Origin of the sequence: Luteimonas abyssi (genome assembly GCF_001482195.1) — a bacterium.
In the GTDB taxonomy this organism is placed as follows: domain Bacteria; phylum Pseudomonadota; class Gammaproteobacteria; order Xanthomonadales; family Xanthomonadaceae; genus Luteimonas; species Luteimonas abyssi.
The window spans coordinates 2,907,047-2,963,574 of sequence record NZ_KQ759763.1; the positions used below are offsets into that span (position 1 = coordinate 2,907,047).

At 69.9% G+C, this 56,528-nt stretch carries 51 protein-coding genes (2 of these 51 running past the window's edge); 20 read left to right on the forward strand and 31 right to left on the reverse strand.

Annotated elements, in window-relative coordinates:
• Both xpsF and gspE read right to left on the reverse strand, forming a co-directional pair.
• Positions 1-895, reverse strand: the 5' portion of a protein-coding gene (xpsF, locus tag RG19_RS12590; protein WP_058835565.1) for a type II secretion system protein XpsF. It extends 323 nt beyond the left edge of the window; only the first 895 of its 1,218 coding nucleotides appear in the window; its start codon is at positions 893-895; its stop codon lies beyond the left edge, outside the window.
• Complete coding sequence (gspE, locus tag RG19_RS12595; RefSeq protein ID WP_058835566.1) at positions 895-2,634, reverse strand: type II secretion system ATPase GspE; 1,740 nt, start codon at positions 2,632-2,634, stop codon at positions 895-897. The genes xpsF and gspE overlap by 1 nt, the downstream gene beginning before the upstream one ends.
• 405 nt (positions 2,635-3,039) lie before the next feature.
• Here gspE and RG19_RS12600 point away from each other — a divergent pair, with 405 nt between their 5' ends.
• From RG19_RS12600 to RG19_RS12630, 7 genes are all read left to right on the forward strand, one after another.
• Positions 3,040-4,602, forward strand: coding sequence for a TerC family protein (locus RG19_RS12600; protein WP_058835567.1), 1,563 nt, complete (start codon positions 3,040-3,042; stop codon positions 4,600-4,602).
• Positions 4,599-4,793: an oxidoreductase-like domain-containing protein gene (locus RG19_RS18030; protein WP_058835568.1), complete on the forward strand. Its 195-nt coding sequence runs from the start codon at positions 4,599-4,601 to the stop codon at positions 4,791-4,793. Before RG19_RS12600 ends, RG19_RS18030 begins: the two co-directional genes overlap by 4 nt.
• A 105-nt stretch (positions 4,794-4,898) precedes the next feature.
• Complete coding sequence (locus RG19_RS12610) at positions 4,899-5,951, forward strand: NAD(P)-dependent alcohol dehydrogenase (RefSeq protein WP_058835569.1); 1,053 nt, start codon at positions 4,899-4,901, stop codon at positions 5,949-5,951.
• Positions 5,952-6,071: 120 nt separating this feature from the next.
• Positions 6,072-7,037 carry a glycosyltransferase family 2 protein gene (locus RG19_RS12615; RefSeq protein WP_058835570.1) on the forward strand — a complete coding sequence of 322 codons (966 nt, stop codon included), beginning with the start codon at positions 6,072-6,074 and terminating at the stop codon, positions 7,035-7,037.
• On the forward strand, positions 7,034-8,347 hold the full coding sequence (locus RG19_RS12620; RefSeq protein ID WP_058835571.1) for a polysaccharide pyruvyl transferase family protein: 1,314 nt from the start codon (positions 7,034-7,036) through the stop codon (positions 8,345-8,347). The genes RG19_RS12615 and RG19_RS12620 overlap by 4 nt, the downstream gene beginning before the upstream one ends.
• The gene (locus RG19_RS12625; protein WP_058835572.1) at positions 8,344-9,951 is read left to right on the forward strand and encodes a glycosyltransferase family 39 protein; all 1,608 of its coding nucleotides are present in this window, start codon (positions 8,344-8,346) and stop codon (positions 9,949-9,951) included. The genes RG19_RS12620 and RG19_RS12625 overlap by 4 nt, the downstream gene beginning before the upstream one ends.
• Before the next feature lie 58 nt (positions 9,952-10,009).
• Positions 10,010-10,921: a lysylphosphatidylglycerol synthase transmembrane domain-containing protein gene (locus RG19_RS12630; RefSeq protein ID WP_058835573.1), complete on the forward strand. Its 912-nt coding sequence runs from the start codon at positions 10,010-10,012 to the stop codon at positions 10,919-10,921.
• 29 nt (positions 10,922-10,950) lie between these two features.
• On the opposite strand, the gene RG19_RS12635 is transcribed toward RG19_RS12630, so the two are convergent.
• The gene (locus tag RG19_RS12635; protein ID WP_058835574.1) at positions 10,951-12,045 is read right to left on the reverse strand and encodes a nitroreductase family protein; all 1,095 of its coding nucleotides are present in this window, start codon (positions 12,043-12,045) and stop codon (positions 10,951-10,953) included.
• A 197-nt stretch (positions 12,046-12,242) separates the two neighbouring features.
• Complete coding sequence (locus RG19_RS12640) at positions 12,243-12,635, reverse strand: host attachment family protein (protein ID WP_058835575.1); 393 nt, start codon at positions 12,633-12,635, stop codon at positions 12,243-12,245.
• Between the two features lie 268 nt (positions 12,636-12,903).
• Here RG19_RS12640 and RG19_RS12645 point away from each other — a divergent pair, with 268 nt between their 5' ends.
• A complete protein-coding gene (locus tag RG19_RS12645; RefSeq protein WP_058835576.1) occupies positions 12,904-13,194 on the forward strand; it encodes a hypothetical protein in 291 nt (96 codons plus the stop codon).
• 17 nt (positions 13,195-13,211) lie between these two features.
• Here RG19_RS12645 and RG19_RS12650 read toward each other — a convergent pair whose 3' ends face one another.
• The 3 genes from RG19_RS12650 to RG19_RS12660 form a co-directional block, all read right to left on the reverse strand.
• Complete coding sequence (locus RG19_RS12650) at positions 13,212-13,667, reverse strand: FKBP-type peptidyl-prolyl cis-trans isomerase (RefSeq protein ID WP_082672661.1); 456 nt, start codon at positions 13,665-13,667, stop codon at positions 13,212-13,214.
• Between the two features lie 61 nt (positions 13,668-13,728).
• Positions 13,729-15,468: a DUF885 domain-containing protein gene (locus RG19_RS12655; protein WP_058835578.1), complete on the reverse strand. Its 1,740-nt coding sequence runs from the start codon at positions 15,466-15,468 to the stop codon at positions 13,729-13,731.
• Between the two features lie 93 nt (positions 15,469-15,561).
• A complete protein-coding gene (locus RG19_RS12660) occupies positions 15,562-16,749 on the reverse strand; it encodes a BaiN/RdsA family NAD(P)/FAD-dependent oxidoreductase (RefSeq protein WP_058835579.1) in 1,188 nt (395 codons plus the stop codon).
• 292 nt (positions 16,750-17,041) lie between these two features.
• Here RG19_RS12660 and RG19_RS12665 point away from each other — a divergent pair, with 292 nt between their 5' ends.
• Entirely contained in the window at positions 17,042-17,620 is a 579-nt protein-coding gene (locus tag RG19_RS12665; protein WP_058835580.1) for an NADPH-dependent FMN reductase, read from the forward strand.
• Positions 17,621-17,806: 186 nt separating this feature from the next.
• On the opposite strand, the gene RG19_RS12670 is transcribed toward RG19_RS12665, so the two are convergent.
• From RG19_RS12670 to RG19_RS12680, 3 genes are all read right to left on the reverse strand, one after another.
• Complete coding sequence (locus RG19_RS12670; RefSeq protein ID WP_238376637.1) at positions 17,807-18,463, reverse strand: Rossmann-fold NAD(P)-binding domain-containing protein; 657 nt, start codon at positions 18,461-18,463, stop codon at positions 17,807-17,809.
• Between the two features lie 49 nt (positions 18,464-18,512).
• Positions 18,513-19,499: an SDR family NAD(P)-dependent oxidoreductase gene (locus RG19_RS12675; RefSeq protein ID WP_162267075.1), complete on the reverse strand. Its 987-nt coding sequence runs from the start codon at positions 19,497-19,499 to the stop codon at positions 18,513-18,515.
• A gap of 90 nt (positions 19,500-19,589) precedes the next feature.
• Positions 19,590-20,012, reverse strand: coding sequence for a hypothetical protein (locus RG19_RS12680; protein WP_157515259.1), 423 nt, complete (start codon positions 20,010-20,012; stop codon positions 19,590-19,592).
• Positions 20,013-20,210: 198 nt separating this feature from the next.
• On the opposite strand from RG19_RS12680, the gene RG19_RS12685 reads away from it, so the two are divergent.
• Entirely contained in the window at positions 20,211-21,182 is a 972-nt protein-coding gene (locus RG19_RS12685; protein WP_058835583.1) for an aldo/keto reductase, read from the forward strand.
• A 108-nt stretch (positions 21,183-21,290) separates the two neighbouring features.
• On the opposite strand, the gene RG19_RS12690 is transcribed toward RG19_RS12685, so the two are convergent.
• On the reverse strand, positions 21,291-21,887 hold the full coding sequence (locus RG19_RS12690; RefSeq protein ID WP_202905335.1) for a hypothetical protein: 597 nt from the start codon (positions 21,885-21,887) through the stop codon (positions 21,291-21,293).
• Between the two features lie 318 nt (positions 21,888-22,205).
• Positions 22,206-22,697 (reverse strand): hypothetical protein, encoded by a 492-nt coding sequence (locus RG19_RS12695; protein ID WP_058835584.1) that lies wholly within the window; start codon positions 22,695-22,697, stop codon positions 22,206-22,208.
• Between the two features lie 67 nt (positions 22,698-22,764).
• On the opposite strand from RG19_RS12695, the gene RG19_RS12700 reads away from it, so the two are divergent.
• Both RG19_RS12700 and RG19_RS12705 read left to right on the forward strand, forming a co-directional pair.
• The gene (locus RG19_RS12700; protein ID WP_202905336.1) at positions 22,765-23,934 is read left to right on the forward strand and encodes a PQQ-dependent sugar dehydrogenase; all 1,170 of its coding nucleotides are present in this window, start codon (positions 22,765-22,767) and stop codon (positions 23,932-23,934) included.
• A gap of 196 nt (positions 23,935-24,130) precedes the next feature.
• Positions 24,131-25,279: an alpha/beta fold hydrolase gene (locus RG19_RS12705; protein ID WP_058835585.1), complete on the forward strand. Its 1,149-nt coding sequence runs from the start codon at positions 24,131-24,133 to the stop codon at positions 25,277-25,279.
• Positions 25,280-25,297: 18 nt separating this feature from the next.
• On the opposite strand, the gene RG19_RS12710 is transcribed toward RG19_RS12705, so the two are convergent.
• Positions 25,298-26,656: a glycoside hydrolase family 2 TIM barrel-domain containing protein gene (locus RG19_RS12710; RefSeq protein WP_058835586.1), complete on the reverse strand. Its 1,359-nt coding sequence runs from the start codon at positions 26,654-26,656 to the stop codon at positions 25,298-25,300.
• Between the two features lie 98 nt (positions 26,657-26,754).
• Here RG19_RS12710 and RG19_RS12715 point away from each other — a divergent pair, with 98 nt between their 5' ends.
• On the forward strand, positions 26,755-27,669 hold the full coding sequence (locus RG19_RS12715) for a dienelactone hydrolase family protein (RefSeq protein ID WP_058835587.1): 915 nt from the start codon (positions 26,755-26,757) through the stop codon (positions 27,667-27,669).
• A 24-nt stretch (positions 27,670-27,693) separates the two neighbouring features.
• Here the strand turns inward: RG19_RS12715 and RG19_RS12720 are convergent, their stop codons facing one another.
• Genes RG19_RS12720 through RG19_RS12730 form a run of 3 tightly spaced genes read right to left on the reverse strand, consistent with a single transcriptional unit; the run spans position 27,694 to position 30,004 of the window.
• Positions 27,694-29,013 carry an ATP-binding protein gene (locus RG19_RS12720; protein WP_058835588.1) on the reverse strand — a complete coding sequence of 440 codons (1,320 nt, stop codon included), beginning with the start codon at positions 29,011-29,013 and terminating at the stop codon, positions 27,694-27,696.
• 2 nt (positions 29,014-29,015) lie between these two features.
• Positions 29,016-29,681, reverse strand: coding sequence for a response regulator transcription factor (locus RG19_RS12725; protein WP_058835589.1), 666 nt, complete (start codon positions 29,679-29,681; stop codon positions 29,016-29,018).
• The gene (locus RG19_RS12730) at positions 29,681-30,004 is read right to left on the reverse strand and encodes a PepSY domain-containing protein (protein WP_058835590.1); all 324 of its coding nucleotides are present in this window, start codon (positions 30,002-30,004) and stop codon (positions 29,681-29,683) included. The genes RG19_RS12725 and RG19_RS12730 overlap by 1 nt, the downstream gene beginning before the upstream one ends.
• Before the next feature lie 154 nt (positions 30,005-30,158).
• Here RG19_RS12730 and RG19_RS12735 point away from each other — a divergent pair, with 154 nt between their 5' ends.
• Entirely contained in the window at positions 30,159-30,515 is a 357-nt protein-coding gene (locus tag RG19_RS12735; protein WP_058835591.1) for a PepSY domain-containing protein, read from the forward strand.
• A 129-nt stretch (positions 30,516-30,644) separates the two neighbouring features.
• Here RG19_RS12735 and RG19_RS12740 read toward each other — a convergent pair whose 3' ends face one another.
• Complete coding sequence (locus RG19_RS12740; RefSeq protein ID WP_058836605.1) at positions 30,645-32,756, reverse strand: esterase/lipase family protein; 2,112 nt, start codon at positions 32,754-32,756, stop codon at positions 30,645-30,647.
• 177 nt (positions 32,757-32,933) lie between these two features.
• Positions 32,934-33,791 carry a bifunctional helix-turn-helix transcriptional regulator/GNAT family N-acetyltransferase gene (locus tag RG19_RS12745; RefSeq protein WP_202905337.1) on the reverse strand — a complete coding sequence of 286 codons (858 nt, stop codon included), beginning with the start codon at positions 33,789-33,791 and terminating at the stop codon, positions 32,934-32,936.
• A gap of 344 nt (positions 33,792-34,135) precedes the next feature.
• Here RG19_RS12745 and RG19_RS12750 point away from each other — a divergent pair, with 344 nt between their 5' ends.
• Together RG19_RS12750 and RG19_RS12755 are read left to right on the forward strand one after the other, a co-directional pair.
• Entirely contained in the window at positions 34,136-35,227 is a 1,092-nt protein-coding gene (locus RG19_RS12750) for an OprO/OprP family phosphate-selective porin (protein ID WP_238376639.1), read from the forward strand.
• 91 nt (positions 35,228-35,318) lie between these two features.
• The gene (locus tag RG19_RS12755; protein ID WP_058835593.1) at positions 35,319-37,319 is read left to right on the forward strand and encodes a BCCT family transporter; all 2,001 of its coding nucleotides are present in this window, start codon (positions 35,319-35,321) and stop codon (positions 37,317-37,319) included.
• 289 nt (positions 37,320-37,608) lie between these two features.
• Here the strand turns inward: RG19_RS12755 and RG19_RS12760 are convergent, their stop codons facing one another.
• From RG19_RS12760 to RG19_RS12770, 3 genes are read right to left on the reverse strand one after another with little or no spacing between them, the layout of a single operon-like run.
• A complete protein-coding gene (locus tag RG19_RS12760) occupies positions 37,609-39,135 on the reverse strand; it encodes an efflux transporter outer membrane subunit (protein WP_058835594.1) in 1,527 nt (508 codons plus the stop codon).
• Positions 39,132-42,212, reverse strand: a complete 3,081-nt coding sequence (locus RG19_RS12765; RefSeq protein WP_058835595.1) for an efflux RND transporter permease subunit — start codon at positions 42,210-42,212, stop codon at positions 39,132-39,134. Before RG19_RS12765 ends, RG19_RS12760 begins: the two co-directional genes overlap by 4 nt.
• A gap of 3 nt (positions 42,213-42,215) precedes the next feature.
• On the reverse strand, positions 42,216-43,346 hold the full coding sequence (locus RG19_RS12770) for an efflux RND transporter periplasmic adaptor subunit (RefSeq protein WP_058835596.1): 1,131 nt from the start codon (positions 43,344-43,346) through the stop codon (positions 42,216-42,218).
• 256 nt (positions 43,347-43,602) lie between these two features.
• Here RG19_RS12770 and RG19_RS12775 point away from each other — a divergent pair, with 256 nt between their 5' ends.
• Complete coding sequence (locus RG19_RS12775) at positions 43,603-44,424, forward strand: arylamine N-acetyltransferase family protein (RefSeq protein WP_058835597.1); 822 nt, start codon at positions 43,603-43,605, stop codon at positions 44,422-44,424.
• A gap of 12 nt (positions 44,425-44,436) precedes the next feature.
• Here RG19_RS12775 and RG19_RS12780 read toward each other — a convergent pair whose 3' ends face one another.
• The 8 genes from RG19_RS12780 to RG19_RS12815 all read right to left on the reverse strand — a co-directional run bounded on the left by RG19_RS12780 (position 44,437) and on the right by RG19_RS12815 (position 53,140).
• Complete coding sequence (locus tag RG19_RS12780) at positions 44,437-45,642, reverse strand: glutathionylspermidine synthase family protein (protein WP_058835598.1); 1,206 nt, start codon at positions 45,640-45,642, stop codon at positions 44,437-44,439.
• Positions 45,643-45,648: 6 nt separating this feature from the next.
• On the reverse strand, positions 45,649-46,200 hold the full coding sequence (locus RG19_RS12785) for a DUF1190 domain-containing protein (RefSeq protein WP_058835599.1): 552 nt from the start codon (positions 46,198-46,200) through the stop codon (positions 45,649-45,651).
• Positions 46,201-46,276: 76 nt separating this feature from the next.
• The gene (locus tag RG19_RS12790) at positions 46,277-47,173 is read right to left on the reverse strand and encodes a hypothetical protein (protein ID WP_058835600.1); all 897 of its coding nucleotides are present in this window, start codon (positions 47,171-47,173) and stop codon (positions 46,277-46,279) included.
• Positions 47,174-47,256: 83 nt separating this feature from the next.
• Positions 47,257-47,505, reverse strand: coding sequence for a hypothetical protein (locus RG19_RS12795; protein ID WP_058835601.1), 249 nt, complete (start codon positions 47,503-47,505; stop codon positions 47,257-47,259).
• Between the two features lie 139 nt (positions 47,506-47,644).
• Positions 47,645-50,818, reverse strand: a complete 3,174-nt coding sequence (locus tag RG19_RS12800; RefSeq protein WP_058835602.1) for a hypothetical protein — start codon at positions 50,816-50,818, stop codon at positions 47,645-47,647.
• A gap of 170 nt (positions 50,819-50,988) precedes the next feature.
• On the reverse strand, positions 50,989-51,336 hold the full coding sequence (locus RG19_RS12805) for a contact-dependent growth inhibition system immunity protein (RefSeq protein WP_058835603.1): 348 nt from the start codon (positions 51,334-51,336) through the stop codon (positions 50,989-50,991).
• 11 nt (positions 51,337-51,347) lie between these two features.
• The gene (locus tag RG19_RS12810) at positions 51,348-52,085 is read right to left on the reverse strand and encodes an RNase A-like domain-containing protein (protein ID WP_058835604.1); all 738 of its coding nucleotides are present in this window, start codon (positions 52,083-52,085) and stop codon (positions 51,348-51,350) included.
• A gap of 119 nt (positions 52,086-52,204) precedes the next feature.
• A complete protein-coding gene (locus RG19_RS12815) occupies positions 52,205-53,140 on the reverse strand; it encodes a LysR family transcriptional regulator (protein ID WP_058835605.1) in 936 nt (311 codons plus the stop codon).
• 142 nt (positions 53,141-53,282) lie between these two features.
• Between RG19_RS12815 and RG19_RS12820 the strand changes: the two genes are divergently transcribed.
• The gene (locus RG19_RS12820; protein WP_058835606.1) at positions 53,283-53,699 is read left to right on the forward strand and encodes a RidA family protein; all 417 of its coding nucleotides are present in this window, start codon (positions 53,283-53,285) and stop codon (positions 53,697-53,699) included.
• 132 nt (positions 53,700-53,831) lie between these two features.
• Here the strand turns inward: RG19_RS12820 and RG19_RS12825 are convergent, their stop codons facing one another.
• Positions 53,832-54,686, reverse strand: a complete 855-nt coding sequence (locus RG19_RS12825) for a MauE/DoxX family redox-associated membrane protein (RefSeq protein WP_202905338.1) — start codon at positions 54,684-54,686, stop codon at positions 53,832-53,834.
• Between the two features lie 72 nt (positions 54,687-54,758).
• Between RG19_RS12825 and RG19_RS12830 the strand changes: the two genes are divergently transcribed.
• Together RG19_RS12830 and RG19_RS12835 are read left to right on the forward strand one after the other, a co-directional pair.
• A complete protein-coding gene (locus RG19_RS12830; protein ID WP_058835608.1) occupies positions 54,759-55,145 on the forward strand; it encodes a MerR family transcriptional regulator in 387 nt (128 codons plus the stop codon).
• A gap of 148 nt (positions 55,146-55,293) precedes the next feature.
• Positions 55,294-55,863 (forward strand): hypothetical protein, encoded by a 570-nt coding sequence (locus RG19_RS12835; RefSeq protein WP_058835609.1) that lies wholly within the window; start codon positions 55,294-55,296, stop codon positions 55,861-55,863.
• Positions 55,864-55,926: 63 nt separating this feature from the next.
• Here the strand turns inward: RG19_RS12835 and RG19_RS12840 are convergent, their stop codons facing one another.
• Positions 55,927-56,528, reverse strand: partial view of an AraC family transcriptional regulator gene (locus RG19_RS12840; RefSeq protein WP_058835610.1) — the 3' portion only. The gene runs 295 nt beyond the window's last position; the window shows 602 of its 897 coding nt (coding positions 296-897); its start codon lies beyond the right edge, outside the window; its stop codon occupies positions 55,927-55,929.

Below are 56,528 nucleotides of genomic sequence, written 5' to 3' on the forward strand. Positions count from 1 at the left end.
GCACGGTACGCCCGATGCCCAGCGCCGCCATCAGCGGCACGCCGTTGCGCAGCAGGGTCCCGAGCGTGCGCGCCAGGCGCGCGGTCTCCAGCTTCGCCACGAGCGGCCCGGCCACGCGGACGCCGAGCAGGCGTTCGTCGAACCGCAGCCGGAACGCCGGGTCGCGCAAGCGGCGGTCGAGCCACCACAGCAGCAGCGCCGGCACCACCAGCAGCACGATCCACCAGTCGCGAACGAACTCGCCGATGCTCAATACGATCAGGGTGAAGACCGGCAGCGTGGCATCCAGGCTTTCGTACATCGCCGCGAACTGCGGCACCACGTAGCCGAGCAGGAACAGCAGCGAGCCGCCGACCATCAGCAGCAGGATCGCGGGATAGATCAGCGCGTTGACCACGCGCCCGCGCAGTGCGCGACTGCGCTCCAGGTACTCGGCCAGCCGCTGCAGGGTTTCCTGCAGACTGCCGCCGGCCTCGCCGGCGCGCACCATGTTCACGTAAAGACGTTCGAACGTGCCGTGCTGACGTTCGAGCGCCACCGACAACGGACTGCCGCCACGCACCGCATCGCGCACCTCGACCAGGGTCCTGCGCGCGGCCGCATCGTCGGGTTGGTCGAGCAGGATCGTCAGCGCCCGGTCCAGCGGCTGGCCGGCGCCGAGCAGGGTCGCCAGCTGCTGGGTGAACTGCACCAGCCGCTGTCCGGCGAAGGGCTTCGGGCGCATCAACGTCCGCCAGGAGCGCGCATCGCCTCCCTCGCTCGCCAACCGCGTTTCCACCGGCAGGTGGCCCTGCTCCTGCAGCCGCTGCACGAGTTCCTGTTCGCTGGCGGCCTCCATCCGGCCGTCCAGGGCCTCGCCGCGGGCGTTGAGCACCTTGTAGCGATACACCGGCATCAGGCGTCCTCGGTCACCCGCAGGACTTCCTCGATCGTGGTCTCGCCGCGCAGGGCCTTGGCGATGCCGTCCTCGTACATGGTGCGCATGCCGGCCTCGCGGGCGATGGACTCCAGCTCGCCCATGCCGGCGTGACGCATCACGGCGCGCCGCAGCGCGTCGTTCATGACCAGGAACTCCATGATCGTGGTCCGGCCGAGATACCCGGTCGGCGCGCGCTCGGACGCGCGCGGCCGGAACAGGTGGATATCGCCCTCGGGCTGGAAACGGCGCAGATCGAACTTCTCGATCTCCTCCGGCGACGCCGCGTAGCGCTCGGCATGGTCCGGCTCCAGGCGGCGCACCAGGCGCTGGGCGAGGATGCCGTTGACGGTGGAGGTCAACAGGTAGTCCTCCACGCCCATGTCGAGCAGGCGGGTGATGCCGCCGGCGGCGTTGTTGGTGTGCAGCGTGGACAGCACCAGATGGCCGGTGAGCGCGGACTGGATCGCGATGCGTGCGGTCTCCAGGTCGCGCATCTCGCCGATCATGATGATGTCCGGATCCTGGCGCACGATCGAACGCAGCGCGTTGGCGAAGTCCAGCCCGATCTGCGGCTTGGCCTGGATCTGGTTGATGCCTTCGATCTGGTACTCGACCGGGTCCTCGACGGTGATGATCTTGACGTCGGGCGTATTGAGCTGCGACAGCGCCGTGTACAGCGTGGTGGTCTTGCCGGAGCCGGTCGGCCCGGTGACCAGCAGGATGCCGTGCGGCTGGTCGAGCACCTTCTTGAATTGCGGCAGGAACTCGTCGGTGAAGCCCAGCCGGTAGAAATCGAACACCACCGTCTCGCGGTCGAGCAGGCGCATCACCACCGACTCGCCGTGCGCGGTAGGCACCGAACTCACACGCAGATCGAGCTCCTTGCCCTGCACGCGCAGCATGATCCGGCCGTCCTGCGGCAGGCGGCGCTCGGCGATGTTGAGCCGGGCCATGATCTTGATGCGGCTGATCACCGCCGCGGTCAGGTTGGCCGGCGGGCTCTCGCCGTCGATGAGCACGCCGTCGACGCGGTAGCGCACCTTCAACCGGCTCTCGAACGGCTCGATGTGGATGTCCGATGCGCGCAGCTCGACCGCGCGCTGGATGACCAGGTTCACCAGCCGGATCACCGGCGCCTCGGAGGCGAGGTCGCGCAGGTGCTCCACATCGTCGAGATCGCCGGTGGTCTCGCCGTCGGCGGTCTCCACGATCGCGCCCATCGCGCTGCGGCCCTGGCCGTACCAGCGCTCGATCAGGTCGGCGATCTCGGAGCGCAGCGCCACCCGCGGCGCCAGCGCGCGACCGCTCGCGAGCGCCACCGCCTGGCGCGCATAGCCGTCCCAGGGATCGGCCATCAACACCGCCAGTCGGCCGTCGATCTCGCCGACCGGGCACAGGTGGAACTGCTTGAGGAAGCGCAGCGTCATCGCCTGCGCGCCGTCGAGCAGCTCCGGCGGAGCCTCGGGCAGATCGCGGGCGCTGGCCAGGGGCAGATCCAGCACTTCGGCGCAGGTTTCGGCATGGTCGCGCTCGGACACCATGCCCAGCCGGCCGAGCAGCGCGAGCAGGCCGCCACCGGCCTCGGCATGAAGCCGCCGCGCACGGGCGAGGTCGGCCTCCTTCAAACGGCCGCGCGCGACCAGCGCCTCGACGATGCGAGTTTCGTCGTCGGTCTGCGCCGTCTCCGCTCCAGCGTCCTCGCGTACCGCGTTCACCGTTGTGATTCCATCCCGTGGTCGAACGTCGCGACTGTAGCAGAGCACCGTAGCCTCACGTCGCGACCGGATCGCGCCGCGATGCGTACCGGCGCGACCGCCGGCAGCCACCCTGAACCCAACGTCGCACGTCGTATCCGCGCAGGTGCCACGCCGATCCCGGCCACCGGGCGACCCGCTTCCGTCGCGGCCACCACCTCGGGTATGCTCGCCGCCATGCCCGCTTCCGATCCGGACCCGGCCCCAGGCGAACCTCCCAGTCGGGCCCATCCCGCTGTTCGCCACTGCCCGCGTCCCGCGCCCGCCCGTCCGGCGGCGCCCTCCCTGACGACTCCTGACCCGCGCCTGCAGGCGTGGCGTTCGCCGTGTCCGCGCGACCGGCGTTTCTTGTACGGACACTGACCCATGTTCGAATGGATGAACGATCCCACCGCCTGGATGGGACTGGCCACGCTGATCGTGCTCGAGATCATTCTCGGCATCGACAACCTGGTCTTCATTGCGATCCTCGCCGACAAGCTGCCGCCCGAGCAGCGCGACCGCGCCCGCATCATCGGCCTCAGCCTCGCCCTGGGCATGCGCCTGGTCCTGCTGGCGCTGCTGGCCTGGATCATGCGCCTGACCGAGCCGCTGTTCGCGCTGTTCGACCACGACTTCTCCGGTCGCGACCTGATCCTGATCTTCGGCGGCCTGTTCCTGCTGTTCAAGGCGACGATGGAGCTGCACTCGCGGTTGGAAGGTCGCGACCATGCGAGCAGTTCGGTCGGCTACGCCAGCTTCGGCGTGGTGGTCACCCAGATCGTGGTGCTGGACGCGGTGTTCTCGCTGGATTCGGTGATCACCGCGGTGGGCATGGTCGAGCATCTGTCGATCATGTACATCGCGGTCACCGTGGCGATGGGCGTGATGCTGCTGGCGAGCAAGCCGTTGACCCGCTTCGTCAACCAGCACCCCACCGTGGTCATGCTGTGTCTGGGCTTCCTGTTGATGATCGGCCTGAGCCTGCTGGCCGAAGGCTTCGGCATCGACATGCCCAAGGGTTATCTGTACGCGGCGATCGGCTTCTCGATCATGATCGAGATGTTCAACCAGTTGGCCCTGCGCAACCGGCGCAAGCGCGAGGCCGCGCGCCCGATGCGCGAGCGCACCGCCGAAGCCGTGCTGCGCCTGCTCGGCGGCCGCACCACACAGGAGAGCCACCAGCCGGACGCGCACGTCCAGGACCGGGTGGCCGAGCAAGCCGAGGCCGCCTTCGCCGACAGCGAGCGCGACATGGTCTACAACGTGCTCGGCTTCGCGGACAAACCGGTCGACTGGCTGATGACGCCGCGCCCGGACATCGCCTGGATCGATCTCGACGACGACCGCGAGACCATCCTGTCGGCCCTGCGCGAGGCGCCGCACAGCCGCCTGCTCGTGGCCCGCGGCGAGCTCGATCGCTTCGAGGGCGTGATCGAGGCGCGCAGGTTGCTGCGCCAGTTGCTCGACGGGGGTGACCTCGACCTGCCGGCCGCGATGTCGCAGCCGCTCGTGGTGCACGAAGGTGCCAGCGCGCTGCGCGTGCTGCAGGACCTGCGCCGGCACCCGATCCCGATGGCGATCGTGCTCGACGAGTACGGCAGTGTGGAAGGCGTGGTCACCGCGACCGACGTGCTCGCCGCGATCGTGGGCGACCTCGCCGATACGGTCGACCCCGACCGGGTCGCCACCCAGGATGCCGACGGCACATGGCGCCTGGACGGCGGCATGCCGGCGACCGCCGCATCGCGCCTGCTCGGCTTCGCGCTGGACGAGGACGCCGGCTATCACACCCTCGCCGGCCTGTTGATCTATCACCTCGATCACGTGCCGCAGGTCGGCGAGCGCGTCGACCACGACGGCTGGCGCTTCGAGATCGCGCAGATGTCCGGCGCCCGGGTGACCGAAGTGCGCGCCGAAGCGCTGCCGGCCGGCGAGCTTCCGGCGTGACCCGAGCGGACCCGCCCGGCGCGGTCACGGCTGCGGACCCGCGTCCGCAGCCGCCGGAGAAACCGTTGCCGACCGATTGTTGCGAAAGCGGCTGCGCCACCTGCGTCTACGACTACTACGCCGACGAGCTGGCGCTGTACCGCGAGCGCCTCGCGGCCTGGCGGCAGCGCCATCCCGACGCGGACACCTGAACCCGCCGCGCAACGACGGCACGCTGCGTCGCCACGACGTGCACGCCGCCCGCACGCCTGCGGGTTAGCATCGCGTCCGCTCTTCCCTCCCCGCTGGAATTCCGCATGCTGCGCACCCCCGCCTATGCCGCGCCGTCGGCCCACGACGCGCTCGCGCCGATCACCATCGAGCGACGCGAGCCGCGCGCGCACGAGGTCCTGATCGACATCCTCTACTGCGGCGTCTGCCACTCCGACCTCCACCAGGTCCGCGACGAGTGGGGCGGCGCGATCTTCCCGATGGTGCCCGGCCACGAGATCGTCGGCCGGGTCGCCGCGGTCGGCGCCGGCGTCACCCGGCACAAGGTGGGCGATGCCGTCGGCGTGGGCTGCTTCGTCGACTCCTGCCGCGAGTGCGCACAGTGCCGCGCCGGCGAGGAGCAGTACTGCGAGCAGGGCATGACCGCGACCTACAACGACCGCGAACGCGGCAGCGACGTGCCCACCCACGGCGGCTACTCGACCCGCATCGTCGTCGACGAACAGTACGTGCTGCGCATCCCCGACGGCATCGCGCTGGAGCGCGCGGCACCGCTGCTGTGCGCCGGCATCACCACCTATTCGCCGCTGCGCCACTTCGGCGTCGCGCCCGGCGACCGGGTCGCCGTGGTCGGCCTCGGCGGCCTGGGCCACATGGCGGTGAAGCTGGCGAGCGCGATGGGCGCCGAAGTGACCGTCCTCAGCACCTCCGAAGCCAAGCGCGCCGACGCCATGGCCCTGGGGGCGCACGCGTTCCTTTCCACCCGCGAGCGCAGCATGTTCCGCCAGCATGCCGGCACGTTCGACTACATCGTCGACACCGTCTCCGCGCAGCACGACTACAACGCCTACCTCAACCTGCTGAAGGTGGACGGCACCATGATCCTGCTCGGGATTCCCGAGGACCCGACCCCGGTGGGCGCGTTCTCGCTGGTGACCAAGCGTCGCCGCCTGGCCGGCTCGATGATCGGCGGCATCCGCGAGACCCAGGAGATGCTGGATTTCTGCGCGGAACACGGCGTCGCCGCCGATGTCGAGATCATCGACATCGCGGAGATCAATCGCGCTTACGAGCGCATGCTCGCCGGCGACGTGCGCTACCGCTTCGTGATCGACACGGCGACGCTCGGGGGCGGATGAACGCGGCGATAACGTCGCGCGGGCCTTCAGCCGGTAAACTGCGCGGTTCCCGGTATCGCGGTTCCACGAGGTTATGTCCTCGGCAGACCCGCTGTGGGCCATGTCCAGACAGGAATCCGAATGCAGGTCAGTGTCGTTATCCCAGCCTACAACGAAGAGGAAACCCTCGGCATCCTGGTCGACCGCATCCGGGACTCGACCGAGTCAATACCGAATGTGTCCCGTTGGGAGATCGTGTTCGTCGACGATGGTAGTTCCGATGGGACGTGGGCGACGATGCGCACACTGGCTGAACTCCAGCCCGCGCTGGTCAAGGCGTTTAGACTGCGCCGCAATTTCGGCAAGGCGGCTGCACTGGATCTCGGGTTCCAAGCCGCCACCGGCGACATCATAATGACCATGGATGCCGACCTCCAGGACGACCCAAAGGAGATCGGACGTTTTCTCGACAAGCTGAACGAGGGTTACGACCTGGTGTCGGGCTGGAAGGAGAAGCGCAACGACCCGTTATCCAAGACTCTGCCCTCGAAGCTCTTCAATAAGGTAACGTCGTGGATGTCGGGGGTCGACCTGCACGACTTCAACTGCGGCTTCAAGGCCTACCGGCGCGGGGTGATTGAGAACGTCCGCCTGTACGGTGAACTGCACCGCTACGTGCCGGTGCTCGCGCGGGACTTGGGCTACCGCATCGCCGAGATCGCGGTCGAGCATCACCCTCGCGAGCACGGCGTCAGCAAATACGGGCTCGAACGCTACGTGCGCGGCCTGATCGACCTGATCACCATCCTCGCCATCACTCGCTTCTTCCGACGTCCGGGCCACCTCCTCGGCGGTCTCGGTGTGCTGTTCGGAGTGGTGGGTTTCGTCATCCTGGGCATCCTCGCGGTGCAGTGGTTTCTCGGCCACCCCATCGACGGTCGCCCGCTGTTCTTCCTCGGCGTGCTGCTGACGATCTTCTCCGTGCAGATGGTCTCCATCGGCGTACTGGCCGAACTCATGATCAGGACATCGCCGCATGAAGACCCGATGGCCTCGGTCGCGGAAAGAACCGACTCGACAACCAACCCTGAGGTACGACAGACATGACGCGCGAATGCTACGCCATCATCGGCGGCACGCTGTGGGGTAACCGCGGCGCCGAAGCCATGGTCACCACCACCATGGCCCGGGTACGCGATCACCGCCCCGACGCCCGCTTTCTGGTGTTGTCCTACTATCCAGATCGCGATCGCATCCTGCTCGATTCGCCGCACGCCGCGATCGCCTCCGCAACGCCCATGCATCAATTGCTGGTACAGGCGCCCTGGGCGCTTTTGTGCTGGGCGGCTCGCAAGATCGGTCTGCGCTGGCCTGACCGCCTGCTGCCCCCGTCGGTGCGCGACCTGCGCGCTTGCACTGCCCAATTGGACGTCTCGGGCATCTCCTTCCACGACAACCGCCCAGGAGCGTTGATCTACAACGTGTTCTGCGTCTGGCCGGCCATCTTGCACGGCGTTCCAGTGGTGCACCTGTCACAGGCTCGGGGACCGTTCCAAACCTCGCTCAACCGACAGCTTTCGAAGCGATTCTTAGGCGCCTGTCGCTACGTGTTTGCGCGGGGGCGTGCCACCGCAGCCCACATCGAGACTCTCGGCCTTCCGGCCGATCGCTGGCGAATCGCCGCCGACATCGCTTTCGGGTTCAGGGCCGGCGACAGCGTGACTGACGAAGGTCCCGACCGCATCCGCGGCGCGTTGGAGCGTCTGCGGGCTACACGCGCTGCTGGGCGTGAGATCGTCGGGCTCTCGCCCAGCGCGGTGGTTCTGGGCAAGACGCGCACCGCCGGCATTGATTACATCGGCTTGCTAGCACGCGCGTTGCTGCACCTGCGCGCATCCGGTTACCACGTGGTGGTGCTGCCCAACGCCACTCGTGCCGGTGTCGACGCACTCCGCAACAACGACCTTCCCGTCATCGCCAAACTCCGACGCGAAGTCGAAAGATTGGCACCCGATGCGATCGAGGCCAACACCACTTGGATCGAGCAGGACATCAACACCGACGCCATCCGTGCCCTGATCGAGCCGTGCAAACTGCTGATCACCTCTCGGTTCCACGCGATGGTCGCCGGCCTCTCACTCGGGGTGCCCGTGTTCGTCGTAGGCTGGAGCCACAAGTACGGCGAGGTGCTGGAAATGTTCGGCTGCCAGGATGACGCCGTCGATTTCGCGCAACTCGATACCACGTTGCTGCCCGCCATCGATCGTACGCTCGCACTGGACGCCGATCGTCGCGCACGCATTGCGGCTGCGCGCAACGAGGTGGAAGCCTCATCGGCATCGCAGTTCGATGCACTGGCGACGCTGCTGCGATTGCCCACATCGCCTCGCGGCGCCGAGGCCCAGCAACCGCAATGAGCATATCCGCACACCACCGTTCGGCGCGCTGGCCGAACGGCTGGCATACTGCTGCGGTGCTGGTGATCTTCGTCGCCTTCGCCGGTCGGATGGCATTGTCAGGGGCGCAATCGTACTGGCTCGACGAGCTGTTCTCGATTCAGGTCCACGCCGTGACCCAGACCGGCATCGCCGGCGTAATCGATTCGATGCGCGGCATCATCCACCCACCGCTCTACCAGATCTTGCTGTTCTGGTGGATACAGCTTTTCGGCGACACCGAGGCTGCCACGCGGACCCTGTCCAACTTGTTCGTGGCGATCGCTTCAGGTGGTCTCTATCTGTTTTCTCTGCGGATGTCGGGCCGCCGCATGTCGCTGCTGGTGCTTCTGGTCTTCAGCCTGATGAGCGCACCCGTGTACGCGGCACTGGAAACGCGCTCCTATGCGATGGTGCTGATGTGGGCTTGCGCCTCGTCACTCGCGATGTGCCGCTTCATCGGCGACATGCCGATCGTGCGCGGGTGGGGGGAGTTCGCGCGCAACCCGGGCACACTCGCGCTGATCGCGCTCAACACCGGTGCTCTTTTCACCCATTACTACATGGCGTTCTTCATCGCCGCTCAGGGCGCATTTCTCCTGGCTGTGCTGCTGCATCGCCACCACGGCTGGAGACGCCCGGGAGCGCTGTTGCGATTGGCTGTGGTCGGTGCGCTACCGCCGCTGATCCTGATCGTGATCTGGGGCGACTCCATGGTCCAGCGTTACGGCCAGGGCGACCAGTTCGCTGGTGGGACCGCCGGCAGCGGATTCTTCAGCACCTTCTTCGACTACGTGGTCGCGCCTAACGCAGGGGGTGGCGTCGCCCTCGTATTGCTGGCCTTCGCCTTGGTGCGGGTCGCGCGCGCGCTGGTCCGCCTGGCCGCCGGACGCACGCGCGCCATCCGCCAGTACCTCACGCTCTACGTACTGGTCTGGGCACTGCTGCCGGCACTGCTGGCCTTCATCGTGCTTAGCGCCTTCGGCCAGGACGGCTATCGCGATCGCTACTTCATCTTTTGCACGCCCCCCATCGCGATGCTGCTGGTGATGGGTCTGTTTGAGCTCCTGCACGTGTTGGCGATCGCCGCAGGCCGGCTGATGGCGGCGCGCCCCCTGCGCGTGGCGTACCGGTTCGCCGCTGTTCTGGGTATGGTCCTAGCATTGACTACGGTCGCCCCGGGCGGCTATCAAGCGGCCACGGCGGAAAAGGTCGACTGGCGTCTGATCGCCAGCATGCTGGCGCTGAAGATCAACGCCGACCCCGCACATCGTTACGTGATCTACGACACTGGCTTCCGCCAGATCTCGATGTTCGACTACTACCTCGGCAAGCAGCCGGGCGGCCTGCATTCGCGTAGCGTGATCACTTGGGCCGATGAGGATCATGCACATTTTCCGTTTGACCAGGACCGCGAGTTCATTCGCGACTATGATTATTTGGTCACGGTCTTCAATCACCATCACACATCCGAGTTCCCGCGTCTGCTGGCGGACCTCGATAACCGCTTCACAGAGGATCACCGGGTGATGGTGGCAGAAGGTCGCGGGTTCATTGTTTACCGCGTCAGCGGGGCCCACGGTTGATGGCGATGCGAGCGCAAGGCAAGGCCATGTCCCCGCCGATGTACAGGGGAGTTGCGACATGCGCGCGCACCTGATCGGCATAGCGAAGTGGGCCTGGATCGGTCTGGTGGTGCTGGCGGCCGCGTTGGTCGTGCAGCGATCCTGGAACGAGATGGCGCAGACACTCCTTGGCCTGTCACCCTGGATGGTGGGTGCCAGCGTGATCCTGACAATGGCCGCCAAGCTTTGCCTGGCCGAGAATGCGCGCTTAGCCGCGAAGCGACTGGGATTCCGCCTTGGTTATGTCGAGGCGGCGACACTCTACAACCTCAGCCAACTCGGCAAGTACCTGCCAGGGTCGATCTGGCAGTTCGTCGGCCGCGCCGCCGCTTATCGTCATCGTGGGGCCGAGTACGCCCAGATCCGTGACATCCTGCTCATCGAAAGCTTGTGGGTGGTCGTCGGCGCAGCAGCGATCGGCGCCCTGCTTACCGGCTCGCTGCTGCCGTTGATGGCCGAAGCACTCGGCCGCGGCGTCACGCGGTGGCTGGTCGGGTTCGGAGCTGCATGCCTGGCGAGCATTGCGGCGCTGTTCGTGTGGAAGCGCCATCTTTTCGATCGCTACGCCCGGCTGGCCTGGCCCGACATGCGCGTGTTGCTGGTGCAGTTGGTGACATGGGCACTGCTGGGCATCGCATTCTGGGTGCTCGCCCGCGCCTGCGGGCTCGACACCGGTCTCGCGTTCGCCACCGGCCTCTATGCCGCTGCTTACGCGATCGGATTCATGGTGCCCTTCGCACCGGCGGGCCTGGGCGTGCGCGACGCCATCCTCACCGTCGCACTGCTGCCATTCGCCAGCACCGGCGAGGCACTGACGATCACCGTGCTGTCGCGACTGGTCTACCTTGCCGTCGACCTACTGATGGTGGTTGGCCAAGAAGCCCTTTCACCGCTACTTCGCGATCGCGGCGGCACGGGCAGCACAGGCTGACGTGTTCAGCGCGTCGCTCTTGATCCCAGTCAGTCACCCACGTTGCTGTTGTAGCTGCGAATGACATCCAGAGGCTTCTTCTCCGAATGCGCGATCAACCCGTCCGGGTCTGCATAACCCACCGCCACGAGCATGATCACCCGCTCATCATCGTCCAGCTTCAGGGCTTTCTGCATCTTACGTTCCAAGGGCTCGAAATCCGGCCAGTTGATGACGCTTGAGGCGAGCCCGAGGGACTCGAGCGCATACATGAACGACATGCTGGCCAACGCGCCATCCACATAGATGACGTGGCGGTCGCGCGGACTGAAGTAGTGGTGAAGTCGGCCAATCACCACCGCCAACATCGGGATCTGGTGTCCATACCCGGCGGTACCGACCGGAATCGAAGCAACCCGGGCGACCAGTGCGGGGTCGTCGAAGATGCGGAACTCGTAAGGGAGCCTGTTGCAAGCGGACGGTGACTCGCGTGCGACGAGCAGAGCCTTGTCGACCAGTTCCCTGGGAACGGGGCGCTGCTGGAACCAGCGGGTCGAGCGGCGCTGGCGCGCAAGTGCCAATACATCCTCGTACGACGCTGCGCTAGGGATGATCTCCGAGTGTCTGTAGGGCACCCGCTCGCGTCGCTCGGGCACGAAATGGACTCGGGTGGCTTCGAAACGTTCGCGAGCCTGCGCAATACGCGGATGCGTGACGTCGACGACGGCAAAATAGGTCTCCAGCACGCTGAACGCCCAAGCCAGTTCTTCCGGCTCGGAGGTGCCACGTGCATGGTCGAGAGCAGCGCGTTCGTAGAACTCGATCGTTTCGACCAGATACTCCAAGGCGAACACCTCCCGCCGGGGCCGCATCAGGATGCCCTTCTCCAAACGATGGACATTGCGTCGCAGCTCGGTACGCGTCGTTCGCTCGCGACTGAGATTGCGGTAGTAATCCCTCCTGCCCCGCAGCACCGCATACTGCTCGCGATTGAAGGTCGGGATGCTCAGGACGCTGTACACGAGCGACGTCAAACGGTTTGCGGCCAATATCTCAAGCAGAACCCGGGTAACCGCTTCGACCCCCCGTCTGACCCACACAATGGCCAACAAGCGTTGCAGTAATTTCTTTGTCTGATCGAGCATGTATTCGCAGACCTGTCCAAGCACGGAAAACCAATCGGCCCACCGTCATCGAAAATGGGAAGGCGCACTCACGCCTGTACATGCCATGATACCCGTCGGCACGCCCTATTCCGAGACGATAGAGGGACTCCCCTCGTTCGCTCGCATTCTTTGAGCGAGCCGGCCGGAGGGGGTACGGCTCCCTGCCGGACGGAACCTCAGGACAGCGCGCGCTCGATGTCCTCCAGCGGCGCATTGGTCAGATTCTTGGCCACCTCGGCCAGCATGCGCTGGGTCGTTTCCTTGTGCAGCATCGGCCGCATCTGGCCCAGGGTCTGCGGATCCGCCATCAGGACCAGGTGGTCGTATTTGTGCTTGAGCGCGCCGGCGTTGAGGCTGTTGGCGAGCTGCTTGGCGAACGTGGCCTCGTCGATCTCGCTGCCGCTGGATTCCGGCGGCATCGCGCCGCTCGGGCCGTCATCGTTGGCATTGACGACTTCCCGCAATTCCTCCTGGCGCAGCATCAGGTACTGCTCGTCGCCGACATTGCGGAACATCCGCGCGCCGCCGCCGTCCGCCACCACCACCAGGGTCTTCGCCGGAATCTTCATATCGCCTCCTGTGTAAGCCTTCATTGGATCGGTAGGCAGACTCTAGGAAGCCCCGCGTGACGGCCGCGGCGACGGCGCCGACGCGCCGTTCAGCCGCTACGGACGCGTCGGGAGCACGACGGCGCGCTGCGCATCCGTTTCGCCGGCCCTCACACTTCCTGGCGCATCATCGCGCGGCCCGGGCAGGCAACGCCGCGGGCGACGGTTCGACCCACCGCCTCTCCGGGGCCATGCCTTCGAGACGCCGACTTCCCGATATCATCGCCCGATGCCCGACGCCCCGACGACCGCGCCTCCTCTCCTCCCCGACGCCATGCAGCCTGTCGAGGACGCATTGCGCCTGCTCGAACAGGAGATGCCGGGCCTGCAGCATCAGCACCGCGACCTGTTCGCCTACGCCAACGCCTGGGCCGAACGCCACGATGCAGTCCTCGCACTCGCACCGCCCGCCGCCCGGGCCGACATCGAGGCCCGGTTGCGCCGCATCGGCATCCGCTGGGGACTGGTCGGCGGCATGCGCATGACCACTCAATTCCCCGCCCTGCGCACGCCACGCTGAGCGCACGCAGGGACGACTCAGGGTCGCTCGATCCCGAGCAATTCGACGTCGAACACCAGCGATGCGCCCGGCGGGATGGCGCGACCGGCGCCGCGGTCGCCGTAACCGAACTCCGGCGGGATGCGCAGTTCTCGGCGCCCGCCCACGCGCATGCCGGCCACGCCATCGTCCCAGCCACGGATCACGCGTCCGGCGCCCAGTGGAAACGCGAAGGCTTCGCCGCGATCGTGCGAACTGTCGAACTGCGCGCCGCGGTCGTCGGCGGCGTTCTCGTCGTACAGCCACCCGGTGTAGTGCACGCGTACCGTATCGCCGGCGCGTGCGGTATCGCCGTCGCCGGTCACCACGTCGATGCGTTCGAGATCGGCGACCCGTCCGCCGGTGTACGGCGGCGGTCCCCCGCAGGCGGCCAGCGCCAGCGCCAGCGCCAACGCGACCGGCGCGGCCAGGCGGAACATTCGGGACGGGGTCATGGCGCCTCCGGGCGAAGAACGGCCGCAGAGGATGCCATGCATGCGGCGCGCGTGCCGCGCGTCACTCGGCACCGACACCGCGTCGCGCGGCGATCCAGGCCTCGACGTTCCGGCGCAACAGGCCCAGCGGCACCGTCCCCTCGCCGAGCACCACGTCGTGGAAGTCGCGCAGATCGAAGGCATCGCCCAACGCGGCTTCCGCCTCCTGCCGCAGAGCGAGGATTTCCAGGCCGCCCGAATCGTAGGCGGTGAGCTGGCCCGGCATGATCGCCATGCGGTCGACCAGCGCCTCGGTTTCCTGCGGGCCGAAGCGGCCGCTCTCCAGCAGGTAGGCGACGGTCCGCTCGCGGCTCCAGCCCAGCACGTGCAGCCCCGGGTCGGCGACCATGCCGCGCGCCGGCCAGGCGCGGCGCTGGATCGGCGCATAGTCGTCGGTATAGATCGCCGCTTCCTCGGCCAACTGCTCGGCGTAGCGCCCCCAGCCCTCCGCATAGGCCGAGTTGAAACTGAGCCGCGCCAGCGGCGTCTTCTCCAGCGTCAGCGCCTGGGCGAACTGCATGTGATGTCCCGGGTAGCTCTCGTGCACGGCGGTGATCTCGGCCGCGCCGCGGGTCTCGGTCTGCCAGCCCTCGCTGTCGATCCGGTAGTACGCCGGCCGCGACGGATCCGACGACGGCTCGTAATGCGCGCTGGCCCCCGAGCCGCGCATGTAGTCCGGGAACGGGTCGGCACGCAACGGTTGCGCCGGCATCGCGTGGAACAGCGAGGCGGTGGCCTCGAAGGCACGCTCGACCATTTCGCGCGAGAACGCGATCAGCGCCTGCTCACTGTCGAAGCGGTTGTCCGCCGCGTCGCGTACCCGCGCCAGGATGTCCGGCACGTCGCGGGTGCCGTAATGCCGCTCGCCGATGTCGGCGATGGCCGCCAGATTGCCGGCGACCGTGGCGACGCCGAGATCGTGCACGGCCTGCGCACCACGATCGAGCGTGGTGTAGCTGCGCAACGACGCCTCGTAGCAGGCCGCACCGCCGGGGTTGTCGGACACCGCGAGCGATTCGCGTGCCCGCGGCAGGTACTCGTCGCGCAGGAAATCGCGCAGGCGCGCCAGCCCAGGATTCACCGTGTCCCCGATCACGGCTTCGAATGCCGCGGAGAACGCGGCGTCGTCGCTGCGCCGGGCCGGCTCGGCCAGCGGCGAGACGTCCGCGCCCGCCGTCGCCAGGCCGTCGACCTGGGACACCACCCGCCGCACCACGCTGCGGGGGGCCGAGTAACCGGCGGCGAGGCCTTCGCGCAGGTTGGCGATCTCGCGCTCGACCAGCGCGGGCACCGCATTCCAGCGCGTCAACGCCTGCGCACGCAGGGCCGCGTCGTCGAGCGGCTGCTCGCGTGCCACCCGGGCCAGACGCAGATGCCAGCCGAAGATGTGGTTGACGTCCCACAGCGGGCCGCGGCACACCCGCAGGCCGCGGCCCGCCGTCAGCCGTTCGGTCAGCAGCGCATGATCGAGCCGCAGCGTCTGCGACGACAGCGACGCCGCGTCGATGTCCGCCAGCGCCTCGGCCAGCGCATCCTCGGCCGCCTGCAGACGCGCGCGCGCCGCGGGGCTCCGGTCCGGCCACGCATCGTGGGCGTCGAGCGGCAGCCCCGCGACGTACGCCTGCAGGGGGTCCGCATCCAGTGCCAGCGCGACGGCGCGATCGGCCAGATCGCGCATGTCGGCGTCCGCACGGCCATCGCCGCCGACGGCCGCGCCCGATGACGCCAGCGCCAGCAGCGCCGCGAGTGTCGTGGTACGCATTGCGTCTCTCCTGCCGGCTCCATGCCGGCGACAGAGCGATTGTGACGGCGCCATCCGCTCGGGTCAGTGCCACAAGTCCCGGGGCGACGCGACCTAGAACGCGTCGCCTGCCGCGTGGCCGGATGCCCACGCCCATTGGAAGTTGTAGCCGCCCAGCCAGCCGGTCACGTCGAGCACCTCGCCGATGAAATGCAGCCCCGGCACGTGGCGCGACTCGAACGTCGACGACGACACCGCCCCCGTATCCACTCCGCCGAGGGTCACCTCCGCGGTGCGATACCCCTCCGTACCGCTGGCCACCAGCACCCAGTCGCGCAGTTGCGCCGCGATCTGCGCCAACTGCGGCGCGTCGTACTGGCGCATCGGGCGATTCGGCAGCCACACCTCGCACAAGCGCTGGGCGAACCGCCGTGGCAGCACCTCCGACAACAGCGTGCGCAGTTCGGCGTCGGGCCGGTCGCGTCGCCAGTCGCGCAGCAGGGTCTCCACGTCGTGGTCCGGCAGCAGATCCAGCTGCAACGCATCGCCGGCCTGCCAATAGGACGAGATCTGCAGGATCGCCGGTCCGCTGACGCCACGGTGGGTGACCAGCATGGCGTTGCGGAACGCCTGGCCGTTGCAGCGCGCCTCCACCGGAAACGCCACGCCCGCCAGGCCGTCCAGCCGGGCCTGATGCTTGCCGCTCAAGGTGAGCGGCACCAATCCGGCGCGGGTCGGCAACACCGCATGGCCGAACCGCTCGGCCAGCGCGTAGCCGAATCCGCTGGCACCCAGGCTGGGAATCGACAGGCCGCCGCTGGCGACCACCAGGCGCGCCGCGTGCACGTCGCCGAGCCGGGTCGACAGCCGGAACCGGCCGTCGTCGTCCACCGCCACATGCCCGATGCCGGACAGCGTTTCCACCCGCACGCCGGCGGCGGCGCACTCGTCGAGCAGCATGCGCACGATCAGCTTCGAAGATTCGTCGCAGAACAGCTGCCCGAGCTCCTTCTCGTGCCAGGCGATCCGGTGACGCTCCACCAGTTCGAGGAAATGCCACGGCGTGTAGCGCGCCAGCGCCGATTTCACGAAGTGCGGATTACCCGACAGGTAGTTCTCCGGCCCGGTGCCGGTATTGGTGAAGTTGCAGCGCCCACCGCCCGACATCAGGATCTTCTTGCCGACCTTGTTCGAGCCCTCCAGCACCAGCGTGCGCAATCCACGACCACCGGCGGTCATCGCGCACATCAGGCCGGCCGCGCCGCCACCCACGACGACGACATCGACATCGAGGCGGCTCATCGCAAGCCCCCGAGGCCCGCATCGGGTCGATGGAGAACGCGGACACCGGGCATGACGGTCGCTCGTCGGAACGGCCGCGCATTCTAGCGCTGCGTCTGCAGGCCTGCCGCACGGCCAGTGGTGAAGCGTCGCGCGCGGGCGGTCGCGGATCCTGGCGATCGCCCTCGCCTCGCCCGCTAAGCACGCTGCCGCTGCCGCTGCCGCTGCCGCACCGGCGGCACGATGGCACACGCACGCTGCGCGCCCCGCCGCCCGGTGCGACACTGGCGTCCCGACCGTTTCGGACACCACCATGCCTCACCTGCTCGGCATTTCCGGCAGTCTGCGCCGCGCTTCGTACAACACCGCGCTGTTGCAGGCGGCAAGCGCACTGGCCGCATCCCCCGTCACCTTCGAGATCGCGACGCTGCACGGCATTCCGCTCTACGACGGCGATCGCGAGCAGGCCGAAGGCCTCCCCGATGCCGTGTCCGCGCTGAAGGCTCGCATCGCCGCCGCCGACGGCGTGATCCTCGCCACGCCCGAGTACAACAACGGCATCCCCGGGGTGTTCAAGAACGCCATCGACTGGCTGTCCAGACCGGCGTCCGGCATCCCGACCCTGTTCGGGAATCGCGCATTCGCGCTGATCGGCGCCTCCCCGGGTGGCTTCGGCACGCTGTCGTCGCAGAGCGCGTGGCTGCCGGTGCTGCGCACGCTCGGCGTCCGTCAGTGGAACGGCGGTCGTCTGCTGGTCGCGCGCGCCGGGGAGGCGTTCGACGCCGAAGGCGCCTTGGTGGACGAGGCCACCCGGCGACGGCTGTCAGCCTTCGTCGCGGACTTCGCCGCGTTCGCGCGGACCGGCGACGGCACCGGGGACGCCCGCGGCTGAAGGCGGAAGACACGCACCGCGCTGGACGGCGATCCGCTTCCCACGCATGCCCGTCAATGGGTGACTGCGGGACGACGCGTTCGGACGCGTCGGCTTGCCACAGCCGGGTCGGGGCGACGCCTCGATCACTCCTCGAGGCCCGCACCGTGTCCTGCCTCGCGGCGGCCGCGGACGGTGCCCCCGCCGCTAGCCGCCCGACAGCGCAGCGGGGCCGACCACATGACGGCCCGGACGCGCCGCCAGCACGGCATCCACCAGGGCGTCGGCGATCCGTCCGGCCGGGCTGATCCGCCAGGCGCGCGGCAGGATCGGACCCAAGACACGCAGCACGGCACCGGCCGCGTCCTCGCCTGCACGTGACGTGCTCCGCGCGCCGCCGATCAGGCCGGGACGCACCAGGGTGAGGCTGTCATAGCCGAGCACGTCGAGATCGCGCTCGAGCTCGCCCTTGACCCGGCTGTAGAAGAACATCGACCGGACGTTCGCGCCCGCTGCGGAATTGAGCGCGAACGCGCGCGCGCCGTGCGCATGCGCCAGGCGCGCCGCCTGCAACGGATAGGCGTGGTCCACCCGGCGAAACGCCTCCCGGGATCCCGCTTGGCGCATCGTGGTCCCCAGCGTGCAGATGACCCCGTCCACCGCCCACCACGCCGCATCGGCCGGCAATGCGTCGAAGTCCACCACCGGATTGTCGAGCCGGGCGTGTGTGCGCCCGAGCGCGCGCCGGGTCGGCGCGATCACCCGGGCCACCCGGTCGTCGGCGAGCAAGCGGTCGAGCACCTCGCCGCCGACCAGACCGGTGGCGCCGACATGAAGAATCGACAGGGACGGAAGATTCGCCATCACCCCGGCCCGCACGTCGGGGCGCGAAGCGCGCGTGGTGCGGACGGGCTCATCCGCCACGCAACGCGACCGGCCACGGCTGCAGATGCGGCGCCACCAGCGATTCGGAGACCTGCCAGAGGCGTGCTGCCATCGCCGCGTCGGTCTGGCTCGCGCTTTGCCGGGCCGGTGCGAAATCGCTCATGTAGGCGCCGTTGATGCCGGCCATCGCCGGATGCGCGGCGGCGTAGCACGGCATCGCCGCACCCTGTGCCGGCGTGCGTGCGTTCTCGCCGTACTTAGATCCGGTCGAGCGCAGGATCGCGGTCCGGGTGTGTCCCGGGGTGACGCAGTTGGACGTAGCCGCGGTCCCCGCCAGCCGCCGCGCCAGTTTCCACGAGAACAGGCCGTTGGCGAGCTTGGAATGGGAATACCCGCGCTCCCACCAACCCTCGCCGTCGAGACGGTCGAACTGGATGCCGCCATCCGGCGCGTCGCGATGGTTGCCGCTGCCGACCGTGACCACGCGTCCTTCGGGCGCGGCCAGGACCCGGTCGATCAGGCGGTTGACCAGCAGGAAATGCCCGAGATGGTTGACCGCGAACTGCTTCTCCACCGCGCCCACCCGCTCGTGGGCGCCCAGCACGATGCCGGCATTGCACACCACCGCATCCAGGCGCGGCGCCAGCGCACGCACCCGGTCGGCGCACGCGACGATCGATGCCTGATCGGTGAGCTCCAGCACCACCGGCGTCGCCCGACCGTCCACCGCCGCGCAGGCGTCGCGACCGCGGGCGGCGTCGCGCGCCGTGCCGATCACATGCGCGCCGCACCCCGCCAGTACCCGCATGGTCTCGAACCCGATGCCGGAATTGCAGCCGGTCACCAGGATCGTGCGTCCCGACAGGTCCAGACCGGCCATCACCGCATCGGCCTCGTCGCCGGCACGAGGCGCGCGTGCGGCAGTGGCCTCACGAGCGAGCGCAGGCAGCGCAGGCCACGCGGCGGCCGCGGCACACAGGCCGAGCAGGCGGCGCCTGGCGCGGGACATTGTCATCGCCATCTCCAGTTCGATCGGTATGTCGGAATCATCGCCGCTGCCTCGCGCGTTGACCATGCCCGCACATGCGCAACGCCAGCACGCGCCTCAGGCGCGCAGGCGATCTTCGATCACGTCGCCGAACGCGCGACCCAGCGCGTCCTCGTCGCCGGCCAGCGCACCGCGCAGCCGCTCGGGCGTCAGCGGTGTCACCACCCAGGCGCCGGGCGTGCCTTCGCCGCGATGGGCGTCGGGCGCTTCGCGCATCGCCATGAAATAGCTCGGACCGGGCCCCTTGCAATAGTAGAACGCGCTGCCCCGCGCCGAGCCGAGGGCCGAGGTGCCGGGATGCACGACCCGCTTGATCACGGTCATCTCACGCCCCGGCAACGGCCCGGCCGGGGTCCGGAACACCAGATCCTCGAATTCCCGATGCGATCGCGCACGCAGCCAGCGCCGCGCACGCCAGGTCAACACCACCAGCACCAGCATCCCGATCAACCAGACCGCCACTTGCATCGACTGCGTCACTTCAATCTCCCGCCGTGGGCCAGGCCACCGTCATCGACTCGGTGTCTATGCGCGCCACCGTCTGCAGCGTCGTGTAGCGACGCAGGGCGGCCTCCCGAGCCTAGCGCATCGACACCGGTTGCGCGCTTGAGATTTTGCACCCGACCGGCAAAGCGGCAAGAATCGGGCATTCACGCCGATTCGAGAGGACGCGCCGCCATGAACGACGCACATCACAATCCGTACCGTCGCCGCCTGTTGCAAGGCGTCGCCCTGGCCGGTGCCGCACTCGCCATGCCCGTCTGGGCACGACAGGCCGCCACCACCGCCGGCACGGGCGGACACGACGAGGCGGCGATCCTGCGCGCGATTCCGTCCAGCGGCGAGCGCATTCCCGTGATCGGATTGGGCACGAATGCCTACGGCGTGCAGACCGCCGAGGAAAAGGCGCCGCTGCGGACCGTGCTGCAGCATCTGGCGCGGCTGGAGAACAGCGTGGTCGACACCGCACCGTCGTACCGCAACTCCGAAGCGGTCCTCGGCGAACTCATCGAAGAGCTCGGCATCCGCGAGCGACTGTTCCTGGCCACCAAGTGCACCGCGCCCGACGACGATGTCGCCGCCGGCATCGCCCAGATGGAGGCGTCCTTCGCCCACCTGCGCACCGACACCATCGACCTGATGATGGTGCACAACCTCAACGGCGCCGATGCGATCCTGCCGACCCTGGTCGAATGGAAGCAGGCCGGCCGCCTGCGCCACATCGGCATCACCACCTCGTCCAACCAGCAGCACGCCGAAACCGCCGCGCTGATCGAGCGGCATGCCCTGGATGTGGTGCAGGTGAATTACTCGGTCGACAACCGCGCCGCGGAGGACACCGTGTTTCCCGCCGCGCAGGCGCGCGGCACGGGGGTGCTGCTCAATGTGCCGCTGGGCGGGCGTCGCGGCAGCCTGTTCGGGCGCGTGCGCGACGTTCCGTTGCCGGACTGGGCCGCGACGTTCGGCGCCACCAGTTGGGCGCAGGTCTTCCTCAAGTACAACCTCGGTCACCCGGCCGTGACCGCGGCGATTCCCGGCACCACCAATCCGGCCAACATGGACGACAATCTGGCCGCCGGGCGCGGCGCATTGCCCGATGCCGAGATGCGCCGCCGGATCGAAGCCTTCTGGGACGCCCTGCCGGGCTGATCGATCCCGCGATGTCTGGGTCGCCGCACCGGATCCGGGTGCGGCCCCGTCGGGCGGCCACTGCGCGGCCCGATCTCCGCACGGGCCTGCCGCGCCCGCCGCCCGGCGCTAGTCGGTCCAGCCCCAAGGGGCCGGGGGCGCTTCCACCGGCCGGGTCAGATCGAACTCCACCAGGAATCCCCGCTCGGTGCCGACCCGGTTGGCGGCGTAGACGAAGCGGTCGCCGGGACGGATCTCCACCAGCCATACGCTGCGCAACCCGCTGCCCGGAATGACTTCGGCGGTCGCCGCATCGGCCGGGAACAACTGCGTGTCGGCGCTGCCCGGATTGCTGGTGGTGCCGCCGTAGCCGGTCACCGTGTCCGGGGCGCCGTCCACGTCGCGATGGTCGTGCGAGAAGTGGATGCCGTCGTCGGTGCGTTCGAACACCCATGTCCGCGACAGGTCGTCGCCGATCGCCAACGGGATCCGGATCCGGTTGTCTGCGCAATCGCGCACATGCATGACCGGCGCCGCCGCGCGGAAGGTCTGGTCGCCTTCGGGTGCCCGCACCAGACGGCCTTCGAACGCCTGGCCGCACAACGCATTCAATCGCTGCCACCAGGCATCCGGCGCGGCAGCGGCGCCGGCAGCGGCCTGCGCAGGGATCGAGGGCGAGAGCGCTGCGATCAGCAGCACGGCGAGCGTCGTATCGGATCGAATCATCGGGGAGCACTCGGTCTTCGGGGTGTGCCCCAGCTTAACGCGGGCGATCGCGACCCCACCCTGCCACGAGGACAGCCGCGACGATCTCGACACCGGATGCGCCACCTGCGCGACAGCGCTGCGGACGCGACCGCAAGATGTCGCGAGGCGGACAGATCGATCCGGAGCGGGCGCGTGTCTCCGGCCATCGAGGGCGTGGGCACGACGTATCGCCCACGGACCGCGAATGCGTGACCGGGCGTTCGCCACCAGACGGTGATCACCTGCGGCACCCGTGCCAGCGGACGCCATGCCCGCCGCGACTCCGCCCGGGCCGATCTATGCTGCGCCGTCGTGCGAACCGATGCGCCCCTTCGCGGACGCGCGCGTCCAGTGCGCGAACAGCGCGCCACCCACCGCACTGCCCAGTGCCAGCACCAGCAAACCAACGGTGGTTCTCGTGGCATCGATCAGAACGGGCATCGGCGCGACCGCATCGGCGACCCGGATCGCCACCGCCAGGCCGGCGCCCGCCGCCAGCGCGTACGTGCCGGTGCGCAGGCGCGGCGCATACCGCGCCACCACCGAAGCCGCCAGGAACGCCGGCAGCCAGGCGGCCAGCACGAGCCCTGCGTAGACAGGGCCGAAGCCGAGGAGATCCTGCCACGATGTCCGCAGGCGCACGCCGGGCGGAATGTCCACGAACGCCACCAGCGCCTGCAGGTTGAACTGGGTCTGCGCGAGCGAGCCCCAGACCACCGCGATCGCCAGCGCCGCGACGAAGGCGATGCTACGACGCCCCCAGGCACGCGAGCGGGTCGAAGCGGTCATGCGGCGTCATCGGGCATCATCATGGGTCCGATGATGCCGCATCCGCGGCGCCGCTGTGGAGTCGCCCGTGCCGTCCGAACCCTGTTCGTCCCGAAGTCCTGGTGCGCGACCGCGCCCGTCCACACGCGCGCGCCATCGCCTGCTGGCCGGGCTGTGCGCGCTGCTGCTGGCACCGTGGGCCTGGGCCGGCGAGTACCGCATCGAGACGGTGGCGCAGGACCTCGAATTCCCCTGGTCGCTCGCCTTTCTGCCCGACGGCCGCATGCTGGTGACCGAGCGCCCGGGGCGCCTGCGCATCGTCGCGCCCGGAGACGACGGCACCCCGACATTGCGGGACACGCCGGTGGACGGCGTGCCGCCGGTGTTCGCCCAGGGCCAGGCGGGCCTGTTCGACGTGATGGTGGATCCGGACTTCGCCGACAACGCGACGATCTATCTGTCCTTCGCCCACGGCACCGCGCGCGCGAATCATCTGCGCATCGTGCGTGCGCGGCTCGACGGCGACCGCCTGCACGACGTCGAACCGATCCTCACCACGCAGCCGGCCAAGCCGCACGGCCAGCACTTCGGCGGGCGGATGGCCCTGCTCGCCGACGGCACCCTGGTGGTGGGCATGGGCGACGGGAATCTGGAACGTACCGACGCGCTGCGCCTGCACACCCACCTGGGCAAGATGCTGCGCATCGGCCGCGACGGCCGGATCCCCGACGACAATCCTTTCGTCGACCGGCCCGGTGCTCGGCCGGAGATCTACAGCGTCGGTCACCGCAACCCGCAGGGACTGGTGCGGGTGGGCGACGCGCTGTACGCGCACGAACACGGACCGCGTGGCGGCGACGAACTCAACCGCATCGAGGCCGGTGCCGATTACGGTTGGCCGATCACCACCCACGGCGTCGACTACACCGGCGCGCGGGTCAGCCCGTACAGCACGTGGCCCGGCGTCACCCCGCCGCTCGTGCACTGGACGCCGTCGATCGCTCCGGCCGGCATGGCCTGGTACGACGATGCGCTGTTCCCCGCCTGGCGCGAGAGCCTGTTCGTGACGGCGCTGGTCGAGCGCAGCGTCCGCCGCGTGCCGATGCGCGATGGCGTCCCGGGCGAGCAGGAAACCCTGTTCACCGAGCTCGGCGAACGCATCCGCGATGTGCGCACGGGGCCGGACGGCGCGCTCTACCTGCTCACCGACGCGCCGCAGGGCCGCGTGCTGCGGGTGCTCCCCGACGCGACGCGTTGACGTCCAGCCGTTCGAGCTGGACCCGGTCTGACCGGACCGCCCGCGCATGGCCCGTATCGCGCCGACGTGCGCGCGCGCCCAGGTGCGCGGCCCGATCCGCGCATCAGTGGCGATTACGGCCCGGCGTGACGACCGGCACTGCATGCACCGCTGCAAAGATCGAATGATGGACGCGTTCCAGCCAGGAGGACGACGCATGCTCCGACATCTCGCACCCGCCCTGCTCATAGGCGCCAGCCTGCTGCCGGCCGCACCCGCCGCATTCGCGCAGGCCACCATCGACGACGACGCCGATGCGGCCGCGCGCGCCCTGATCGCCGACATCCAGCGCATCGTCACCCCCAACGGCGTGCAGGAGGCGTTCGAGGTCACGCTGGGTGGCGCGCGGCAGGCGGTCAGCGTGCGCGGGGCCGACCGCGACAATCCGATCCTGCTCTACATCCACGGCGGCCCCGGCGCGGTGGCGATGCCGATGGCATGGACGCATCAGCGCGCGTGGGAGGATTTCTTCACCGTGGTGCAGTGGGACCAGCGCGGCGCGGGGACGTCGTACCGCCTGGAAGATCCGGACGCCATCGCGCCCACCATGACGCCGGAACGCTATCGCGACGATGCGATCGAATTGATCGACCTCCTGCGTGCACGCTACGGACAGGACAAGGTGATCGTGCTCGGCCACAGCTGGGGCACCATCGTCGGCCTGTCGGTGGCCGCCGCACGACCCGATCTGCTGCACGCCTACATCGGCCTCGGGCAGATCATCGACAGCCGCGAGAACGAACGCACCGGCATGACCTGGACGCTCGACCGTGCCCGCGAAGCCGGCGACACCGAGGCCGTGGCCGCGATCGAGGCGTTGCAGCCCTATCCCGACGGCGACCGCTTCAGCATCGAGCAGGCCGACGGCTGGCGCCGGTTTTCCCAGCGCTACGGTGCGCTGGCGGCGTACCGCGAGAACGCGAACTTCTATCTGCGCGCGCCGCGGCTGTCGCCGGAGTACGACGCTGCCGACCGCAAGGCCTGGGCCGACGGCAGCCTGCTCAGCGTGACCACGTTGTGGCCGCGGCTACGGGATGTGAGCTTCGACGACCTCGACCGGCTGGACGTGCCGGTGCTGATGTTCATGGGCCGGCACGACTACACCACGCCGTCGCCGCTGGCCGCGCGCTGGCTGGAGGCGGTGGATGCGCCCCACAAGCGCGCGGTGTGGTTCGAACATTCCGCGCACCTGGCGCCGATCGAGGAGCCCGGTCGCTTCCTCGCCGCGCTGCTGCAGGAGGTCCTGCCGCTGACGCGCGACCGCGCACAGGGCACCGCAGCAGGTACGGCCGCGCCGAGCCGCTGATTGCCGGGCAGCGGCGCTTCAGTGCACCGCGTCGTCCGCGGCGGCCACCCGGAACGGGAAGTTCGCGTAGGCCGCGTGGCCGTGCCCGTCGAGGGTCTCGACGAACAGCCGGTAATGCCCGGGCCGATCCGGCGCCTCGAACTCGAAGTGGCCTTGCGCATCCTGCGTCACCCGCACCGGCACCTCGGGCGGCAACCGTTCCGGATCGCCGCCGATCGACGTCGCGGTGCTTTCCTCGCGGATCCGCCAGTGGTACGCGATGGCGTCGCCGTCCGGATCACGCGCCTCCACGCGGGCCGAAGCGGGCGCACCGGGCGCCAGCGTCACGCTGTCCACGGCCTCGCGTCCATCGATCCGGATCGCCCCGATCTCGGGCGCGCGGTTCTCGGGCCAGGCGCCCGTCCACAGGTACTGCATCGCATCCACCCGCGGCGTGGTCTGGCCATCGGGCAGGAACAGGCCGTACCAGGTCGGCGTGCGCTCCTGCTTCTGGCCCCAGAGGAACACGTACGAGCCCAGGCCCTGGCGCCGGTCGCTGTCGATATCGCGCCGGTAGCGTTCGATCAGCAGCTCGGCCTTGCGCGAGGCGTGATCCTCGATCGGTGCGCCCCAGGACGTCTCCGGGCTTTCCCAGTGCCCGGTCGGGCCCCACTCGGTCACGATGTAGGCACCGGTCCAACCGCTGTCGCGCAGCTTCTGCGGCAGCTCGTCGATGTCGCCGTAGACCTGGATGCCGAGCAGATCGAGCTCCGGTGCGCGCTGTTTGATCTCGCGCACCACGTCCGCATCCAGGCCGGCCAGCGGCGTCATCACCGGGTGCGCCGGATCGACCTCGTGGATCATCCGGGTGATCTCGCCCACGGCATCCCAGACCGCCGGATTGCGCGCTTCGAGATTGAGCTCGTTGCCGACCAGCCACATCAGCACCGCGGGATGGTCCTTGTACGTTCGCACCTCGTCGCGCAGGCGCGCGAGTTGCGCGGCCACTGCAGCGGCGTCGTCGTAGTCGAAGCCGTGCCGCTCCTTGGCGACGTCCAGGCCGACCGCCACCATCAGGCCGTTGCGCTGCGCGGCGTCGAGCGTGGCCCGCATCGCCTGCGGATCGTCGCCCACGCTCCACGTCCGGAACGAATTGCCGCCACGCCGCACCAGCTCGACCTGGCGTGCGATGCCGTCCGGCCCGACATCGCCCAGGCCGGCACCGGCGACCCGGAAGGGCGCGCCATCGACCAGCAGGCGATAGGCGCCCGCGTCCTCGACGACGCGGACCTGGGCCGGGCCATCGCCCGTGGCCGGCGGCGCGCGATCGGCGGCCAGGCTGCCTGCGGACAGCGCGACGAGCGCGCAGGCGGACAGCAGGCGTGTGGACAGGGACATGGCGGGCGCTCCGGGACGAAATTCGACCCATGATGCCGCATCGCCGACGGCACCATCGGCGTATCCTCGGCCGACGCCCGCCCCTGGAGGTGTCTCCGATGTCACGACCGCCCCGCGCCACGGCCCGCGATTTCGATCCCGAGGTGCTGCGCCTGTTCGATCGCTACGTGCACGGGCAGATCGACCGGCGCGGCTTTCTCTCCGGTGCCGCACGCTTCGCCACCGGCGCCGCCGGTGCGGCCGGCCTGCTCGCGGCCCTGGCGCCGCGGTTCGCCGAGGCGCGCCAGGTCGCGCCCGACGACCCGCGCCTGAGCACCGAATGGCTCGAATTCGATTCGCCCGACGGCTACGGCCGGGGCCGGGGGTATCTGGTGCGCCCCGCAGACCGCCGGGAACCCGCGCCGGTGGTGCTGGTGGTGCACGAGAACCGCGGCCTGAACCCCCATATCGAAGATGTCGCCAGACGCTTCGCGCTGGAGGGCTATATCGCGTTCGCGCCCGATGCACTGTTCCCCCTCGGGGGCTACCCCGGCGACGAGGATGCCGCCCGCGCATTGTTCGGACAGCTCGAGCAACCGAAGTCACGCGCCGACTTCCTCGCGGCCGCCCGCCTGCTGCGGACGCTCGACGGCGGCAACGGTCGGCTGGGCGTGGTGGGCTTCTGCTACGGCGGTGGCATCGCCAACCTGCTCGCCACCCAGCTCCCGGACCTCGACGCCGCCGCGCCGTTCTACGGCCCCGCCGCACCGCTCGCCGACGTGCCGCGCATCGGTGCGGAACTGCTGGTGGTGCTGGCCGACAACGACGCGCGCATCAACGTCGACTGGCCGGACTACGCGCGCGCGCTGCGCGACGCCGGCGTGCGCCACGCGCTGCTTCAGCCGGCCGGGACCGAGCACGGCTTCCACAACGACACCACGCCGCGCTACGACGCCGACGCCGCACAGGACGCCTGGCGATCGACGCTGGACCTGTTCGACCGGCGGCTGCGCACGCCGGCGACGGGCGACTGAGCGCGCGCACCTCGTCCGCGACACTCAGCCCGCGGGCAGATCCAGTGTCGCGGTGAAACCGCCGTCGCGATTGGACAGGGTCAGCGTGCCGCCGTAGCCGCGCGCGATGTCGTCGACGATCGCCAGGCCGATGCCGTGGCCAGGCATGCGTTCGTCGTGGCGCACGCCACGCTGGCGTGCGCGGGTCAGCGCCTCGTCCGGCATGCCCGGGCCGTCGTCGCCGACCGCGATGCGCAGGCGCCCCGCGTCCACGGCCGCATGCACGTGCACCTCCCCGCGCGCCCATTTCGCCGCGTTGTCGACGAGGTTGCCCAGCAGTTCGGTCAGGTCCTCGCGCGCGCCGGCGAACACGCAGTCCTCCGCCACCGTCACGCGGTAATGCAGCGCAGCGGCGGCGTCGTGCCGGAACAGCACCCGCAGCGATTCCGCCACCGGCGCGACCGGCGTGCGCTGTCGGGCATCGGTGGTCAGTCCGCCGGCCAGGCGCCGGTCGACTTCGCCCTGCATCCGTGCGACCTGCTCGCCGACCACCGTGGCGATCTCCGGACCGGGACGCTGCGCTTCGGCCGACAACACCGACAGCGGCGTCTTGAGCGCATGCGCGAGATCCTGTGCGGCGTGGCGCGCACGCTCCACCCGGCGCGCGTGATCGTCGAGCAGTTCATCGATCTGCGCGGCCAGCGGAGCGGCCTCGGCCGGCCATGGCTCGGGCCCGAAGCGCACATCGTCGCCATTGCGCACGCGCGCCAGGATGCCGCGCATCCGCCGCAGCGGACGCAGCCCCCACTCCACCTGCCATGCCAGCAACGCCAGCAACACCGCGGCCGCCGCGGCGAAGGCCAGCATCGCCATGCGCCGGAACTCGCGCGCCTCGGCCAGTACGTCGGTCCGGTCGACGGCGACCAGCACCGGCACCGGTCGATCCGCGCCCGGCAACCGCAACTGCTGGATCCGCGCACGCAACGCCTGCCCGCGCGGCCCGTCCAGGTTGCGCCATTGCGCCGGACCGGTCGCCGGCGGCGGACCCGCCTGCAGGCTGTCGTCCCACAGCGAGCGCGATGTACGCGTACCGGCACCTTCGCCGATGCGCCAGTACGCGCCGGAAAAAATCCGTTGCCAACGCTCGTCGGCGGGCTCGCGACGCAGCTGCCAGCCGCCGTCGGCGCGCGCTTCCAGCAGGCCGGCCAGCGTGGCGAAATCGTCGTCCAGGCGGCGGTCGAGCATGCGCTCGCCGGAGCGCGCGAACATCGTGCCCAGCAACTGTCCCGCGACCACCGCGGCGAGCAGCACGCCGAGACCGCCGGCCAGCCACAGCCGCCACCGCAGCGACCACGCGCCGCGCACGCTCAAGTCCCTCCGGCCGCCAGGCGGAAGCCCTGGCCGCGCACGGTCTGCAACAACGGCACGCCGAGCTTGCGGCGGATCCGCCCGACCAGCACGTCGAGCACGTTCGAATCCGGGTCGTAGCCGTTGTCGTACACGTGCTCGCCCAGCTCCGCGCGGCTGACCACGCGACCGGCGTGATGCATCAGGTACGCGAGGATGCGGTACTCCTGCGGCGACAGCGCCAGCGCGGTGCCGTCGAGGACGAAGCGGCCTGCATTGGCGTCGAGCTCCAGCGCACCGCATTGCAGCCGCGGCGATGCGTGACCGACGCTGCGCCGGATCAACGCGCGCAACCGCAACACCAGCTCCTCGAGCTGGAACGGCTTGGTCAGGTAATCGTCCGCACCGGCATCGAAACCGGCCAGCTTGTCGTGCCAGCGCGCACGCGCGGTGAGCACCAGCACCGGCATGCGCCGGTCGGCCTCGCGCCAGCGGTGCAGCACCGAGACGCCGTCGAGCCCCGGCAGGCCCAGATCCAGGACCACCGCATCGTAGGCCTCGGTCTGACCGCGGAACTCGGCGTCCCCGCCGTCGGCGACCCGGTCGACGGCGAAGCCCGCCTCGGCCAGCACGGCCGCGATCCGGCCGGCGAGCTCGGCATCGTCCTCGGCCAGCAGGATGCGCATCAGTCGTCGATCTCGCTGTCGAGCAGACGCCCGGTCCGCGCATCGTAGGTCAGTTCCGCCACGCGGCCGTCGGCCATCAGGATCTCGATCTCGTACTCGTCGTCCTCGTCGTCGAACTCGACTTCGATCACCCGGCCCGGATAGCGCCGCTCCGCATCCGCCAGCAGCGTTTCCAGGCGCACGAACGCACCGCGTTGCACGCCGTCGCGCGCATAGGCGGCATCGGTCGCCGGCGGCGGCCCGGGCGGGTCGGCATGGACCGCCGGCAGCGGCGCGCAGGCCAGTGCCAGCAGTGCGGAAAGGGTCAGGGCGCGCACGGACATGCGCGCAGTGTGACCGGGCCCATTAACCATCTTGTGAACACGACGATCAGAACGCGGTTAAGCGCGATCCGGAGACTGCGGCCCATCCCGGCGACATCGACCGGGCCGCTTCCCACCGCCCCGCACCGGGGCTGACCCGCAAAGGAGATCGACCATGCGTGCCATCGCCAATGACAGTTCCCGCCCCCGTCGCGTCGCGACCGCCCTGCTGCTGGCCGCCGCCGTCGGCGTCGCCGCCGCGCCGCTGGCGTTCGCCCAGACCCGCGACGACACGCGCGCCACCGACGACGCCCAGCATGCCGCGGCGGCCGCCCGCGCCGACGATCGCCGCAACGGCGCTTCGCTGGAGACGATCCTGGCCGACGCCCAGCGTCGCGCTCCGGGTCGGGTGACCGAAGTCTCCTACGACGACGGCGAGTACGAGATCGAGATCCGCCAGCGCGACTTCACCAGCGTCGAACTGACCTATTCCGCACGGACCGGCGAATTGCTGGAGATGGACCGCGACTGAGGCGGTCGGGGCGTGGGCGCCGCAAGCCGGGGCGTCCTGCATCGTCGGACGCCATCGGTGGACGCGGCAGGACTGCGCCCGCCACCTGCCACGCGCCTCGACGCGCCATCACCCATTGAGACAGGGCGCTCAAGGGACGATGGCCGGGGCCGCGGCTGGCGTCGATGCCGCGCGCCCGCCGCCGACGGGCGTCGGCCGGGCGCGCTCGTCCTGGGCGCCCTCGTCGAGGATGTCCTCGTGCAGGATCCGTCGCATCTCGATGATCGCCGGCGCGGTTTCCTGCACGCTGTGCCCGGACACGATGATCCGCTCCGACACCGCACCGTCGAGGTGCGCGCTCCAGTACGGCACCAGACCGTCGTTGCTGTCCTCCAGCGGCCCGTCGCCGCGGGTGCGCGCGATGATCGAGTGGTAGCGCACCGCCGGCGAGATCGGCAGGTCCGCCGCGGCGCGCACGAACGGATCGTGGCGGTCGAGGTTGTCGATGCTGTTGGGCAGGCGTTCGCCCGGGTTCTCGCCGGCCACTTCCTGCAGCACGTCGCCCAGCCCCTCCAGCACGGTTAGCGGCATGCGTACCAGCCGGCCGAACCAGCGCCCCAGGCGGCTGCCGGCGATCTCGGTGCCGCGGTGCGGGCTGGCGACGAAGATCGCCCGGTCGATCTGCGGCACCGGCTCGAACGTCAAGATCGGCGCGAGCCGGCGCTTCACCCGCTCCCGCCGCCCGTCGTCGAGCTCGACCTCGCGCTCGAACTCCCGCCACAGCGCGTCCCCGGACGAGGACACCATCAGCCGCGCGATCACCCCGCCCATGCTGTGGCCGATCACCACCATGTCGTGCGAGGCCTGCGCGGTGCCGGTGGGATCGAAATGGCGCAGGGCATTCTCCAGCGTGCTGCGGATCGCACGATGGTTGAGCGCGATGGGCATGTTGGTCGGGTAATAGAACTGCCAGATCTGGAACCGGTCGCGCAGCGCCTCGTCGCCCATCAGTTCGTTGGCGACGTTGACCCACGCTTCCGGACTGCTGGCCAGGCCGTGGATCATCAGCAGGATGCGCCGGTCGGGATCGTAGGGCTGCATCAGGTACAGATGCGGATGGTCGATGCCCTGGCCGCGTCCGAACAGGCTGCGCAGCGACTGCCGGTTGAAGCCGGAGCGCGCCAGCCACAGGCCGTAGCCGGCGGTGAAGTTCGCGGCCAACGGCACCTGCACCCCGCCCAGCGACACCGCTTCGGTGCGGTAGGGGTCGTAGACGGAAATGGTGACTTCGCGCTGTGCCAGGACCGCGGCGAGATCGTCGCCGGCGAAGTCCAGCAGCACCGTGTTCGCCGGCGATGGCATTTCGCTCCAGCGCGGCGCCTGCCGGGCGCGACGCCGGGCGCGTTCGGACCGCTCCCGGTCGTCGCCCGCCGCATGCCGGGCACCGGCGTCCGGGGGCCCGGGGTCCGATGCGCGCGCGCCCTCCGGCGGCGCCTCCCGGGTCTCGTCCGCCGCCCGCGTGGCCGCCGCGGTGGTCACCGGGTCGTCGGCCATCACCGCGACCAACTCGGCACCGAAGCCGTCCCGACGATAGACGCTGCGCAGGCCGGCGAACGACAGCGAGGCCGCGGGCACCAGCTCCAGCGGCGCACTATCGCCCCACTGCTCGGCGAAATCCTCGACATCCACGGTGATGTCCCAGCCCGCGCGCTGCAGGCGCTCGATCTGCACCGCGGCCTCGTCCTCGGCACCGCCTCCATGGACATACCAGTCGAACAACAGCGCGACAGCCTCCTGCGCGGCCAGGTTGTAATAGTCGCGGACCTGGGTCTGCCGGTCCTCGAACGCACGTGTCTCCGGGGCACGGCCGCTGTGGAACAGATAGGCGTAGGCGTGCCGGCCGACCTCCAGCCATGCATCCAGCTGCACCTGGGGATCGCGCTCGCGTTCGCGCAGCGCATCCTGGGCCAGCGCCTCCTGCAACCACAGTTCGGTCAACGCCGACAGCCGCCGCTCATCGTCGATGCCGGTGTCGCCCTCGGCCAGCGCCTGCCGGCAGGTCGCGCCGGTGGCCTGGCAGGGGCCGGCGTGCAGGCCGGTGACCCGCAGAGTCTCCCGGGTCGCGGCGCTGAGGTTTCCCGTGGTCAGGATGTCGCCGCGCCGAAGGGCGATGTACTCGGCCGGCGTGAGGGATTCGACCTGGACCGACGGCGCGAACTCGCGCAACACCGCACAGCCGCCGAGCAACGCGATGGCCAGCATCGCCACCAGCGCGCGGCGGGGCCCGGACCACGCCGGATGCAACTGCGTGGCGGCATCGGCGTGCGCTGGCCTCGCGCTGCCGTCGGGGTGGGACGTGGTCTGCATCCCCCTATGCTACCCAGCGCGTGCGACTCCGGGATGCCTATTCCCGGACGGCCTCGGGCGGAAGGCGCCCGATTACGCGGACGCCTCCGAAGCGGTGCCGATGCGCTTCTCGAACCAGTGATCGGCGTAGGGGTTGTCGTTGTAGGCGGCGATCTCGCGGTACCCGCGGTGGCGGTACAGCGCCAACGCCTCGGCCTGGGTGCCGGCGGTATCCAACCGCAACACCGGCATGCCCATCCCGACCGCATGCGCCTCCAGCGCCACGAGCAGGCGCCTGGCGATGCCCGCGCCGCGCAGGGCCGGCGCGACCCACATCCGCTTGATCTCGCCGACGCCCGGAGCGATCGACTTCAAGGCCGCACAGCCGACCGCGGCACCGTCCAGCGATGCCAGCAACAGCAGACCGTTCGGCGGCACGAGTTCGTCCGCTGATGCAGTGGGGCCACGTCCGGGGTCGAACGCGGGAATCCGCAGACGCAGCTCCTGCACATAGGCCGCGATGCATGCGGTCGCGGCCGGGCTGGCCGGGTCGGCGACGTCGATCGTGACCGTTCCCACCCGCAACAGCCATTCGACCTCGGCCATCGCCGCGACCAGACGCTGACGCTGCGTGGGCGTCAGCGGCCCGAGCAACGTCGCGGCGACGTCGTCCGAACGCCCGTCCATCGCGTCCAGTTCGCGCAGGCCCTTGCGGGTGAGCGTCACCATCCTGACCCGCGCGTCGTGCGGCGACGGGCGCGACGTCACCAGCTTCTGCGCTTCGAGCGAACGCAGCAGACGGCTGAGATAACCCGAATCCAGCGCCAGCCGCTCGCGCAACTCGCGGGCGGACGCACCGTCCCGCCCGATCTCGAACATCAACCGCGACTCGCCCCACGGTCGCCCGCGACCGAGGTAATCGTCGGTCAACACGCCGATGCGGCGGGTCACGGCACGATTGAAACTGCGAACGGACCTGATCTGGGCGTCGTCCATTTTCCTGACAAGAGTCTGACGATTGTCTGACTTTAATCAGGCGACTGGCCGGGCGCAACCGGCCTGCTCCCGGCGCCATGCGACGGGAGCGCCGCGCGTGCCTCGCATCGCTCGCCTGCATCGAGCGTCCGCGTGGCCGGCGCACTCACGAAATCACACTGCAGCGACATCCAAAACGGCATCTTTCCGCGGCTTTTTCGCCACTTTTCGCCGCAATCGCGTTTGCGATCCAGATGCGGCGACGTTACCCTGCCTCGCCTTCGGGGGAGGGGTCATTTATCAAGGAGGACGGAATACTCGTGAATCGGGTCGGCCGCATCTGTACGTTGGGTGGGCTCCTGTTGCTGGCATGTGCGCCTGTGCATGCCAACACCGGAGAGCCTGAATTTAATCTTGGCGGCGCTGTCCGCTTCAGCTACGGGTGGCTCGATTACGGGCCCAGCACGGACTTCGAACCCGAGCTCGTCCGCATCGACGCCGATGGCCGCACCGGCCCGGCGTTCTTCTCGCTGCAGTACCGCTGGTACGACGGCTTCGACGCCCTCCACCACGCCTACGTGGGCTGGGAGCTCGACGACAGTTCGGACATCCGCGCCGGCGTCCAACAGGCGCCGTTCGGCCTGCTGCCCTACGCCTCGCACAGCTTCTGGTTCGGCTCCGGCTACTACCTGGGCATCGAGGACGACTACGACCTGGGCGTGGTCTGGCAACGCGAACAGGGCCCGCACCAGTTCCATGCCGGCGTGTTCTTCGGCGACGAGTACGGCAGCGGCGCACGCTACGACCGCTATTCGTTCGACGTGGCCCAGACCGACGATCTGCCCTATCGCGAACGCGAGCGGGTGAACCTGCGCTACGAGCACACCGGCGCCTGGGGCGGCGGCGAGCTCAAGCTGGGCGGCTCGCTGTTCCACGGCCGCGTCGAGCAACGCGTGGAGAACCGCAAGTACGACCACGACGGCGCGGCGCTCCACGCGCACTGGGAACGCGGCCCGACCACCGTCCAGCTGCAGTGGGCACGCTATCGCTACCGCACGCCGGAATCGCGGATCGCGATGTCGGCCTTCATGTTCCCGTTCGAGATCGCCGCCGAGGCCGACGTGCCGACGTTCAACGTCGCCTACGAGCTGCCGCGCGCGGGCTGGTTCGACGCCATCACCTGCTACAACAACCTCAGCACCACCCAGCCGGTCCGCAGCGACCCGGGCTTGCGCGAGTCGTGGCAGAACGTCACCGGCTGCAGTTTCGCCAAGGACAAGATGTTCACCTACGTGGACTGGATCGCCGGCAAGAACATGTGGTTCGTCGGCGGCGACGGCATCGGCATCGAGGAGCCCGGCTCCAACCGCTGGCGCTCGCGGTTGAACATCAACATCGGTTTCTATTTCTGACCCATCGCCGCGCGGCCCATGCCGCGCGGCCTTCATCCGGTGCCGCGGCCGCTCCGCGATCCATGGCACCCAGCACGCAGAGGGACTCGTCATGAGCCAACCCGATCCGTCAGCACCGACCAAAGCGGCCGGCCCGTTTTCCCGCGTCTTGTGGCCCACGTTCCTGCCGTCCGCAGGCATCGTGCTGCTCATGGTGGCGCTCTCGTTCATCATGCCCGAGCAGATGGAGGCGGGCTTCCAGACCGCACAGGGCTGGGTGGCCGAAGAGTTCGGCTGGTTCACGATCGCCGCAGTCGCCGGCTTTCTGATCTTCGTCATCGGCGTGGCGATGAGCGGTTTCGGCCGGCTCCGCCTCGGCCCGGACCACAGCCGACCGGATTACACCTACTCGACCTGGTTCGCGATGCTGTTTGCCGCGGGCATGGGCATCGGCCTGATGTTCTTCGGCGTCGCCGAGCCGATCATGCACTACGCGGAGCCGCCGGTCGGCGACCCGGAGACCCTGGCCGCCGCGCGTCAGGCGATGCGCATCACCTTCTTCCACTGGGGCATCCACGCCTGGGCGATCTACGCCGTGGTCGCGCTGTCGCTGGCGTACTTCGCCTACCGCCACGGCCTGCCGCTGCGCATCCGCTCCTCGCTGTACCCGCTCATCGGCGACCGCATCCACGGCCCGATCGGCCACGCGGTGGACACCTTCGCCGTGCTGGGCACGATCTTCGGCCTGGCCACCTCGCTCGGCCTGGGCGTGATCCAGATCAACTCGGGCCTCAACTACCTGTTCGATATCGAGGTCGGCATCACCACCCAGGTGATCCTGATCAGCATCATCACCCTGATCGCCACCGGCTCGGTGGTCTCGGGCCTGGACAAAGGCGTGCGCCGCCTGTCCGAGCTCAACATGATCATGGCGGTGGCGCTGCTGGCGTTCGTGCTGATCGCCGGGCCCACGCTCTACATCATGCAGACGCTGGTGCAGAACACCGGCATGTACATCTCCAGCCTGTTCTCGATGACGTTCAACCTCTACGCCTACGAGCCCACCAGCTGGCTCGGCGGCTGGACGCTGTTCTACTGGGGCTGGTGGATCGCGTGGTCGCCGTTCGTGGGCATGTTCATCGCGCGCATCTCGCGCGGACGTACGATCCGCGAATTCGTGATCGGCGTGCTGCTGGTGCCGCTTGGTTTCACCTTCCTGTGGATGACCATCTACGGCAACACCGCCCTGCACATGGTGATCGTGGACGGGGTCACCGATCTCGCCACCGCGGTCGCCGCCGACAGCTCGGTCGCGCTGTTCCGGTTCCTGGAGGAACTGCCGCTGGCCACGATCACGTCGGGCCTGGCGACGCTGCTGGTGGTGATCTTCTTCGTGACATCGTCGGATTCCGGCTCTCTGGTGATCGACATGCTCACCAGCAAGGGCGAGGAGGAGTCGCCCACCTGGCAGCGCGTCTTCTGGGCCCTGATCGAGGGCGCGGTGGCCATCGCACTCCTGATCGCGGGGGGACTGTCCGCCTTGCAGGCGGCGACCATCGCCAGCGCCCTGCCCTTCACCATCGTCATGATCCTGATGTGCTGGGGCATGCTGCGCGCGATGCGCCTGGAAATGGTGAAACAGGCCAGCACGCGGGATGCGCGCGTGTTGCCACTGGGCATGGACGGCGAGAGCTGGAAGGCCCGCCTGCAGTCGCTGACCGTGCATCCCACGCTGACCGAGGTGCAGAAGTTCCTCAATCAGAAGGTTCGTCCCGCACTGGAGGAGGTCGCCGAGGAACTGCGCAAGCAGGGTCTCGATGCCCGCGTCGAGGCGGACCCCGAAGAAAACGGCCGCGTCTGGGTCGAGGTCGGACATGGTGAGGAAATGGACTTCTTCTATTCCATCCATCCACAACCCTACGACCCGCCGAGTTTCATGTTCGAGGATCCCCGCAAGCGTCGCGCCAATGCCGACAAGCATTTCCGCGCCGAGGTCCACCTGCGCGAGGGCGGCCAGGGCTACGATGTGATGGGCTGGCGCAAGGACGCGTTGATCCATGACGTGCTCGACCAGTACCAGCGCCACATGCACTTCCTGCAACAGGTGCGCTGACCCCGACGCGCAACGGGCACGGCCCGCCGCGCGCACCGGAACGCCCCGACCGCGACTGCGGCGGGGCGTTTCTTTTTTGGTTCGCTTGCCCCGGCCGGACAGGCGGGCGACCGCCGATCCACCTGTCCGGCCGCCGCCGGTCGACGCGGCGGCCGCACGCGCGCCGCCCGCGGACACCGCGCGGCCGATGTCCGGGGCGCGTTGCCCGGGCGGATGCGGGCCCGGGCTGATCGATGCCGATGCGCTCCGAAAGGCGACGGCGCGTGCACGCGCCTGTCGCGCCGCGAGGCTACTCCGCGGTCGACGAGCGGATGCGATCCGGCACCGGATGCGTCCGCAACTCGCGACGGATCGCATCGAGCCCATCGACCGCCTCGTCGTCGATCCGCCAGCCGCCCCCCAGCGCGCGGTAGAGCGCGATCTGCGTCAACGCGATCTGGCTGTCCATCTCCACCGCCTGACGTCGCATGTCGAGCAGTTCGCTTTGCGCCTCCAGCACATCCGACAGATTCGCCAGCCCCACTTCGTAGGTCCGGCGTGCCATGGCGTGCGTGCGCTCGGCACGGGCCACGGCCTCGTCCACGGCGATCCGCTGGCGCTGCCGCGCCTGGTGCTGGGCCGAGGCGACTTCCACTTCTTCCAGCGCGGTCGCCAGCGTCTGGCGCAAGGTCACGAAACCGGCGTCGGCCTGCGCGTCCGCCTCGTCGATGGCGGCACGCGGCGCGCCGAAATCGAACCACGGGAAGGACAGGCTTCCGGCCAGCGAGCGACTGTCGGCGGCGGTGGACAGGCCGCCCAGCGCGAACCCGGTGCGTCCCACCGTGGCGCTGACGCCGAGTTTCGGAAACAGATCCCGGCGGCTCGCCAGCGCGGCGGCATCGGCCGCCTCCAGGCCGGCGGCCGCCGCGATCACATCCGGCCGGCGTCGCAGCAGATCCAGCGGCTGCCCGGTGGGGATGGCGGCACGCGCACGGGGGACGGTTCCTCCATCGCCCAGACGGGCGCGGGTCGTGCCGGGTGCCTGGTCGGTGAGCGTGTCGATGGCGAACGTCGCCTCGGCCAGTCCGGCGTCGAGGTCGCCGAGCGTCGCCTCCAGTGCCGCACGCCGGGCACCAGCGGCCTCGACATCGAGACGGGTCGCCTGGCCGAGGCGGAAGATGCCCTCCGCCACGCGCTCCGATTCGCGCGCCAGCGCGATGCTCTCGTCGAGCACCTGGCGCTGCGCCAGCAGCGTGCGCGCCTGCACGTAGCCCTGGGCGACGCCGGCCGCCACCGCCAGCCGGGTCGCCACCAGTTGCGCCTGCATCGCGCCGAACTGGCGCTCGGCCGCGGCGCTGCGCAGGCGGTTGGCGCCGAACAGGTCGATCTCCCAGTTCGCGGTCAGGCCGAACTGCCAGAAATCCAGGTGCTCGGTGTCGGACAGGCCCAGTGCCTCGCCGACCGGACTGCCGGCGATGCGCTCGGCATCGAGGAACTGGCGCTGTCCCTGCCCGGCCACATCGAGCTGTGGCACCAGTGCGGCGCGCGACAGTCGCAACTGCGCCCGCGCGCGCCGGAGTTCGGCCAGCGCCGCCTGCACGTCGAGGTTGCGCGCCAGTGCGCTGTCGACGAACTCGGCCAGCAACGGGTCGTCGAAGGTCTGCCACCAGCGCGCCAGCGTGTGCGCATCGACCGCCACGCTGCCGCCGTCCGCGGCGGAAAAGTAGGCCGCCGGCAGCGGTGGCACCTCGCGCACCGGCGGCGCCGCGCAGGCCGTCAGGGCGATCGCCGCGGCCAGCGCGGCCGGGCGCCAGTAGCGATGACGGTAGCGGATCATGCGTCGCGCTCCACGGTTTCGTCGGCTCCGATCTTGAAGAACAGCGCATACAGCGCCGGCAGCACCAGCAGGGTCAGCACCGTGGCGAACAGCAGGCCGCCCATGATGCTCACCGCCATCGAACCGAACAGCGGATCGGGCAGCAGCGGCACCATGCCGGCCAGTGTCGTCGCGCACAGCAGCACCACCGGCGACAGGCGACTGGTGGTGCCTTCCACGATCGCGGTGCGCCGCGGCACGCCCTCGGCGATCTGGCGGTCGATTTCCTCCACCAGGACGATGGCGTTCTTCAGCAGCAGGCCGGTCAGGCTGATCAGGCCCAGCAGCGCGACGAAGCCGAACGGGAAGCCGCTGATCGCCAGGCCCACGGTGACGCCGCAGATCGACATCGGCACCAGCGCCCAGATCAGCAGCGGCTGGCGCACGCGGGCGAACATCAGCACGGTGATCAGGATCATCGCCAGGTACGGCATCAGCAGGGTGCCGAACAACGCACCCTGCGCGTCGCTGGATTCCTCGTGCTCGCCGCCCCAGGCCAGGGTGTAGCCCGGCGGGAGTTCGATCGCCTCGATGCCGTCGACGATGCGCTGGCGGGCCATGCTCGCCTCTTCGCCGATGTGCGGCTCGCCGCGCACCGAGATCACGCGCTGCCGATCGCGCCGCTGTATGTTGGCCTCGACCTGCACGGCCTCGACCCCGTCGGCGACATCCGACAGGCGGACGTAGCGTTGCGACAACGACGCCCAGATCGCGCGATCGAGCAGTCCGCCCGCATCGACGCGTTCGGATTCCGGCACGCGCAGCAGCACCGGCCGCAGCTCGTCTTCGTCGCGGAACACCGCCAGCTGGATGCCGTCGGTCGCGGTCATCAAGGCCTGCGCGACATCCTGCCGGGTCACCCCGGCCTCGGCCATGCGCGCCGGGTCCAGTCGCGGTCGCAGCAGCAGCTCGCGCTGGCGCCAGTCGTCGCGCACGTTGAGCAGGTTGCCGCCACGCATCACCGCCTGCGCCCGCGCCGAAAGCCCACGCAGGACCTCCGGCGAGTCGCCGCTGAAGCGCGCCTCGATCCGGGCCTCGGTCGCGGCGCCGAACACCATCCGCTCGCCGTGTACCTCCAGGTCGGGGAACCGCTCCGCGGCCTCCCGGTTGACCTGCGAGAGGATCGCATCGAGATCGTCCGCGTCGTCGACCCGCACCATCACCTGGGCGTACGACGTATCCGGCATCGCCGGGCCGTAGGTGAGAATGAAGCGGGTCGCGCCCTGCCCCACCAGGGTCAGCGTGCCGGCCACGTCGAACGTCTCGCGGATGTAGGCGTCCACCTCGCGCGCCGCATCGGACGTGGCGCGCACATCGCTGCCGGCCCGGGTGTTGATGTCGACGAACCCGATCGGCGTCGAGGCCGGCGGGAAGAACGATTGCGGCAGGAAGCCGAAACCGATCGCACAGGCCAGGGTGATCGCCGCCGCCACCGCCACGGTCAGCCGGGCGCGGTCCAGGGTCCAGTCCATCACCCGTCGGAACCATTGGAACAATGTGCCCTGGAACGCGGCGCCCCCGTCGGATTCGTCGCCGGCGGCGTCATCGCGGGCGCGCTCCTCGTCGGTGGCGAGATAGCGGTAAGCCAGCATCGGCAGCACCGTCACCGCCAGGACCCAGCTCAGCAGCAGCGACACCGCGATCACCACGAACAGCGAGAACATGAACTCGCCGGTCGAATCCTGCGACAGGCCGATGCCGGCGAACGCCAGGATGCCGATGACGGTCGCGCCGAGCAGCGCCCAGCGGGTGGACTGGACCGAACGGCTGGCCGCGGCCATCGCGGACCGGCCCTGCTTCATGCGCACCTGGATGCCGTCGCAGATCACCAGCGCGTTGTCGACCAGCATGCCCATCGCGATGATCAGCGCCGCCAGCGACACCCGCTCCAGTTCCAGCCCCAGCACGTTCATCACCACCAGGGTGCCCCCTACGGCGAGCAGCACGATCGAACCGGTCACCAGGCCGGCCCGCCAGCCCATCACCACACACAGGATGCCGATCACGATCGCCACCGACAGGAAGAGGTTCAACACGAAACTGCCGACCTCGTCGTCGACCACCTGCGGCTGGTCGTAGATCGGATGCAGTTCCACGCCGATCGGCATTTGCGCCATCAGCCGTTCCAGCGCCGCATCCACGTTCGCGCCGACCTCGACGATGTTCACCGACGGCAGCCCGGCGATGCCGATCGTGACCGCCTCGCGGCCGTCGTGGAACACGGTATGGGACGGGCGCTCCTCGAACACCCGGCGGATGTCGGCGATGTCGCCCAACCGCACGCGCGCATCGCCGCTGCCCACCGCCAGCGCACGCAGGCTCTCCAGCGAGTCGAAGGCGCCGGACGGGCTGATCCGCAGGAACAGGCCGTCGCCGGGCACGCCGCCCGCGTGCAGCTCGCTCTGCGCATCGTCGAGCGCCAGCGCGATCTCCTCGGGCGCGATGCGCCGCGCCTCCAGGCTCGCCTGCGGGATCTCGACCAGGAACTGCTCCTGCACCATGCCGGCGATTTCGATCTGGCCCACGCCTTCCACCGGCCGCAGGCCGCGGTGCAGGGCCTTGGCCGCCTCGTAGAGTTCGGTCCGGGTCAGGCCGTCGCCGGTGATCGCGTAGTAGATGCCGAACACGTCGCCGAAGTTGTCGTTGACGATCGGGGCGTAGGCCCCCGGCGGCAGGTCCCCGCGCGCATCGCCGATCCGGCGCCGCAGCTCGTCCCAGATCTGCGGGATCTGCGGCCCACGGTACGTATCCAGGATTTCGATCCGCATTTCCGACAGCCCGGCCATCGACCGCGTGCGCACCTCGCCCAGCTGCGGCATCTGCTGCACCGCGCGCTCGAGCACGTCGCTGACTTCGCGTTCGACCTCTTCGGCGCTCGCGCCCGGGTACGGCGTCATGACCACCGCCTCCTTGATCACGAACGCCGGGTCCTCGAGGCGTTCGATGTCCAGATAGGCGAAGACGCCGCCGATCAGGCAGATCAGGATCAGGAGCCAGGTGTTGACCGGGTTGTTGATCGAGTAACGGGCGATGTCCACGGCTTACCTGCGCTCCTGCGGCCGCACCGGTTGTCCGGCCTCCAGCAGGCGCGCGCCGGCCACCACCACCGGCACGCCGTCGGCCAGATCGCTGCGGATCAGCGCGCGGTCGCCCTCGATGCGCACCACCTCCACCGCGACCGGCTGCGCACGGTCCTCGTCGTCGACCGTCCAGACCGTCGCGCCGCCGTGTTCGTCGCTGAGTACCGCCGCCAGCCGAACCCAGGCCTGGTCGCCTTCGAGGGTGGCCGGTGCCGGATCGGGCAACGCGACCCGCAACGCCATGCCGGGCAGCAGGGCACCGCTTTCGGGCACGCTGCCGCGCAGGACCAGGCGATAGCTACGTGCGCCGTCCTCGGGCACGGTCGCGTGCTCCCGGTAGGTCAGCGCGAGCGGCGGCATGTCCGGACGCGCCGGCAGGGTCGCGGTCCCGGCGAGATCCGGACCGAACCGGAACAGCGACGCGTCGCGCTCGGGCAGGTTCACCGCCACATCGACCACACCGGCATCCTGCATGGTGAACACCGGTTGCCCGGCCGGCACCACCACGCCGGCTTCGGCATGCCGGCGGGCGACGATCCCGTCGTACGGCGCGCGCAGGCGGGTGTAGCCGACCTGCAACGCCGCGCCTTCGCGCGCGGCGCGTGCGGAGGCGAGCTGCGCCTCGGCCTGCTCCACCGCGGCAGGCGCCAGGATGCCCTCGGCCTGCAGTGCGCGTCGGCGTTCGAGGTCGGCGGCGGCGGTCCGCTCGTTGACCGTCGCCTCGCGCAGGGAGACCTCGTACGGGCTGGCGTCCAGCTCGGCCAGCACGTCGCCGCGGCGCACGCGCGCGCCGTCGGCCACATGCAGGCGCGCGATGCGTCCGTCCACCTGGAACGCCAGTTGGGTGCCCTCGGCCGCTTCCACCCGGCCGGGATAGGTCCGCTCGCGCGCCTGGCCGTGACCGGTCGCCAGCGCTTCCACGATCACCGGCCGCGCCTGCGGCGCTGGCTCGTCGCCGCCGCCGCAGGCGACCAGCAGCGCGAGGACGCAGGGGAGGACCGCCCGGGCCAGGCCCGCGGGCACACGCCCGGATGCCGACGGTGTCCGCGACGTCATGCCTCCCAACAGCAGGCCCCGCAACATCAGGTCCATGCCATCACCGGATTCGCAGGCGCAATGAAGGAGGGCGCGCGCGGGCGCGCCGGGGCGGGTGGTCGCATCGTGGGGGGCTCGTCCTTAATTACCGTACCGAAGGGTACGGTAATTCGGCGCCGCAGCCAACGCCCGCGCGCACCGACGACCCACGCGCCGATCGCCCGGCCCCGGGTACACCGGCGAACGAGCGGCTTGACCTCGACCAGGGTTGAGCCTCGATGCTGCCGCACCGCATGTCCCCGACCGACAGGCCATGACCACCCTCGACACTGCGCTCTACCTCCGCCGGCTCGACCTGCCGGCCCCCGCCGCGCCGACACTGGACGCCCTGACCCGGCTGCAGACGCGGCACAACGCGGTCGTGCCGTTCGAAACCCTCGCGAGCCTCATGCGCGAGCCGGTCGCCATCGACCTGCCGTCGGTGCAGCGCAAAGTGCTGCAGGCGACGCGCGGCGGCTACTGCTACGAGCTCAACGGCCTGTTCCTCGCCCTGCTGCAGACGCTCGGCTTCGATGTCCGCGCGATCGCGGCGCGTGTCGTGGAGGGCGACGACCGCACACCGACCGCGCAGACCCACCTGTGCGGCCTGGCGACGCTGGACGGCGCCGCCCATCTCGTCGATGTCGGCTTCGGTGGCAACACGCCCACCGCGCCGCTACGGCTGGACCGCCGCGATCCGCAGTCCACGCCGCACGGGCGCTACCGGATCGATCTCGCCCCCGACGGCCTCCACACGCTGCAGGCCGAGATCCTCGACCGGTGGCGACCGCTGTACCGGTTCGATCTCCGCCCCGTGCCCGCGATCGACCGCGAGGTCGGCAACTGGTACGTCTGCACCCACCCCGATTCCAGCTTTCCCGGGCAACTGCGCGTGGCGCGTGCCGGCCCGGGGTGGCGCCGCACGATCGGCAACGGGCGCTTCACCCTGCATCGCCCGGGCCGGCCCAGCCAACACCGGCAGCTGGCCGATGCCGACGACGTCCTCGCGGTTTTGGCGGAGGCCTTCGACATCCGACCCGCGCCGCAGCCGGGACTGCGCGATGCCATCGAGACCTGGCTGTCGTCGTACCGCTGACGACCGGGCGGGTCAGAGATAGATCCGCACCGGCTCCGACGGCGCCGGGCCATCGACGATGGCGTGCGGCACGAAGCACGCGCTGTCGCGGGTGATGCGGCTGTCGTCCTCGCGCAGTCCGATGCCGCAGGCGCGGTCGCCGACGACCCAGCTGCCGATCAGCGGGTAGCGCCGCCCCCCGTCCGGCGCGTCGAAGCCGGGCAGCGGGTGCGCACGCTGGACGATGGCCGGACCGCCGTACGGGCCCGCGCTCTCCTCGCGGCTGCCGTCGTCGAGATGCATCGCGATGTTCGCGCCTTCGCGGGAGAACAGCGGCTTGCGTACCCAGCCGGCCGGCAGGTCCGCACCGTCGTCGAAACGCGCCTCGAGCAGGTTCGGATGGCCGGCATGGCGCTCCCACAACAGCGGCAGGATGCCCTTGTTGCTCAGCACCGCCTTCCACGCCGGCTCCAGCAACTGCAGGCCCGATGCGGGCAGGGCTTGTCCGAACGATTCCGCCATCAGGTCTTCCAGCGGATACAGCTTGAACAGCGTGCCGATCACCCGATCGTCGAGGGTGGTGAAGCGGCCGTCGGCCGACAGGCCGATGTCCTCGATCGCGATCGCCTCGCCGCGCAACCCCGCCTGCGCGGCGCAGTCGCGCAGGTAATCGACGGTGCCGCGATCCTCGGCCGATGCGGCCACCGCGGCGAAGCACAACGGCGGCGGCAGGCGCGCCATCAGCTCGCCGAAGCGCGCCACCAGCGCCTCGTGGATACCGTTGAACTGGTCGCTGTCGGCCGGCAGCACGCCGGCCGCGCACTGGTCCTCCAGCCACTGCCACTGGAAGAAGCTGGCCTCGTACAACGAGGTCGGCGTGTCGTAGTTGAACTCGTACAGACGCGCCGGGGCGCGGCCGTCGTAGGCGAGATCCATGCGGCCGTAGAGATGCGGGTGCCGCGCGCGCCAGCTGTCGGCCACCCAGTCGCGGAAGGGCTCGGGAATCGCCAGCCGCGTCATCAGCGCCTCGCTGCGCACCACCTCGTCCACCAGATCCAGCGCCATGGCGTGCAGTTCGGCGGTGGGGTCTTCCAGATCGTCCTCGATCTGGCGCAGGGTGAACGCGTAGTACGCCCGCTCGTCCCAGTAACGCGCGTCGTCGAGGGTGTGGAACGCGAAACCGGCGTCCTCGGCCCGGGCGCGCCAGTCGGCACGCTCGGCGATGGCGATCCGCTTCACCCGCGCTCAGCCGCCGGACGTGCTGCGGTTGCGGCTGGTGGTGCCGAAACCACCGCGGCTGGCGGTGACCGCGCGATTGGGCTCGGTGGTCACCGGCGTGAGCCGGTTGCCGGTGGCCGCCTGCGCACCGCCCGGCCCCGGCCGCAACTCCGGCGTGGCCCAGCCGCGGCCGCGATCCTGGAACGCAGGCGCACCCCGCGCGGCCTGGCCGGGCACGGGCCGATTGTTGTTGAGCATCTGCGCCATGACGAAGCCCATCATCATCGGGCCGATGAAGGACTGCCCGCCCGCCGTGCGCTGCTCGACGCACTGCTCGGCCGGATAATCCTGCGCGCAGGCCTCGCGTGAGGCGTACTGCGGCGCGCTCTCGGCCGACTGCGCCTGTGCCGCCTCGAACGCCTGCCGACAGGCCGACGGATTCTGCGTGGCCTCGGTACAGGCCTGCACCGAGGTGTAGAGGCCTTCCTGCACCTGGACCGCGTCGGTACGCTGGCAGGCGGTGAGCAGCAGCGGCGCGGCGCTCATCAGCAGGAGGGCGGTGGTCTTGGATCGCTTCATGTCGGCTCGTCGGTGGAACAGCCCGGCTATTCTGCCCGATCCGCCCGCACGGGGTCGGCCGCCCTCAGTAGCGCCTTCAGTAGAACGCGATCCCGGGTCGCAGCACCGCCTGGAAGAAGACCAGCAGGGCCGCCGACGCGAGCAGCAACCCGACCACCGGCCAGCGCGCCGCGTGGCCGGCATGCCCTGCCGCCTCGCCCGGCGCCACCCGCCACGCGGCGGCCTGGAGCCACAGCAGGCCGGTCAGCGTTACCAGCACCGGCACGCCGGCGACCTCGATCCATTCGCGCGGCACGCGGTACGGCACGATCAACACGCAGGCCAGCAGCGCCGGCAACGTGACCGTGCGGAACACGAACCCCATCCGCGCCAGCGGCGTGGCGACCCGTGCCGGCGACGCCGCCAGGGCCATCAGCGGCCGCAGCAGCCAGATCGCCACCACCGGCACCGCGCCCAGCGCCGCGATGCCGACCGCGGTCAGCCCGGCGCCCTCGACGCCCAGCCACGCCAGCGCCAGCCCGACATCGCCGCGCGGCAGCAGGGGCGCGAGCACGAGCTGGAACAGGGCCATGTAGATGCCAGCGAAGGCGAGCCAGAACAGCCCCAGCCGTTGCCAGGGCGCCCGCGTGGCCGCGCCGCGCCGCAACCAGCAGCCCGCGGCCACGCCCAGCAGCAGCGTCGCCAGGGCGCCGGTGCCCTGGAACAGGTGCGCCAGCGCGTGCGTCCCCTCCCAGCCGTGGTTGTTGTGGTACAGCGTCGGCCGCAGGCCGGGCGTCAGCGCCTTGGGCACCACGAGGAAGACCTCCTGCACGAAGAAGGTCAGGTTGAAGGCCAGGGTGTAGAGCAGCGCGGACGCACCGGTGATGCGCCAGGACCATCGCGCCGGCCGTACCGCATCGGTCGCGCCGGCCCGCATGCGGGGAATGCCCGCCAGGGCCCAGGCCAGCGGAAGCAGCAGCAGGACAGCCGCCATCAGACTCGACATCGAAACGGCTCGGGGGCGTGGTGGGGCGGCATTATACCGCTCGCGGCAGCCGCCCGCGGCGCGTGGCCGGATCAGCCCTCGCGTGCGCGCAGCCAGGCCAGCGCGCCCGACTGCATGCCCTTGAACTTCGGCGCATCCGCCAGCGGCGCGACCAGCAGGCGACGCGGACGACAGCGACGCTTGAGCTCGTGGTAGAGCCGCGAGCGCGTCTGCGCGCTGTGCGTCAGGTACAGCCCCGGCGCCAGCGGCCGCAGCGCCGCGCCGACCTCGGCCGGCGGCTCGGGCTCCAGATAGACCAGATAGAGCGCAGGCGCCTGCATGACGGCACCCTGCCCGCCACCGCCTCACGACGAGGTGATGCGGACCGACGCGACGCGGCGCCGATCAGCCGCCCAGGGACACGACGCGCGCCACGGTGCGCGTCGCGACGCGGGTGCCGATCGCCGGCCGCACGCGCGGTCAGGGATCGAGCACCCAGTCGTTGTGGCCCGGGTGGTAGAACGGGTGATCCTTCTTGTACTGGTTGACCTCGTCCATGCTGTCCTTCTCGCGCTTGAAGTCCGCCTTGCGCGCGTCGGTGTCCAGGAAGGTGACGTAGGTCGGCGCGCCGCGGTTGTTCTCCCATTCCTTCTTGAAGTGGGCGAACTCGTCGCGGTGGAAGTCGAAGATGCTGCGGTCCTCCGGCGCCTGGCGGCCGCCCCAGTTCGCGTTCTTGAGGGACCGGGCGTTGCTGACGTGGTTGTCGTGCAGGTTGTCGAACTTGCCCAGCGTGGTGCGCGCGTAGTCGTACTTGACGTTCCAGTCCGAGCGCATGACGCCGTCGTCGGCCAGCTTGTTGAACCAGTCGTGCTGTTCGCCCGCCGACTTCTTGGCCTTGGCGTTGCCGGTGAACACCGACACCAGTTCCGACACCGCGGTGAGCACCAGCCCGACCGGGCCCGCCCCGCGGGCGATCGCGCCGGCGACGCGCTGGCCGGCCGCGGCCGCGCCCTCGCCACCGGCCGCGGCCAGGAACCGGTTCACGCCCGAGCGCAACTGGCCGTCCTTGCTCAATTGCCCGACCAGGCTCGAGGTGGTGTCCAGCGTGCCGGACATCACCCCGAGCACCCCGGCGGCCATGTCCGCCTGGTTGTCCTTGTCCGACAGGGCCAACCCGCCGGTCACCAGGCCGAGCATCCCCGAGGCCTGGCCGCTGATGTTGGAGATCACCTTGATGCCCGATGCCACCATGTCGGCGCGCGCCTTCGACGGCAGGTCGCCGTCGAGCTTGCGTTCCAGGCTGGTGGCGATCTTGTCGTGGTCCTTCACCGCGGCCTTGCCCGGCCCCTCGTTCACGACCTCCTTGCCGAGCGCCTGGGTCGCCTGGTTGGAGTGATGCGTCTCGATGCCGGACGGCTTGACGATGTCCTTCGCGACGCCGAGCAGTTCCGCCGCCGAGCCGTCCATGCCGCTGGCCACGTTGCGCAGCAGCTTGGTCGAACCCGGCAGCGACGACACCAGGCCCAGCAGGCCGCCGGCGGTCGCCAGTTGTTCCTCCGGCGTGTCGCCCAGGCCGTCGGACACCAGCGAGCGGATGGTCTGGGTCATGCCGATCGCGCCGGTCACCGCCGGCAGCAGGCCGTTGCTCGACAGGTCGCCGACCAGGCTGCGCATGCTGGCCTGGCCGTCCTTGTCGCTGGCGAACATGGTGTCGGAGAAGACCTGGTCGATGTCGTCGTGGCCGTCCTTGCGCATGGTGTCGAGGAGCTTGGAGAAGTCCTCCTTCATCGTGTCGCCGCCCTTCAGGACGCCGTCGAGCTTGTCGGCCATGTCGAATGGCAGCTTCGCCTTGCCGATCCCGTTCTTGATCGCCGACAGCCCCGCGTCCACCGCATCGACGCGCGCCTGCTTCGACACCAGCGACGGATCGTCGAACACCTTGTCCACCTCGCCCGCCAGCGAATTGAGCGCGAACGTCTGCGCGGCGTCGCCGGCGCGGTCGGCATCGAGCAGCGCCAGCTGCGACAGCGCGTCCTCGACATCGGCCTTGGCCAACGGCAACTCGCTCTCCTTCAGCTTGTTCGCCTCGATCACGTAGTCCTCGCTGGTGACCACTTTCTCCAGCCGGTCGGCCATCTTGTCGCGATCGTCGTCGGAGACCTTGCCGACGGCCTCGCTCAGGTTCTTCTGGTAGATCTCGGCGACCTGCTCGTTGCGCATCACCGAATCGAGCTCGCGGTTGATCGCGCGCTCGTCGAAGATCTCCTTCATGTCGGCCTGTTCGAGCCGGACGAGATTCTCGGTGCGGGTCCGGGTGGCCTTGTGCGCGCCGCTGATGCGGTCCTCGTAGACCGGATGGATCGGGCGCCCGTTGGTGACCGCGCTGCGCGCTTCGATCAGTCGGATGAACTCGGCCTGGGCGCTGCCGTCGTAGAGATCCTTGCGATCCTTGATCTCGTCGATGGTCATCTTCATCGCCGCGTCGGCGACGTTGAGTGTCTCGCCGTCCTGCTCGACGTCGGTCTTCATCGCGAACACGTCGGTATCCTTCGTCGACGGCAGGCGCGCGTCCTCGCGGGTCTGGTCGACGGTCTTCTGGCCGTCGTCGAGGTACTTGCGCTCGGCGAGCGCGTACACGCCGGGCGACGTGTCCTGGTGCACCGCGAGCTTGTCGCCGCCCTTGGTCTCCACCTGCAGCCAGCCGCCCTCGTGGGCGCCGGGGTGCGACACGCTCTTGATGTCGCCGTAGACCACGTCCTCCTTCGATCCGGCGACCTCGTAGCCGCCGTCGGTCACGTCGCTGGGGGGCTTGCCGTCGTCGTTGGCGTCGCTGGCGTCGGGCTTGCGGGCGGCCTCGTCGACCTTGTCGGTGTCGATGAACTCCGACGCCCGGCTCACGTCGATGTGCTTGTCGGCATAGCCGCGCTCGACGCTGTCGATGACGCGCTGGCGGTCCTTGTCGTCGATGCGGCCGCTGTCGACCAGCTTGTCCAGGCGGTCGCTCTGCAGCCACGAATCCAGTGCGCCCTTGTCGCGCTCGAAGATCGTGCCCATGAACCGGCCGCGGTCGCCGTCGTCGAGATCGCGCAGGAAGCGCTCGTCGCTGGCCAGCGCGGTCAGCCGCTTGTCGTAATCGTCCTTGCGCGCCCGGCGCTCGCCGACGTCGTGCAGTTCCTTGTGCAGTTCGGTCAGGTCGTCCTTGCTCGGCGCATCGGCGTCCTTGTCGCTCTTCTCGTCGATCTTGCCGGTGTCGACGAACTCGGAGGCTTTCTCCTCCACCACGTGCTGGTCCGCGTACCCGCGCTCGACCGCGTCGAGCACGCGTTGCCGGTCGTTGTCGCTGATCCGGTCGTTGTCGACCAGCTTGTCGAGCCGGTCGCTCTGCAGCCACGAATCCAGCGCGCCCTTGTCGCGGTCCATGATCGCGCCGATGAAGCGGCCGCGATCCTCGGCGCTGAGCGTGGGCAGGAACTCGGACGCCAGCGCCTGCAGGCGGCGGTCGTAGTCGTCCTTCTTGCGGCTGCGCTCGCCGACGTTGTGCAGGTCCTTGGCCAGATCGGTGAGTTCGGACCGGCTGGGGGATTTGTAGTCGTCGGGCAGCGAGGCGTTGTTGTCGGGAATGCGCTGGCTGTTGTTGACGGCGTCGAGGCTCATGGGGGACTGCTCCTTGTCGGCGGACTGCGAATGCCTCCCGTCCCAGGCCTGGTCGGGCGCGGCGCCATTGTCCTTCCGGACAACACGGAGACAGAACTAGGGCAATCCCCTACTCCGAAGGAACGCGTTCATCGTCCGAAGAGCATGCCGCGTGACCGGCATCGCGGTTTTCAGGCGCGCGCGCCCGGATCGTCGGCGTCGCCGCCCGCCGGGCTGGACGACGCGTCGGCATCGCCGGCCAGGCCGGCCCGCACCTGCTGCAGCCAGTCGCGCCAGCGCCCGCCGTCGCGCGTCGGGTCGTACTCGCAGCCCAGCGCGCGCGCGGCGTCGCCCAGCGTCGCGTCGTCGTCGTCGCGCGCCAGCAGATGCCCCAGCTCGCGACGCGTGGCGTCGACCTGCGCAGGGGCTTCCGAGTCCCGGTAGAACGCGACCACCGCGTCCGTCGTCGCATGCTCGGCCTGCCAGTCCTGGTGGAAGTAGGCGGCCAGGAAGTTCTGCAGGTGGGGAAACTCGCTCATCGCGTGTCGGCTCACGGCGGCGTGGGATAGCCGGTGACGATTCTATAGCCGATGTCGAGCTCGGCCGATCGCTCCAGCACCAGGCGGACCGAGAACACATCGCTGGCGGCAGTCTCGCCGCGCGCCACCGAGATCCCGGTGCTCGCATCGAAGCGCGCATCCACCACCAGGCGGTTGCCGCCGTCCCCGCCGAGCCAGGCGTCGATGCGCGGCTGGTGTTCGGCGAGCGTCTCCGCGACGAAGTGCTCCGCGGCGGGCAGGGTGCGGAAGGTCGATGCCGCACTGATGTTCTCGCGCTGCACGCGATCGACCAGCCACGACTCGCTCTTGCCCACGTGCCGTTCGATCAGGTGCCCGCCGGCGGCTTCGTGGGCGTCGAGTCCGCCGCCCGGCACCTGCGAGGCACCGCCGGGTCCGTCCAGGCCGAGGTGGTCGGCCAGGCGTGCGACCGTCGCCTCCAGCGTGTCGCGGGTCGTCGCGTCCAGCCCCTGCGTCGGCAACGTCTCGAGCGCGCCGTGGATCCGCCCCAGCAGCGGTTCGAGCTGTGCGGCGAACACCGGGGATTGCGCCGCCAGCGCCATGGCGTCGTCGGTCTGCTCGAGGAACGCCGGCAAGCCGCCGTCGTCGGCGAGCCCGGCCAGATGCGCCTCCAGATCGAGATCGGAAGCCGCCGCGTCCAGCGCGGACAACGACCGGCCATCCGCAGGCGCGGGCACGGCAGGCAACGGGGCGGACAGGGCGTCGAGCATCGGACCGTCTCCGGGCAGGAGACCGGGAGCGTAGGCGGCGCACGCGCCGTCCGGAACTGGGGCCGACCCGAGGGACGCTGCGCGGGCGGGCCGCATCACCGGTCACCTCACGGCCCACCTCAGGGATGGGGGCGCGGCAGCACCGGCATGCGTTCGGCCATCAGCGCCACCACCCATTCGATGAAGACCCGCAACTTCGCACTGACGTGGCGGTTCGGTGGGTAGGCCAGGTACATCGGCATGGGCGCGCTGTGCCAGTCCTCGAACAGCCGCACCAATGCGCCGCGCGCGAGCGGCGCGGCCGCCATGTAGTCCGGCAGCCACAGCACGCCGAGCCCGGCGATGCCGGCCGCGATGGAGGCGTTGCCGTCGTCCACCGCCAGGATGTGGCGGCCCCGGAGCACCACGTGCTCGTCGCCACGACGCAACTCGCCCGGCAACACCTGGCCGGTCCGCGCCGCCAGGAAGCCGATCATGCTGTGCGCCGCCTCCAGCAGCGCGCGTGGATGCGCCGGTGTTCCCGCACGCGCCAGATAGGCCGGCGCGGCGAAGACGCCCAGGGTCAGGTCGCCGACGTGACGCGCCACCAGCGATTGCTCGCCCGGCGCCGTGGGCATGCCCCCGCGCAGCACGCAGTCCACGTGTTCGCCGATCAGGTCGACGGCACGGTCGCTCGCCCCCAGATGAAGCTGGATGTCCGGGTAGCGTGCATGGAAATCGGGCAGGGCGGGCAACAGCAGCAGACTCGCCAGCGCACTGGGCACGTCCACCCGCAGCCGCCCGCGCGGCGACGCCGCGGCCACCGACAGGCTGGTCTCGGCGTCGTCCAGGTCGGCCAGCAGGCGCGTCGCACGCGCGTAGTAGGCGGCACCGTCGGCGGTCGTCGCCACCCGCCGCGTGGTGCGGTTGAGCAGCTTGACGCGCAACCGCGTCTCCAGGTGCTGCACCAGCTGGGTGACCCGCGTGCGGCTGGTCTGCAGGCTGGTCGCGGCACGGGTGAAGCTGCCGGTGTCCACCACCCGCACGAACGCCTGCATCGCATCGAAACGGTCCATCCGGCGCCTCCGATCACATGGAATTGTTCGCGATTCCCAAACAGTGTTCGCCGACCCGGCGCGTTTATCCACCCCCTACGCGATCCCACACTGGTGTCATCCACCCATCCGGGCCGTCCGCCGGCCCCCGAAGGAGATCCCCATGAGCAAGCGCGATGTCGTTTTTCCCCCCGGGCGCCAGGCCCTTTACGAGCACTACCGCTACTCGCCCGCGGTCCGCTCCAACGGCTTCCTGTTCGTCTCGGGCCAGGTCGGCAGCCGCGAGGACGGCTCGCCGGAGCCGGACCTGGACAAGCAGGTCGCGCTCGCGTTCGACAACCTCAAGCGCATCCTGGCCGCGGCCGGAAGCACGTTCGACGACGTGGTCGACGTGACGGTCTTCATGGTCGACCCCGATCCGCGCTTCGAACGCGTCTGGCAGGAGGTCGTCCTCCAGCACTGGGGCGAAGCGCCCTATCCCAACGTCACCGCCGTCGGCGTGACCTGGCTGGCCGGCTTCCAGTTCGAGATCAAGGCGATCGCGAAGTTGCCCGAAGGCGCGGAAGGCGCCGCCGGCTGAACCTGGTCGTCCCCGCCCCGCAGGCGCGCCGTCCGGCGCGATCGCGCACGCACGCGATCGACCCTCCGCGACGCGCCTGCGGCGACCGGCGTGCCCGGCGCGTGCCGGGCCGTCGGCAGGACGGGGACCGCATCAACCGTGCGGCACCGGCACCCCCAGTATCGGCAGCGCCATCCAGACGGCCATGCCGATCATCATCAGGTTCTCCAGCAGCGACACGAAGCCCAGCGGGACATTGCTCGCACCGCCCACGCAGGCGCACTTGAGCGCGCGGCGATCGATGTAGACGGCCTTGAATACCGACACCGCACCGATGGTCCCGATGGTCAGCGCCAACGGGATCGACAGCAGGTTCAGCACGCCGGCCAGCATCAGCACGCCGGCCAGGCCCTCGGCGAACGGGTAGACGTACGAGTACGGCACCCAGCGCCGGGCGAGCAGATCGTAGTTGAGGAACATCGTGGCGAAGGTCTCGATGTTCTGCAGCTTGGTCATCGCCAGCACCACCATGCTCAGCGCGACGAACCATTCGCCCGCGCGCACGGTGAACGGCGTGCCGTACACGGCCAGGCTGAGGGCGAACGCCATCGCCAGGGTCGATCCGAACAGCGCGATCACCGGCTGGTAGCTGGTCGCGCCCTTCTCCGCGACGCGCTTGCCGAAGTACCGCCGCAGATCGTCGTAGCCGCCGATCCGTTCGCCGTCGATGAACACCTGCGGCGTGGTCGCCACGCCGTGCTCGGCCTTGAAGGCGTCGGTGGCCGCGCGCGTGGTCAGCCAGCGGTCGTCGACCGCGTACCCCTGACGCCTGAGCAGGTCGAGCGCCTTCAGACCGTACGGACACACGTGCGCGTCCATCACCATGCGGTGCAGCGTGGCCGTGCGGGGCGCGGCCTGGAGGGATGTGGCCTCGGGGGACGCGGGCGCTCCGGGACTGGTTTCGCGGGGCGCGGCGTCGCGGGGACGGTCGGACGACGGCGGGGACATGGCAGCCTCCTGGGCACTCGCAGCGTGGCGTCGCGCTACCATACGCCCCGTACCCGAGTACGGAGTCAAGCCATGTCGCTGACCATCGGCCAGCTCGCCGCCGCCGGCGAGGTCGGCGTGGAGACGGTGCGCTTCTACCAGCGCAAGGGATTGCTGGACACGCCGGCGCGCGACACCGGCATCCGCCGCTACGGCGGCGCCGACCTGCGCCGGCTGCGCTTCATCCGCACGGCGCAGAAGGTGGGATTCACCCTCGACGAGATCGCCGAACTGCTCGAACTCGACGCCGATCTCGACCGTCCCCGGGCACGCGAACTCGCCCGCCAGCGGATCGCGCGGCTGGACGCGCAGATCGCCGACCTCCAGCGCGCACGCGACGGCCTCGCACGGCTGGCCCGCCAGTGCGCGCGCGACACCGCACCGCGCGCCTGCCCGATCCTGACCGCATTCGAGACCTGAGCGCGGGCGCTTCGCGGCGGCGCGACCGCGGGCGCGCACGGTGGCATCGCGCGTCGTGGTCAACGACTGCCTTACATCGCCGTCACGGCGCCCGAACGACGCGCCGGGGCAGTATGCGCCCCCATTCACATCGGACACCGCACCGGCCATGACCCCTCGCCTGCTCGCCCTGCCCGTCGCCCTGATGCTCGCCGCCTGCGGCCCGACCGCCTCGACCGGGGACGCGACCGCGTCCGCCGACGCCGCACCCGCCGCGTCCGAAGCCCCGGCCGCCGAAGCCCCGGCGACCGGAACCTCCGCCGCGGCGACGCCCGGCGCGGGCGCGCGCACCGAGGCCGACCAGGCCGTGGACGCCTCGATCGAACGCGTCCTCGGCGATCCCGCGCCCTACCGCGACGTCGTCGAACGCCTGCAGGCGGCGGTGGCCTCGGACGATGCCGCGGCCGTGGCCGCGCTGGTGCGCTATCCGATCCAGGTGCAGATCGACGGCACGCCGACCACCCTGGACAACGAACAGGCCTTCATCGGCCGCTACGGCGACTTCATGACGCCCGCCATCCGCAACGCCATCGTCGGGACCCGCTACGCCGACCTGTTCGTCAACCAGGACGGCGTCATGCTCGGCGATGGCCAGGCCTGGATCAGCGGCACCTGCCAGGACGACGCCTGCGACGATGTCGACGTGCGCGTGGTGACCCTGCAGCCCGGCGCCAACTGACCGGAGCGCGCGGACCGGAGCGGCCGCGCCGGACGCACGCGTCCGGCGTGCCGCGCGCCGACCTCAGGCCAGCGCGGCCCGCAGCATCATGACGTTGCGCTTGGGCGCGGCGCCGAAATTGCGCGAGTAGTCCCGGCTGAACTGCGAGGCGCTTTCGTAGCCCACTTCGTAGGCGGCCTCGGCCACGGTCAACGCGTCGACCACCATCAACCGGCGCGCCTCCAGCAGCCGCAGCTGCTTCTGGTACTGCAGCGGCGTCATCGAGGTCAGGCGCTTGAAGTGCTGGTGCAGCGACGACGGACTCATCCGGGCCTCTTCGGCCAGGTCCTCGATGCGCACGGTCTTGTTGTAGACCTTGCGCAGCAGGTGGACGGCCCGGGCCACCCGATCCAGGTTGGTCTCGGGAAGCGCGAGCTTCGACAGCTGCGGCCCGTGCACGCTGTTGAGCAGCCAGAAACACACCTCGCGCATGATCGCGGGGTGCAGCACCGGGATCGCGTTCGGGGTGTCCATCATCCTGATCAGGCGCACGATGCAATCGGCCAGCGGCGCGTCCACCCGGCCGACGAACACGCAGGCGTCGTCGTCGCCTGCCGGCGGCTTCGGGCGCGTCTCCATCATCCCCAGCACCTCGCGCAGCATCGCCACGTCGAAATCGACGATGA

Excerpts from the sequence above, each read along its gene's own strand:
- RG19_RS12600 (WP_058835567.1), top strand. The coding sequence starts at position 3,040 with ATGTTCGAATGGATGAACGATCCCACCGCCTGGATGGGACTGGCCACG.
- RG19_RS12610 (WP_058835569.1), top strand. The coding sequence starts at position 4,899 with ATGCTGCGCACCCCCGCCTATGCCGCGCCGTCGGCCCACGACGCGCTC.
- RG19_RS12615 (WP_058835570.1), top strand. The coding sequence starts at position 6,072 with ATGCAGGTCAGTGTCGTTATCCCAGCCTACAACGAAGAGGAAACCCTC.
- RG19_RS12620 (WP_058835571.1), top strand. The coding sequence starts at position 7,034 with ATGACGCGCGAATGCTACGCCATCATCGGCGGCACGCTGTGGGGTAAC.
- RG19_RS12625 (WP_058835572.1), top strand. The coding sequence starts at position 8,344 with ATGAGCATATCCGCACACCACCGTTCGGCGCGCTGGCCGAACGGCTGG.
- RG19_RS12630 (WP_058835573.1), top strand. The coding sequence starts at position 10,010 with ATGCGCGCGCACCTGATCGGCATAGCGAAGTGGGCCTGGATCGGTCTG.
- RG19_RS12635 (WP_058835574.1), bottom strand. The coding sequence starts at position 12,045 with ATGCTCGATCAGACAAAGAAATTACTGCAACGCTTGTTGGCCATTGTG.
- RG19_RS12640 (WP_058835575.1), bottom strand. The coding sequence starts at position 12,635 with ATGAAGATTCCGGCGAAGACCCTGGTGGTGGTGGCGGACGGCGGCGGC.
- RG19_RS12645 (WP_058835576.1), top strand. The coding sequence starts at position 12,904 with ATGCCCGACGCCCCGACGACCGCGCCTCCTCTCCTCCCCGACGCCATG.
- RG19_RS12650 (WP_082672661.1), bottom strand. The coding sequence starts at position 13,667 with ATGACCCCGTCCCGAATGTTCCGCCTGGCCGCGCCGGTCGCGTTGGCG.
- RG19_RS12655 (WP_058835578.1), bottom strand. The coding sequence starts at position 15,468 with ATGCGTACCACGACACTCGCGGCGCTGCTGGCGCTGGCGTCATCGGGC.
- RG19_RS12660 (WP_058835579.1), bottom strand. The coding sequence starts at position 16,749 with ATGAGCCGCCTCGATGTCGATGTCGTCGTCGTGGGTGGCGGCGCGGCC.
- RG19_RS12665 (WP_058835580.1), top strand. The coding sequence starts at position 17,042 with ATGCCTCACCTGCTCGGCATTTCCGGCAGTCTGCGCCGCGCTTCGTAC.
- RG19_RS12670 (WP_238376637.1), bottom strand. The coding sequence starts at position 18,463 with ATGGCGAATCTTCCGTCCCTGTCGATTCTTCATGTCGGCGCCACCGGT.
- RG19_RS12675 (WP_162267075.1), bottom strand. The coding sequence starts at position 19,499 with ATGACAATGTCCCGCGCCAGGCGCCGCCTGCTCGGCCTGTGTGCCGCG.
- RG19_RS12685 (WP_058835583.1), top strand. The coding sequence starts at position 20,211 with ATGAACGACGCACATCACAATCCGTACCGTCGCCGCCTGTTGCAAGGC.
- RG19_RS12690 (WP_202905335.1), bottom strand. The coding sequence starts at position 21,887 with ATGATTCGATCCGATACGACGCTCGCCGTGCTGCTGATCGCAGCGCTC.
- RG19_RS12695 (WP_058835584.1), bottom strand. The coding sequence starts at position 22,697 with ATGACCGCTTCGACCCGCTCGCGTGCCTGGGGGCGTCGTAGCATCGCC.
- RG19_RS12705 (WP_058835585.1), top strand. The coding sequence starts at position 24,131 with ATGCTCCGACATCTCGCACCCGCCCTGCTCATAGGCGCCAGCCTGCTG.
- RG19_RS12710 (WP_058835586.1), bottom strand. The coding sequence starts at position 26,656 with ATGTCCCTGTCCACACGCCTGCTGTCCGCCTGCGCGCTCGTCGCGCTG.
- RG19_RS12715 (WP_058835587.1), top strand. The coding sequence starts at position 26,755 with ATGTCACGACCGCCCCGCGCCACGGCCCGCGATTTCGATCCCGAGGTG.
- RG19_RS12725 (WP_058835589.1), bottom strand. The coding sequence starts at position 29,681 with ATGCGCATCCTGCTGGCCGAGGACGATGCCGAGCTCGCCGGCCGGATC.
- RG19_RS12730 (WP_058835590.1), bottom strand. The coding sequence starts at position 30,004 with ATGTCCGTGCGCGCCCTGACCCTTTCCGCACTGCTGGCACTGGCCTGC.
- RG19_RS12735 (WP_058835591.1), top strand. The coding sequence starts at position 30,159 with ATGCGTGCCATCGCCAATGACAGTTCCCGCCCCCGTCGCGTCGCGACC.
- RG19_RS12740 (WP_058836605.1), bottom strand. The coding sequence starts at position 32,756 with ATGCTGGCCATCGCGTTGCTCGGCGGCTGTGCGGTGTTGCGCGAGTTC.
- RG19_RS12755 (WP_058835593.1), top strand. The coding sequence starts at position 35,319 with ATGAGCCAACCCGATCCGTCAGCACCGACCAAAGCGGCCGGCCCGTTT.
- RG19_RS12760 (WP_058835594.1), bottom strand. The coding sequence starts at position 39,135 with ATGATCCGCTACCGTCATCGCTACTGGCGCCCGGCCGCGCTGGCCGCG.
- RG19_RS12770 (WP_058835596.1), bottom strand. The coding sequence starts at position 43,346 with ATGGACCTGATGTTGCGGGGCCTGCTGTTGGGAGGCATGACGTCGCGG.
- RG19_RS12775 (WP_058835597.1), top strand. The coding sequence starts at position 43,603 with ATGACCACCCTCGACACTGCGCTCTACCTCCGCCGGCTCGACCTGCCG.
- RG19_RS12785 (WP_058835599.1), bottom strand. The coding sequence starts at position 46,200 with ATGAAGCGATCCAAGACCACCGCCCTCCTGCTGATGAGCGCCGCGCCG.
- RG19_RS12790 (WP_058835600.1), bottom strand. The coding sequence starts at position 47,173 with ATGGCGGCTGTCCTGCTGCTGCTTCCGCTGGCCTGGGCCCTGGCGGGC.
- RG19_RS12795 (WP_058835601.1), bottom strand. The coding sequence starts at position 47,505 with ATGCAGGCGCCTGCGCTCTATCTGGTCTATCTGGAGCCCGAGCCGCCG.
- RG19_RS12800 (WP_058835602.1), bottom strand. The coding sequence starts at position 50,818 with ATGAGCCTCGACGCCGTCAACAACAGCCAGCGCATTCCCGACAACAAC.
- RG19_RS12805 (WP_058835603.1), bottom strand. The coding sequence starts at position 51,336 with ATGAGCGAGTTTCCCCACCTGCAGAACTTCCTGGCCGCCTACTTCCAC.
- RG19_RS12810 (WP_058835604.1), bottom strand. The coding sequence starts at position 52,085 with ATGCTCGACGCCCTGTCCGCCCCGTTGCCTGCCGTGCCCGCGCCTGCG.
- RG19_RS12815 (WP_058835605.1), bottom strand. The coding sequence starts at position 53,140 with ATGGACCGTTTCGATGCGATGCAGGCGTTCGTGCGGGTGGTGGACACC.
- RG19_RS12820 (WP_058835606.1), top strand. The coding sequence starts at position 53,283 with ATGAGCAAGCGCGATGTCGTTTTTCCCCCCGGGCGCCAGGCCCTTTAC.
- RG19_RS12825 (WP_202905338.1), bottom strand. The coding sequence starts at position 54,686 with ATGTCCCCGCCGTCGTCCGACCGTCCCCGCGACGCCGCGCCCCGCGAA.
- RG19_RS12830 (WP_058835608.1), top strand. The coding sequence starts at position 54,759 with ATGTCGCTGACCATCGGCCAGCTCGCCGCCGCCGGCGAGGTCGGCGTG.
- RG19_RS12835 (WP_058835609.1), top strand. The coding sequence starts at position 55,294 with ATGACCCCTCGCCTGCTCGCCCTGCCCGTCGCCCTGATGCTCGCCGCC.